The sequence below is a fragment of the Leptospira inadai serovar Lyme str. 10 genome, from assembly GCF_000243675.2.
Classification (GTDB): Bacteria; Spirochaetota; Leptospiria; order Leptospirales; family Leptospiraceae; genus Leptospira_B; species Leptospira_B inadai.
Window position 1 is genome coordinate 346,029 of sequence record NZ_AHMM02000024.1, and the last position, 55,454, is coordinate 401,482.

Below are 55,454 nucleotides of genomic sequence, written 5' to 3' on the forward strand. Positions count from 1 at the left end.
TCGGCTTTCCTTGATGACGACGAGGAAGAGCGAGCGGTAAAAAAGCGGAAAGATTATATTCCCTTCGTGGACTAGAAGAATGGATTTTGATCTCATTCGGAGGATTGTCGAATGTGGAACGTTTCCAGAGGAGGACATCCCGTTGGTCCGCTCGCGGAAGAACCATCACCGTTTCCGTTCCGGCATGACCTTCCAAGTCCAAATCCTTATAAGAATGGATGACTAGATCGACATTTCCGTCCGTTAATTCTTTCGTTAAATCCTGGGTGAATACCCCGCGAGTCGGCATCTTCCAGAGCGGAGTCACCAAATCCTGGTCTCCGCTGGCCTCTTTAAAAAATAGTTCGATGTTGAGATTCGGATGCGCTCTTAGTAAGGCATCACGTACGAGACAAGACTGGAGTTTTGCGAGAGAACTTTTTCTAGAGCCGATTCTTAAAACGAAGGACAAGGCAGGTCTTCCCAACCGAAAACGAATTGATGCGCTTCCAACTCTCTTTCTTCCAAAAGTCTCGCTAGGACAGAATCCAATTCTTCGCGAACTTTTCGAGTCCGTTCTTCGGTTTCCTTTAGAGAGGACATCATATCGGCAAAGGAAATATACCGCACTCCCTCGGGCAACCGAGACTCCAGAGGCTCTTCCCTAAAATCCAAAACCAAATCTCCGGGAGAAAGTTTATCCATCCAAGGCTCTAAATTTACCGGGGCAGCGATAACCCAGGCTTCCCCTTGAGGAGACCAGTCTTCCCAAAATGCAGTCGAAGAGCCGGAAGAATTTCCTAAAAATTCCAAACGATCTAGATTTCGGCCAACGATGCATACGCTGCGATCCGCTCCCTTCAACCAAGGTAGCATTTTTTCGGCGAGCTGTCCCGTGCCTAAAAGAGCAACCTTGCTGACCGGTCCTGCCGAACTCGCTAAATATTTTTGAGCCAATCCACCGTAGGATTGCTCTCCCAAATTCTGCAAGTATCCGGAACGCAATGATCTACAATCTTCGATTAAATTATCTCGTAAACGAGCAATGTATTCCCCGAACGCCGAAGAGGGAAGTTCTTGAAAACGCTGTCTAAACTGGGCCAGCACTTCGGTTTCTCCGAATAATTTCGAACGAAGACCGGAAATAATTTCTAGCAAGAGGCCGTACGCTTCGTATCCCGTTTTTACTTCCCATGTATCGGGAAGATCCAAAGACTCGGGATGAATTCTGGAATCGGTAACCCACACCGTTCTCATGCAGGTCTTCCATTGAAATGAATCAGGTACTAGGAACCCGTCTCGATGACCGGCTTCGGAATGGAAAACCTTCAGTGTGGACCACATCTCTACTAAAGATCATACCGAATTCCCGCCTTGTTTTGTCAAAATACTGTCAGCGGATTTGGAAAATATTCGAGTTGCCGCAATTGAGAACCATTTTCAAAATGACCCTATGGTCTGGGACACTCTCATTCAAGATTATATCGTTTATGCAATCGTGGGAGCGACCGCAATTTATCTTCTCTTTCCGCTTGTCTCCTCACTTAAAAACCTTTTTGGAAAACCCACTTCGGAAGAAATACGGTATGGATGTTATGAGGATGCCTGTGCTTCCTGCAGAGTCGTGCCCGTAAAAAAAGAATCCTCTTTAAGGAAAGCAAAGCGCGCCTAACTCCAAGAGAGTCATCGCAATCGCGTCCTCATCATTGCTATAGCGCGTAACGTATGTTGCGCGATCTCTTAAATAGGGAATCGCGTTCTTCATCGCAAAACCGAATCCCGCCTGGGAAATCATTTCCCAATCGTTTTTCTCATCCCCGAAAGCGACGACTCCCGCAGAGTCCAACCCGTTGGCTCGCAAAAAAGTATCGATCGCAGACCATTTCGAAACGTTCTTTTCCAAAACTTCCAAGCAATACGCGACCCCGTGGATACGCGTGATGACGGTTCTGAATTGGTCGGATTCGGGCAAAGAAAGCAGATTCCTTTCCAGCTCGACCAAGTGATCCTTTTGTTGCGATAAAAAGCAGGCCACCAGAATTCTATCGCTACCGTAATCCAAACAATTTTTCACCACACGACTTCGTTTCAAATCCCCTCCGGAGTAATTATGAAACTTAGGATCCGTAATCGGCGACTCCGCCAAAATATCGACGCCGTCCTCATAATGATCCACATGTAAAATAGGATCGAATCCGGATTTTTTACCCGAGTCCAAAACGGCAGCCGCAGCATTCGGAGAAAGATACGTTTCAGCGACCCTGGCCCCGGTCGGGCTGGCACGTAAAACTTGACCGTTATTGGAAACGACGAATAAGTCCCCGCTGAATTCCAACGCAAAGGGGAGGGCGGAAGAGAACCTTCTTCCGGTTGCAATGATTAAGCGAATTCCTTGGGCAAGAGCCGCGCTCAATACGTAATGGTTCAAACTAGAGATGCATCCGCGGGAATTCAGAAGAGTTCCGTCCAAATCCATCGCGATCGTATGTATTCCCTCGAGCTCTTTGCCGTAGGGAAACCGCATAAAACTAGATTCCAAAAAAGCCCCCTTTTGCAAGATTTTCCTATTTTCATACCGGAAGGCCAGCTTTCTTCCTTTTTTCGTTTTCAAAGAAAAGGAAAGTATTTGGCTGGGAGTATGAAACTTAGCCTCGCATATTCTCCCTGCCCGAACGATACTTTCATTTTCTATCATTTAATCGCAGGCAAGACCAAGGCTCCGTTTTCCATCCAAGAAGAATTGCATGACGTGGAGCAACTGAATCGCTTTGCAAAAGAAGGAAAATTCCATTCCTCCAAACTTTCCTTTGCGGCGTTCTTTCAAGTCGCGGACCGGTATTCCTTGCTTGACTCAGGTTCGGCGCTCGGAAGAAATTGCGGCCCACTAATCGTAAAACGGAAGGGAACTCCCGCCACGAGTCCTAAGGGAAAAAAAATTCTCGTCCCGGGGGCCTGGACCACCGCCAACCTTTTGACTCATTTGTATTTGGAAGGCGATTACGAACCGGTCCCGATCCGTTACGACCTGATTCTGAATCAAGTATTGTCGGGCAAAGCGGAGTTTGGAGTCGTTATCCATGAAGAAAGATTCACGTACGAAAAACGAGGCCTGGAAAAAGTTCGAGATTTAGGGGAATGGTGGGAAGAAACGAGCGGGGCACCGATTCCTTTAGGCTGCATCGCAATCCGAAGAGATTTGGAGAAAAATCTAAAAGAGGATTTGGATTTCTCGATTAAAGAAAGTTTATCCCTTGCGTACGAAAATCGGGAAGATACGTACGATTATATTTTCCGCCACTCTCAAGATACGAGCAAAGAAGTCGTGGATGCTCATATCGACCTCTATGTAAATGAATTCTCCCGGAGCCTGGGGGACGAAGGCAGAAGAGCGATTTCCACGTTATACAAAGAAGCACTTCGTACCGGCCTTGTTCCGGCAGGGCGAGAAACAACGCTATTCACATAACCGAAAGGAAGAACGAAACTATTTTCCTTCTCCTCGAAGCTCCCTTACGATATCATAGCTAGCATGGGATTGATTCAGGGTATACAGGTGAATCCCGGGAGATCCCATTTCGATCAACTCCCTACACTGTTCCACGCTAAAATTCAAACTTCTACGATAGAATTCTTCGGGACGATTTTGCACTTCTTCCAGATCCACCAAAAGCTTCTCAGGAAACTCGCAGGCGGCCATACTTCTAAATCTTTCGATTTGCGAAAAAGAGGTGATCGGCATGATCCCGGGAACGACCGGCACCCGAATTCCCTTCTTTCTAACTAGATTCAAAAAGGATTCGAAAATCTCGTTTTTAAAGAAGAGCTGTGAAACCAAATAGTCCGCTCCCGCATCGACTTTTTTCTTCAGATTGTCGACGTCCTTGTCCAGGTCCGTTGACTGTGGATGCTTTTCCGGATAGCAAGCCCCTCCCATACAAAAATCGAAACCCTCCGATTTGATAAACGAAATTAGTTCGCTCGCGTGCTCGAAACCGCCTTCGACTTTTCTAAAAGCGCCTTCGCCCTTAGGAGGATCTCCCCGGAGTGCCATTAAATTGCGGATCCCCGAAGATTCGATCTCCTTTAGAATAGTATGTATTTCTTCCTTATTTCCTCCCACGCAAGTGAAATGCGCGGCTGCGGCCAGATTGAATTTTCGGGCCAAATCGGAAGTGAGTCGAATCGTTTTGTCTCGAGTGGATCCTCCGGCTCCGTAGGTTACCGTAATATAGCCCGGATTGACACGCGAGAGCTCCGTAACGGTTTCATATAATTTAGCTTCTCCTTCCATCGTCTTAGGAGGAAAGAACTCGAAGGAGTACACGGGTTCCTTTGCGTTAGTATATATTTCTAGAATTTTTTTCATATTTCCCTTCCTCCGAAATCCCGGAGGCTTGCGTCAACCGCAGCTTAATAAAACCGGAATTACGCCGCGGCCGTTTCTTTGCGCGCCCAAGGCCTTGGCAACCAATGCCCCGTGCTTTAGAGTTTCGGAAGAGACCCGGACTGCGTGCCCTCCCGTCAGCCCGACAGAAAGCAGATCGCCCGGTAGGATAGGCTGGGACTGGGCCTCTACGTTTGCAAGAACCACTCCGGAGATCGCCACTAACCACTGCCCCTCGACATGCGGCTTTTCTCCCAATACCATCGCTGCCGATTTTACGGCAACTCCGACCACATTGGTGGCGTTGGAATTTTTAGATTTACGAAGCCTTCCGTCTTCTCCCATCACCAGCCAATCTCCTTCCGCAATCACATCGCCGGACTGTACCGGGAAAAAATGGGCAATGCAATCGGTGCCTTTTCCCGTCTGCACGAAAATAGTTCCGATAAAATCGGATTCGCCTTCCGCGAGTAATGCTTTCCCGGATCCGGTTTCATTTAACTGGGGAATTCCTTTCCCGCTCGCATACACTGCATGTCCGGAACGAGAATGAAACCATCCTCCGAAGCCTCGCTTCGCAAGCCCCAAAATACCTGCCGATTCCCGGTCGCCGGAAGAACTATCCCCGCGCACTCCGAATTTTTCTCCGTAGGCAAGAACTCCGATATGCCGTCCTGATCCTACGATACCGGAACCCTTCTCGGCCTCATTTCTCGCATAGATAAGCCCATTATTTTCGGGAGGAGGTGAGATATTCAAATATGGCGCCTCGACCGTTCCTTTCACTCTTAGGAATCCGCTATGCGAATTAAAGTCGTGCTCCAAGGGAGCGTAATCATGACTGTGAGGTTTCGGTGACCTGGCGTCGGACAAACGAGGATCGTCCGCAGATACCGCGTGATTCGGAATCGATTTGCCGGCAGGAGCCAACGCGATAATCCCCGGATATTCCGTACTCGCATGTCTCAATCGTTCATCATTTCCCTGAACAACTACGCCTTCCTTCGATTCACCGGATCGCCCAAGCTGCACGATTCCGAATGTCTGAGTGGTGGCCAATTTTAGGCGTTTATCATTCCCCTGAACGGCGGCTCCCGCGGCATCTTCTCCGCTGGAAGCGAATCTTAGAATTCCGGATGTTTCCGTCGTCGCCGCTCGCAATCGAGGGTCATCCGAGGTTACCACCTTCCCCGGAATCGCTTCTCCGGGAGAAGCCAATTGAACCAAACCGAATCGATTCATATTCGCGTGCTTGAGACGATCGTCGTTTCCCTGGACTGCGACTCCCTCTTTTGTTTCTCCGTTCTCCGCAAGCTCCACAATTCCTTGGGCCTGCGTGGTCGCCGATTTTAGCCGCTCATCGTTTCCTTGAACGACTCGATCCGCTCTGTTCTCCCCGTTCATGGCCAGCCTGACAAGACCGAACGTGGTCTCACTTGCGTGCTTCAAGCGGCGATCGCTGCCCTGAACCGCGACGCCCTCCTTGTCTTCTCCATCGGAGGCCAACTCGACGATCCCTTTATATTCGGTGGTAGAATCCCGTAAGCGACGATCATTTGCCTGAACCGCGGCACCTTCGGAAGTTTCGCCGTCGACCGCAAGGCGGACCAACCCGGCACGAAGAACGGTAGCATAGGGAAGAGGTTCCGCCGTCGGTTTATGCGTTAAGTCGCTTAAATAAGGAGCTGCGTACAGTTCGACTTCCACGATGCGAGTCGCATAGGACTCCTGATTCGTCTTTTTTTGGGGCCTAGATACGAACTTTAAAAATCGAATATTTGCCGGTAAAAATCTCCACTGATACCAAACGCCGAGTTCGGAAAGAAATTGATTTTCCTCCAAAAGCTGATTCCAGGTCAGATCGTCCTCGCTGTAGTACACCGTAAACGTTTCGGGAAAAAAGGACGGAGCCTCTTTGGGAGAAAGCAACCTCAGCTCGTTGACCCTGCTGATAGATCCCAGGTCCACTAGAAAAAATTCCTCCTTAGGTTGAGGCGATACCTGGGAGGCCCAGCCGTAATCCGGACGTTGATCGATCAAGTTTTCTTTTACCCAAAACCGATCCCGCTCCGAACTCACCTCCACTTTTACGATGCCGGAAACTCCCACTTCCAGATCGGCTATGCCCACCGTCCATTTCGAACCTTCTTTTTCGGAGACCTTACTGACTAGTTTTAGAAAGTTAGCGCGAACCAGAGAGAAATTCCAATGCCCGATCTTTTTATTGGAACGTCGGAATCCGGTCTCTTGCAAAATAGGCTCCCAAACTTTCCCATCCAACGAAATTTCAAATCGGAATGTGTCGGGAAAATAGGCCGCCTTAGATTCGGATGAATGAAGCCGAATCTGATTAAAACTGGATCCTTCTCCTAAGACTAACGTAATGACTCCGATTCCGGGAGAATCTAGACTCTCAGAATACCCGCGGAGTTTTCCTTCTTTTAGATCGAACGTCCCTTTGGTTCGAACCTCGCGAATTTTTACAGGCTGGGGATGACTGATCCGAATGGAATCTTGATTCATAAAGCTTGGATTGATCCTTTAATTATTACCGAAAAATTGAATGCGAGAAATCAAATCGCCGGCAATCAATCCCGGGTTATTTTTTTCAAAAAGAAACATTTGAAAAAGCGCCATCCATTCTTTCAATCCTGGCTTGGTTGGATTGAAAGAATCTATAGCACTGAGAAGCGCCGCATACGGATTAGGCTTCATGCTTTTGTACGATTCTCCTCTTGCTTCGCGGAAAATATAACCAGTATCGATGGGTGGATTGTGTCTGTGAAGTACTTTGTAACGATTGTTCTCAAGGCGACAGGTACCGGATCGATGACCAACAAAGTCCGTCCATCCGGTTCGACTCGAATATTTTGCAAGACCGCGACACTAGACGGGGAGAGCAAATCTTTGCACCAATCTAAAAATCCTTGCCATGACGCTTCATAACTGCGGGAGAAATTTCGGTCTTGCGGAGACGCTCCCGTTCGGTGCTCAAAATTCGGCTGTTTACCTGCGCTCGAAAGATTTCTACAAATCCCTCGAATGTAGTATAAATTTCCTTCTTGGTTCTGCGCCTTGGCGATCTCCATCGCCTCTGCCAGAATACCAGGCCCATATTCCCTAGAGAGAAAATCTAAAGATAATTTTTGCGCCTCTTTGCGCAGATCTGGTTTTTGGTTTTGGGTATTATGGATGGTTATATTAATATTGTTTGGGGATACCTCTCGAACCCCCTCAGGGCTACCATCCTGAACCCCGGAGGCTCCCGCTTCTACACCCCTGGGGTTTCCAAAAATAACCCCCTGGGGTGGGATTTTGGAACCGGGGTAGTTGAAGCAGAAATAATACATGGTATTCTTATGCCCGGTCCCTGGGACGAATTGCAGAAGGCCTGCCTTAACTAGGTCTCTCTTGCCCTCATTAATGGATTTCTTTGTTTTTAAGCCCGTGAGCCTTAATAGGATTTCATTGCTAGGCCAGACCGGTTTAAAGGTCTGGTCGCTAAATTTAAGCAGGACCAAATACAGCGTCTTCCCGGCCGCAGAGAGGTGAGCCCAAACCCCAGATTCAATGATGTCTGTTAGGAATTTGATATATGGATAATGCTCGCCCATAGCTCGGATCCTTTTGCTCCCGGAAGCAAAAAATTAATTTTAAGCAAAAAATCCGAAGGTAGTTGACATTATCTGACATAAGGTTACTTATGTCTCATCCAACAACATTCCTTCGGGAAGGTCCGGCCCCTGGAAATCTCCAGGGGAGTTTTTTTATATCCGGACATAGGACATGCCAGCGCCTTTCTCCACCGGGTATGAGAGAAAAGTACTACATTTCCGTTTAGAATATTATGTCACATAGTATTTCCGTTTTTTCCTCTGTCAATCCCATTGGCTAGATTCCTCCCCCTTCTTTAAAAAATCTTTTGCTTAGTACATGTTTGTACTAAGCTTACTTCGTTTAACAATGATGAATAAGAGAAGTTAGCTCGCGGAAGGAGGATAGAGCAGTTAGGAAGGTTTTCCGAATTTTTTAGAGATTTCTTTTCGCAGAAATTTATACATTTCCTGAAGGAACTCTTCGTCATCGGAAGATACTAGGATCGAATTTCCTTTTTTTCCTAGCTTATAAGGGCGAGGAGAATATTCCTGAGCGTGGACCGATTCATGAGGCTTGGTACCTGTAGTGGGGAAGAGGGTGTTTTCCGATCTGTTAAAAGACTTTGCATCTTTTACGGTTTTGAGTTCGCCGGAATTGAATTTTTGGATAAAATCCTGAAATGTCCCTTTTTTGGAGGCATTTGCGGCCTGGATGAGTAAGTTCTTGGTTTCGATTCCGGAATCTTTGCAAATTTTTAATTCTTCTTTATTCAGCCCGGAAATGCCCAGCAGCTCGGTCATATAGCTCCTGCTTTTTCCGAACAAATTTCCGAGCTCCAGATCCGTATAAGAGAAGGTCAATTTTAAGTGGCTCATTGCTTCTATTTCCTCATAAGGAGATAGGTTTTCTCTTTGAAGGTTTTCTATGATTGCTAACCGGAAGGTTTCTTTCGCGTCGCGGTCTAGAATTTTACATTCGACTTCGGCCCAGTTTAGGAGGGTTGCGGCATGAAATCTTCTTTCACCGGCAATAATGGTATAGTATTCGTCATTGGATTGTTTTGTTACTAAGATCGGTTGGAGCAGGCCGTCTTTTTGAAGGCTCTGGGCCAGCTCTTCCACTCCTTTTTTTCGCTCCTGCCTGGGCTGGCTTTCGGATGGCCGAATCTTATCTAATCGTATTTTTCGGATGGTGCCTTCCAGCTTTTCCGCTTGAAAGACGTCCGCCAGTGACCCAAGCCGTTTACTTTTTGAGCTCATTCAGGAACTCCTCTACGAAACCCTCATATTCCTGAGCTTGTCGACTCGACTTATTATATTCGAAAACCGATTTTTTGGCCAAGTGGGATTCGCCCACGGCCACGCCGTCAGAAATACTATTTTCAAAAATTCTAAAGTATTTTGTCAGAACAGGAACAATCGTTTTGGTCAATAGGGTTTGAGGTTTTAGCTGCGTTACCAACGCCCCCAGGATTTCTAATCCCGGATTAATCCTTTTTTTAATACTATTGATTGTTTGCTGCAGCCCTAGAATCCCATCAACGGAAAACTTCTCCGCCTGTAATGGGATAATCACATAATTGGAAGCGACGAGTGCGTTAATTGTAAAAATGGAAAGGCTCGGAGGGCAATCTATAATACAAAAATCCAAATCCTTTTCAAGATCTGCCAAAGCGTCCCGAAGAATGTACGGGGCGTCTACGATGGCTGCGACCGTCTCTGCCTCCGCGAGCGCGAGCCTAGACGGAGCGATACTGAGATTTTCTACATGTGTAGGGACCATAACATCCCTCACTTTTGCCTTTGCTTGAAAGATATTGTGCATGGATTTTTCAAGACTATCGGGATTCAAAAAAATTCCAGTGGAGTTTGCCTGAGGATCAATGTCTATGATGAGAGTCTTTTTGCCACGGCGTGCGAGGCCCCATGCGAGATTCAAAGAGGTGGTCGTTTTGCCTTCCCCTCCTTTTTGATTTGCGATAGATACTACGATCATTCTGGTCCCTTGTGTTTCAATTGTCGGATGTCCGACATCCAATCCTTTACTAAGAGGCGGCACTCTTTCTTTTAAATGGAGGTTATAAGGAAAAAAGTGAAATCTTAGTGGGTGCGATTGCTCTCTGTCGATCACACGGATGGCGATAAAAAATCACGCCTTCCGGTTCCATTCAAGCTAAAGGCCGGGCGGGTTCAACTCATTCTCCAAAAAAAAGGGATTTAGAATCATTTTTTAGAGAAACCGGATCTAAAAAAACTATGAGGTCGGATGTCCGACATCTTAGCATAAAAACGGCGGTACATGGTTGACGCCATGCTTAATTTTAAACAATCTCCCTTCATGGAGCCAGGCATACAGGAGATATTTTATGGAAGACCCGCTGCCGCAGACCTTCGCCTCCTCCTGCCATTGGCCTTTCCCATTCTGCTCAAGGCGATAGGGAGTTCCGCAGGCTTAGTGACACTCCCTGTCGAGGGCGAACAGGAGGCGTTAGAAGAGGTGGCTTCCTGGGGGTATCCTGAAGAGGGGTATTTCTATTCTTTTTTGGCAAAAGGTTCCGAAGCGCGGAAAAAATTAGAATCCGTTTCCCCATTCTATCTTCCAAAATCTGCAATGGCGGAATTCTTTTTACCCGAATCATCCGGTGGACTTTTGGGCGGTATTCTGGTGCAAGGAAAAGTTCAGGGGTTCTTACTTTTGGAAATGGAGAAGTCTCCGTCCGAATGGCAATCCCTGTTTTTAGCCCTGTTTTGCCAGAAGCTCGCCTGGATTTTGGAGGGTGCGCCAAGCGTCTCTGTAATTGCAAAAAACGAAGCCGGTTCCGAAGATCGAAAGGATCAGCTCGGGCAAATTCTTTTTCGCTTGAGCGAGAGTGGCAATTCCGTCTGGGAATTATATCGAAAATTGGGAATTCTCAAAATTCGAGGGCCAAAGGGCTCCGGCAAAAAAACATTGGCCAAATGGGTGCATAGAAGGGAATCGGCTGGCAGCGGTTTGTTGGTGATCGGCGTGCTTCCGGAGCATGGGGGCAAGCTTGAAAAATCCCTGGAGGAATGGGAGGCGATGGCTCAAGGCGGCACCCTCATTTTTGAAAGGATTCAGGAATATTCGGCGCTACAGCAGAAGCTATTATATGAATACGCGACGAGTGAAAGGAGTCGCCGTCCAAGATTGATTTTTTTAGAAAATTCAGAGACTTCGCCTGCCGAGGAACTCGTTTTCTTTCGGGCCTTATTGGAGTCTAATTCCCTTGAGATTCCCGCATGGAAAACCTGGCCAACGGCAGATAGACGGATTGCAGTTTCGCTTATTTTCGAGGAGGTTCGGGAAGCCCAGGGAAGGTTCGATTTAAGTCTTTCGGAAGAAGCGGCCCGATCACTGGCGATTTCAGAATTAGATCGTAATTTAGAAGATCTTAGAAATTCGATAGAGGAGGGAGTTTTGCACTCCTCTGGCAGAGAAATCCGAGAATTCGCAATCCAATCGGAGCGGCCTCAGGGGGTTTCTATGCCGGACGCGGACGATTTGGATCTTCGCAAAGCCGTTGAGGCATTGGAGCGTCAGAAAATACTTCTGGCCTACAAACTTTTTGGAGGGAACCAGATTCGCATGTCCAAGGCGCTCGGAATATCAAGAGGGTCCCTCCAATATAAATTAAAGAATTTGGGATTAGGATAGAATTTTGGAATTAGATTCCTTATACGAAGAGAGAAAAACTCCGGCAGGGTTTCTCGTAAAGGTCAGGTTAGCAAAAATGACCTACGTAGTTTTTACCGCGAAAGGCCCCGAAATTCCAAAGGGGGCCAAAAATCAATCCATCATTGTTCCCGTCCCGAGAGTGGCTTTTTTAGGAGAAGAATTCGATCTCTCGCATTTCCGCTTAGGGGAACTCAGTTTTGTAAATGTTCGGCAGGGAAAACTAGTTATCCCGTACCAACACACTAGCTCCGGCAACGAAGTCCGAACTATCTTTTTAAATAGTGGCAGTGAATGCGATATCCTTCCGGTCATTATCTTTCACTTCGGGAAAGTGGAGGAATTTCTGAGAGCCAAAGAGGAAGGCATAGAATTGCACCATTTGGTCCTGGACGAGGAGTTCCCACGCCAAGACCTAGTGACCTTGAAAATCAGATTTCCATCCCTTAATATGTTGATTATTAAAAGGAAAGTCGCCCAAAAGCTGGAGGCTCCCGGAGGAGTTATGCCGGGTAAGGAAGAGCTGGAGAGGAGCCTCAGGGAAGAGTCCAGTATCGTGGATTTCAATAAGGTTCGGGCTACGGATCTTCTCGAAAAAGGAAACTTAAATATGCACTCCATAAACCCGGTCTTTTTGGCCCGGGTTCATCTTAGAAAAGCGGAGTTAGAGAAAGTGAAACAGCTCCTGCTCGACTTTTCTCTCCGTCCCGAAGAGGTCGTTTTTATAAGAACGTTTTTAGAAGTCATGATCCGAAATGATGAAAAAAAAGAAGAGCTGGAAAGTTGGAAAGTCAAACTCCAGAATTTGGACGAAGGGTTTCGTTTGGCCGGACTTATTCTCGAAATGAAAGAGGCGGAATTTGAAGTCGAACTCAATAAAGGCTTTTCGAAAGAAATCGCAAGCATGGTCTACGCACTTTTAGAGAAGGAGCAGTCCGAGGCGGACACCAAGGAGAAGGAAATCATTCTCTGGGAGTGGAAACTCAGGACAAAGCAACTCTTTCGGAAAATGGCTTAAAATCCCCGAAAAAAGATAAAAAATGCTTCCTTTTTTAGTAAAAAGGCGTAATTTTTACCCGTAAACCTATGATTTTCGGGGAAAAGAGTAAAAATCTGGCACATTTTTTGCTTACTGCGGCCCTCTTGGCTGCAAGCTCGGCCACGTTTGCGCAGACCGAAAATTTTATTAGCAGAGAGGATAGGCCTCACCCTTCTTCCGGTTTGGACTTATCTCAAGAAGGCATTTTAGATTCTTCTAATATTCATCAGGCGGAAGTAGACTCTGTTCTTGCCGAAGGGATCTCATATTCGGATGCCCAACGGGTCGCAGATTTTCCCGAGCTACTGGATTTATTGAATTCGGAAAGCGTGCACAAGAAGAAAATTTTCGCATCAAAATCCCTGCTGCAAAGAATCGAATCCCCTCGGACTGCAATGAGTGGCTCCGCGTTTGATCAGAAAAGTGACTTCGGGAATCCGCTGTTGTTTGCCTTCAAAAATTCGGAGTCTGTAAAGCGGTTCGGTTCCGGGTGCGGTCACGATCGTTTCGATTCTTTAGTGGGTAGCAGTAGTTCTCTCCGTAAAAAAAGGAAAAAAACGACGGGTCTTGCCCTGATGGATCAACTGCTCAGTGCGACTACGAGCGGAGGGGATTCTATCGTTTGCCCTGCGCTCATTTCCCAAGGAGCCGAGCTTTCCTGCGCAGATTTATTTTGGAAGCCTAGGTCTACTTCCGCAGTGCATTTTCCCGAGGGCGGGGGCTTTGCTACTGCCCGGCGTCAATGGTTTAGCCTTGGGAAGAATGCATTGGTGGCGATGAGGATAAGGTCGGCGGCGGCGGGTAGTTGGAGCGATATGATATCTCCTGAGGGCAGGCGAGCGAAAGGAAGCCTAATCCTCTTTCCTGGGGCTAGGCAGACCCGACAAGCGGGGCCTCCGACCTATAGCTGCGAAAAGTGTGGGGGGAGTGGGGTAGAAGATAGTCGCTACGATTTCAATTCGCTCGCTTTACCATCATCGCCCATCGGTTTTCCTCCCCGGGAAAATAAGTGGACGGGGCCTTCTCCTATCTTGGAGATAACTGTCTTGTGTTCTGTAAGTTCAGAACGTAGTATAGCAGCTTAGCGCTTCTTCCCATCTCTCTCGAAAATTCTAGAAATTCTTGTGGTTTCCGACTCCTTTGAAATTCTAAGCCATAATATGGCTGCCAAAATAAAGCGGACTTCCTTTCAGAAACTTCTTAATGCGATGAAAAAACTTATCATGGAAGTGAATGATAACGAAATTCTACGTAGGCTTGAGACCCTCATGGCCACGAGCAAAGAAGATTTGAACCAGGCGGTCGTTCGCTCTCTTTTGGAAAATCCTTTGGAATTCGATCCAAAATCGGTACCGGAGCCGTATGCCCAATATGTCCGACACTTCGTTTATATGGTTAAGCGAAATAAAAAGCGAGGCCTTGATGTCACGTTTGACGCCGGCAACCTCGACTCCAAGAGTCTAAAAAAATCTCCGCCGGTTAAGCCGCAGGAAGCGGTGAAAAAAAGTCCCCCGAAACGCAAGCGCGCCTAAAAATCGAAAATCGCCCTGTGGTCAGCACAGGGCGATTCTTTCATTCGCAAAATCGGCATCATTTGTATGTAACTGCCGAATATACGGCGATTACATACAAATCTCGTCACACCCCGCCTTTAACTCGGCAATAAGGGCCGCGGGGCGGGCATTTCTATAAATGCCTATATTTAAGCAGTGAAACATGCATCTGCCGCTCAAGATTCTATCCGCTTTTTTGCGTTTGCCTCTGATTTTCCCGAAAAGGAGTATCCCGGCGATTTCGCAAACGAACGAATGCCGAGATTCGAGCGTTCTTGCGATGGATTCTTCTTGGTTTCTCCCAAGAAAAAAGATTAAAAACGTGCATTTTTAGGATCTAACTGCCCAGCTTTAACAATTTAGCGCTGCCATCTGTGGGGCAGTATTTCGGCTAGGACAAAAGGGGATTCCGGCAAAAGTAATGGGGCGGATTCTGCTTTTCCGCTGTCAGGTAGGGCTCAGCTAACGATTTCAGGCCTGACGCTCTGCTTCAGGGCCTTGCGTCAATCCTAAGGCAGAAAAAGGGGCCTTCTGCCAGCAAATGGGCAGAGAGGCCTCGTTGAGAGCTATCGATCAAATGATAGAGCATATTGGCCGCTTGGTGAGTTTGGGGCGAGTGAGAATGGCTAATCCGGCGAGTTCTCCGCGCCTAAATTTCCGATTAATTCATGTAACATTGTCATGTGTAGGAAGATTTCCTTGGCATGCAAGAAAGTCACACTTATCCGCATGCTTTATGCTTGCCTGTGCAATTATTGCGCCCCATTATGATCTCATGGCCGAGGTAATCAAATTAAGGGTAAAATGCCATGCCTGCTCAAATTTAATCGAGGGCTCTGCCAAATATGGGACAGGCCATTATGTTCCCGAGGGGGTGGATTTCGAGTTTGTGGCTATCGGCAAGATTGAAACGCCAAAAGGGAAGAGGGTGAAAGCAGAAATCATTGCAATATGCCCCAACTGTGGCGTGAAATGTAAATGGACAATTTAAGATTAATATTAGTCTGTATTTATTACTTTTATATAATCACCAGGTCATAAAATGATTAAAATTCTGCACAAACAAGCGAACATTTTGTGCTTATTATTAATCAAATCTCTGATGGCGCAAAATGGATTAATAATAAGCTATATTTTATAGAATGAATTTCACAACCCCACTTTATACCCTCTTCTTTGTTTTTCTCTTTTTACTGAGATGGCTCCTCCCTCGATTTCGCTTTCTTCCCGAATGGATTCCGTTTCCTTTCCTGTTAGTTGGCAGCTATTTATTTTATTTTTCCTGGAGTCCTAAGTTTGGGAGCTTGATACTCGCGACTACGATTTTGGATTATTCTGTCGGAAAGGCCATGGGGTTTTCTTCTCCCGGGAGAAGAAGGCTCCTTTTACTACTTTCGCTTTCCGGAAATTTAACCGTCCTGGGATTTTTTAAATATTTCGGCTTTTTTGTGGAGAATGGAAATGCCCTTTTATCGGCACTGGGATTGCACTCTGCTATCCCGTCTTTAAAGGTTGTCTTACCTGTCGGCATTTCCTTTTATACGTTTCAATCTCTTAGCTATACGATTGATGTCTACCGTAAGGAAATACAACCCGAACAAAGTTTTTGGAACTATGCGCTTTTTCTGTCTTTTTTCCCGCAGCTGGTTGCCGGCCCGATTGTTCCTGCACGGGAGTTTCTGCCTCAACTGAAGCAATGGGTGGCTTGGGAAAATTTAGCGTTTCGAGAAGGCGTCGTGTTGCTTCTTGTGGGGTCCTGGAAAAAGGCTGTTCTGGCCGATAATATTGCGATCTTACCGGATGCATTGTTTCAATCTCCTGCTATCGTATCCCAGTTTTACGCATGGGTAGGAGTGTTTGCATACGCCCTTCAAATTTATTTTGATTTTAGCGGTTATACCGATATCGCCTTGGGGTCGGCACTGCTATTAGGGTTTCGTCTTACTGAGAATTTTAGAATGCCTTATCTAGCCTCGAGTTTTTCCGATTTTTGGAAACGATGGCATATCTCATTGTCTTCCTGGTTGAAAAACTATCTCTACATTTCTTTGGGAGGAAATCGAAAAGGAGAGTTCCGGACATATCTGAATTTATTGATTACCATGTTATTGGGCGGTCTTTGGCACGGAGCTAGTTGGAATTTCGTCGTATGGGGCGGGATTCACGGGGCCTTACTCGGGTTAGAAAGAGGATTTGGCCATTTTTTTAAGAGGAAAGGAGCGATACTTGAGATCCCTAAAATAGTCTCGTATGCCTATCGAATACTCGTTGTTTTGACGATCGTACTGGTTTGGGTTTTTTTTCGCTCTCCTAGTTGGGAAAAAACGGAGATCGTATTTGCGAAATTATTTTTCGGTTCCGGCGGAATCAATCCAGGCGACTCCGCAATACGGCTGTTTTTTCTTTGCGGTTTACTTTTTGTAGTCTCTACCTGGATCGGTCAAAGAGATGAGGCTTCGGGAGTTTTTCGCAGTTGGGTTGAGAGTCTTCCTGGATGGGCCTTTGCCGGTATTGCGAGTCTGGGATTCCTCTTTGCAGTCTTACTCTCGGCCGAGTCTCAGCCGTTTCTTTATTTCGTTTTTTGAAACGGTCTCTGTAGGAGAGTCCGAATTTTTGCAGTATCTTCGTAGAGCAAAACGTGTTTCTTTGTGTTAGGGCATTCCAAAATTTTTGCGGGTTCTCCGTAAAAAGAGCGGATTCTTGCTTCTCCCAAACCTTCAGGTAGAACGGCAAAAGGTCCTTCGGGAGGAAAAATATACCATTCCCGATTGGAAAGCGAATGGGAGCCTTCCAAAGTACTAAAATCCACCGAAATCGCCCGTATGTTCTTATCCGAATAGACTAGGATCCGCTTCGCTTTTTTACCATCCGTTAGCACTAAAACGAAATTCTCCGTTTCCGAGAGACTATCCACGCAGTTCGCTTCCGGCGGTTTTGGAATTCCTCGAAAGCCCCAGCTTCCTTCCGGAACCAAGGGGCCCAGTAACGCGAGTGAACTCAACCCCAGGATCATTCCCAGCAACGCGAAATTTCTGGAGTTCTTTCTCTTCCCCAAGTCTCTGGAAAGGACTAATGTTCCGAATAGCGCAGGTGTCAAATAGAAGGCCGGAACGCAGTAACGCAGACTATATTTATCAGTGTACAGGCCCGCCATGGGCGCGATTCCGAGTAAAATCAACTGCAAATACGCCACGAAACCGAAGCTAAATCCGCGCTCCTTGCCCCTAAACAGCGCCCAAATACCCGCAATTAGGGCCAAAATGAAGAAAATACCGGGTAGATCACCCTTGGATAACCATCCGATTAGATCTTCCGAGATTCTTCGGAATGATTCGATCACGGATATTTTGTTGGATGCTTCCATGGATAGGAATGTTCTTAGAAACGTATGAAGTCCGAACCCTATCACGCCTGAAAAAAAGAAACGCAGAGAGAGCTGGGGGAAAATCGTTCCCCATCTTCCGTATCTCCGGGTCCAGGCCAGAGCCGCTGTAAGATATAACTCTAAAAGTAGGATGCGATCGGACATGACAAGCAAGCAAAGAACGGGAAAGAAAAAAAAGCGTGGAGTCTTTTCATTGTATAAGTAAGGCCATGCCCAAAGCGTCGCTAGAAATGCGCTCGTGTGCATTGCGGGAAGTAGGAATAAATACAGGATCGGAAATTTTTCCGAAACTAGCAAAAGAAACGAAGTTATGAGAAGCGAGAACGAGTAGCTATACCTTGCGGGAACCTGCGGCTCCAATGTGCGTAAAAATCTTCCGAGTGCCCATACAAAAAACGAAGCCTGAAGGACCGAAAACGATACCAGGGCCCAGAAAGGTTGCTTGGTAAATAAGCTTAAAAGAAATACAAGCGGTAGGTCGGGAAATAGATACGGGGAGGAGGCTAAGGACCAACCTCGAAGAGAACCGCCGTCGCGCAATATATCGGTAAGAAGAGTCGGAACGTAAAGGACGTCCGGGTTCCAGTAGATCTCGACGGGAAATCTTGCCAGCGTCAAACTTAAGCTAGCGACAAATAGAAATCCGGAAACGAAAATCCAATACACTCGGGAATCTTGATCTTAGCGCAAAGAAACGTAAAGAAGAAAAAGGAAACTAATTCTGGACAATCCGCACTTTGCCAGGACCTTGGGAGAGAACAGTCAGTGAAATGTTTTTTTCCCGAGTCGTCTCCAGTTTCCTAAAATCATCCTCTTCTCGTCTTGGAATCCTAATCGGGGGCCTGCTCCTCATTTTTAGCTTGGATTTTCTTTTATTTCGACAGGCTCTTTGGGCTATCCCAAATGAGTCCGCCTGGAGTACGAACCATTTTTATAATTTCCTCTATGAATACTTTCGGATTCGATCGAAATCGAAGACGAAATTCAGAATTCTTTTAGTGGGCTCCAGTATCGCGCATTACTCCTTGGATCGGGGTATGTTGAACGAGGAAATTCTCAGGCTCACCGGTAAAGAAGTAGAGTCCGAGTTTCTTTCTTACGCCGGGATGACTCCTTTGGATGCGTACCTCCTTAGGAAAAAAATTATAGAACTGAATCCGGATCTGATCGTGTATCCGATCAATTTTATAGATTGGAGGCTACATAGGACCTACGTCTTGGATCCGGTGTCAGGAAGGAACGATTCTTTTCCCGAAGATCGTTTGATTCTAGACGCCTTGGATTACGGAGAAGCGCCTCAATCCCGTTATATTTTCCCCGCCGAATCCGCGTTTACTTTCTGGAAAATACTGGGTCCCGAAAAAACGGCCGAATTCATAATGGCGGCGATTTTCGACTTTTATCGATACAAGGACATTTATTGGAAAAATATCCGATCCCTTTTCGATCATCGTTTCGGTCGAAATACCAGCTACCACGGTTATAACGGCGCCCAAATCCCGGAAAGAATCTCCTCCCTGGGTTGGACGGGCCGATCTTTCTCCTTTGCCCCCAAGGAATATATGACCAAAAAAGGATTCTATATCCAAGTCGTCCGCGAAATTCTCCGGGAGGGAAATTTACATGTGTCGCTTAACAATGCGAGAGGGGACTCGCAGAATTTCGACTTCGACACTCCCGGTTGGAAGAGGATTTTGTTGGATAAGAAATTTTTGGAGAAAGATCGGTCTTTTATTACGGCAAAACTTTCTAGAACTTGGATTCCTTATTACGCGGAACCCGAAAACAAGGACTGGGTTTACGACCGATTGGGAGTCCGCCTGCAACAGACTTTCGGAGATGAGCTTCCTCGCTCGGGAATGCAGTACACTCGGGAGGAACGTAGCGAAGATTTGCGCTATGTCGGAATGAGCGACTCGGAATACCGGGAGTATTTTTATTTCCGACTCTTGGCCGAACCGGAACACAGACCGGGGATCGGATACTTGATAGCACTAGCGGAAGCGAAAAAGAAAGTCGCCGGAGAGTCTTTCCGACCGGCCATGCATTTTCGGTATATGTCGGAATTTCTAGATTCCATGAGGGCATCGAAGGTTCCTGTTCTTTTAATCAATAATCCCGAAAATCCGATCAGTCTGAATTGGTATGAGAATTCTAGATGGTATCAAAATCATTTGGAATATCTTCGCAGCATCTCGGGACGCGGCGTTACGTTTTCGGATTTTAAAGACCGACTTGATCCGATCGATTTCAGCGACTATCACCACTTCACGTATCCCGCGATGAAAAAAATGAATCCGGTATATGCAAGGGAGATCATCAAATTTGTCGAATGACAGCGGTCGGGTCGGGAAAAAAAATAGATAAAAACGGGACCTGACTAAAGTAAAGGTCTAACGACGGAAGGATATGAGCAAAGTAAACGTAGCTGTACTAGGGGCCACCGGCTCTGTTGGACAGAGGTTCATCCAACTTTTGGAGAACCATCCCTATTTCCAAGTTACTCATCTATGCGCGTCCGAGAATAGTGCGGGCAAAACATACGGTACTGTAATGAAGAAGCGATGGAAGATATCCTCGGATATCCCCGCGTATGCTAGGGACATAATCGTTACAACGCCCGAGCCTTCCAAAACACCGGGAGTCAGGCTGGCTTTTTCCGGCTTAGACGCGAGCATTGCGGGAGAAGTCGAAACGGCTTACGCAAATGCGGGAGTGAATATCATCTCCAATTCTAAGAATCATAGAATGGTGGAAAACGTTCCGCTTCTTTCTGCCGAAGTAAACGCAGCGCATCTCGCCGTTCTTCCCGCTCAAAAAGCGTCGGGCAAGATCGTTACGAATTCTAATTGCACTATCATGGGAGTTACGATCTCTTTAAAGCCTCTTTTCGATCTTTTTGGAATCGAAGCCGTTATGCTTTTTTCGATGCAAGCCGTCTCCGGAGCCGGGTATCCGGGAGTTCCGAGTATGGATATACTCGGAAATGTCGTCCCATTTATCGGTGGAGAAGAGGAAAAGGCGGAGATTGAGCCGTTGAAATGTCTAGGGAAAATTGAAAACGGTAAGATTATCAATGCCGATTTTCCCATTTCCGCGCATTGCAATCGTGTGCCTGTGTTTGACGGACATACGGTTTGTGTTTCCGTGAAATTGAAAAAAAAGGCAACGGAGCAAGAGATACGCGATGCATGGTCTTCCTTTAAAGGAGAACCTCAGGAACTCGGCCTACCGTTGGCCCCGTCTTCTCCCATCGTTTATAGGGAAGAGGAAGATAGACCGCAACCAAGGTTGGATTTGGATACCGGAAAAAGTATGTCGACCGTCATCGGTCGTTTGCGTCCGGACCCTCTCTTCGATTGGAAATATGTGGTGTTGAGTCATAATACCGTTAGAGGAGCGGCCGGAGCCGCTCTTTTGAACGCGGAACTTATGTACAAGAAAAACCTACTCTAAGAGGAAACAAACGTGCTGGATCCCCAATCACCGGAACTGAAGGTTGCGGATTACAACTCTACGTTACAGTTGGCCCAGGCTTTAGAAGCTCGAGGTGACTTCCAGTACAAGGGCATCTATAAGCTAGTCCTCATAGTTGCGGACTGGACCGAAAAATTCGTCGCAAATAAAATTCTACCTACTACGGAACAAATAGCGCGGGAATTGACTCTGGACAAGGAAAGAGTCTTTGCTTATCTAAAGGAAGCTACGTCCCGCCACAATCCGCCTTTGATCAAAAAGATCTCGATGGTGGATTATGATCCGACGGGGGATTTGTCCGACGGAAAATTGATCGCTTCCTCGCTTCGATTAATGACGGTTTTTGCCCGACCGTCTCAAGCGGATGCCGGATCCAGTCATCGTTATGTGGAAGGAGTGAATCAGACTTCCTTTACTTCCATTCAACGATGGATCAAGGATAGACGAAAATTCCCGGGGACGGAAAACTTTCAAAAATGGATTTGGGAATGCATCGACGCGAATCGGTTAAGCGAAACGTATGCATCCTCCGAAATCGGCGGTCTTTTTCAGGATTTATACGATACCACTCCGGCGCTCAAGCAAACGACGATTAATATCCATTTAAAACCCGTCCTAAAACGACTCGTGGATTCTAAGAATCTGTATTTCTTTAGGAATGAGCGCGCATTAAGTCCCGGCAACCGGTCCGTTTTTTATTATAATGTTCAGGATGAAATCATCGCCCGCTTGGAGCTATATAAGAAATATCTTAAGGACAAAATTATTCCCGAACTTCAGAGGATCGGAGTTTTAGGGAACTTCAGTCAGGAAGAACTGAATAACACGAGGGCCTTGGCGGTGCAGGTATTGCCTTTCTTAAGTCCTGCATACGGGGATCAGAAAACCGCGATGGAAGAACTTTTGGCTCTCATTCATTTCGAAGAGGAAGAAAAAGAAAAGAAAGAAAAGGAGGAAAAAAAAGCCAAGCTTTCGGAACTTTTGGATTATGTGAAATCCGCAAACCGACTCGTCGACTTGAACTATCTTAGATTCCGGGGAGAACCTATCGAAGATGAAATTCGTAATCTTATCATAAATCATGAAATGATTCTGCATGCGGAATTCGCCGATAAAAAGAGTATGTACGATTTCGTATTGCATAAGGATTGCATTCAAGGCGCCATCGAGAACGCGAAACGGGTCCTTTCCGCGACGGGGAACGATAGCGAGATTCGCGTACTCGGAAAAATGAATATCAAGGACTTTCTGGAATCCAGAGAGGCCGCAGGTCAATTCGAAAAATTGGAATATTCGTCTTTATTTAAGTACCTTCCTTTCTTCACCAGGTTTTGGCGATCTCTATTCGGTAATAATAATATGGTTCATCGCTTCGAGGCCGAAGCAATTCGGGCAAGACTCGCCGCGGAGCAGAATAAGAGAGTTCTTGAAGCCAAGACAAGAGCAGCCCAGGAAGAAAAATTGAGAATCGCGGAGAAGCGCGTAAAGGAAAAGGACGAGGCGGAATCCGGAGCCAAGACCAAGGCAGCGGGCGTTTTTGCGCCGGGGGAAGAGGCCGTTATGACTCGGTCAGGCGAGCAGGAAGCGGATCCTCAGGCAAAGAAAATGCTTTCTTCGGTTTTGGATATTTTGGATGCCGCCTGGGCCGGAGGGGAATACCCGGATCGGAATTACCTTTTGACGATGCTCGGTGCCGATGCGGATGAAAATACGCTCCTCAACTTTCTGAAAAAGAATGCAAAAAAGGAAATCCATTCCTTTATGGTAAGAAATCAGGAAGAAAAATATACGTTTCCGATTTTGATTACGCGTAGATTTTTGAAGAAGAACGGACGGTCTCTTTTGGACAAAGCCAAAAAGATCGTGGACGAGCAAAAAGTAGCCGGAATGCCGGAGCAAGAAAAGTTCGATTTCTATATCTCGTTCGAAGACTTCCTGAATAGGACGCTTGCGAAAATTTAACTCGATCCGAACGCTGTCGGCCTCTTGCGGCGCAGGCAAAGATTCCGGATTTCTCTTATTCCTATGAAAAACGAACTCGTTAACTTTAGAAAAACAAAAATTATTTGCACGATCGGGCCCGCGACCGCGGATAAAAAAATGATTCTAGCGCTTGCGGAAGCGGGGATGAATGTGGCCCGCCTGAACATGTCGCACGGGAATCACGAGTTCCATAGGTCGATTATTAAAATTATTAAATCTCTAAACAAGGATGTCTTAAAACATCCGATCGCGATCCTGCTGGATACTCAAGGTCCTGAAATTCGAACCGGGGATCTCCAGGTGGATCATTTGGATCTCAAAGTAGGAGAATCCTTCACTTTCCATATCATTCCGGGAGTGGAATCGGAAGAACAATCCGTTTTCGTAAATTATCGGGATATCGTGAACGACTTAAAAATCGGCGATCGAGTTACCGTAGATAACGGTTTGATCAATTTGGTAGTGGAAGAGATCCAAGAGACCGCGTTGAAATGCAAGGTCGTGGACGGCGGTAAGTTGGGTTCTAGAAAACATATCAATCTTCCCGGAATTCGGGTGAATCTGCCTTCCATCACTCAAAAGGATCAGAAAGATATCCTTTTCGGCTTGGAAGAGGACGTGGATTTTATCGCTCTTTCTTTCGTTCGATCCAAGGAGGATATCCTACAGCTTCGCAAGATCATCGAGGAGAACAACGGTCATTCGGCGATTATCGCAAAGATCGAAGATCAGGAAGCGGTTCGGAATATGGTTGAGATCGTCGAGGCTTCCGACGGAGTTATGGTTGCACGAGGCGATCTTGGCGTCGAACTTCCCATCGAGGAACTTCCGATCATCCAACGAGCGATCATCCGGGAATGTGCGGTTCGTGGAAAGCGGGTTATCGTAGCGACACACCTTCTCGAATCCATGATCAATAACCCTTCTCCCACGAGGGCGGAAGTGACCGACGTAGCCAACGCAGTGTATGAGGAATCGGATGCGATCATGCTCTCTGGCGAAACGGCTGCGGGGAAATTTCCGGTTCGATGCGTGGAGATGCTTCATAAAATCGCGGAGAGAGTGGAAAAAACTCCCGGGGTCGGCTATGTCAGCGATCGGATCCCTTCCAATAAAAAAGAAGAGATGGCTAAATCGGCGGCAATGCTCTCCGATTCGATTAAGAGTCCGGCTATTATCGTGATTACTCGTCGAGGGACTACGGCGCTGAATGTGGCCTCGTTCCACCCTAGACAACCTCTGATTTATGCATTTACCAATATGACGACGGTTCGACGCAAGCTTTGGCTGACAAGAGGCGTCATTCCTTATAGAATCGATTTTTCGAGCGATCCGGAAAAGACGATTAAATTGGCGATCGAAACTTTGAAAGCAAGCGGACGAATTAAGGACGGGGACCAGGTCGTGATTCTTTCGGATATTATCGCGGGAGTGGATCGCGTAGAGACCATTCAGGTACGAGAAGTAAAATAAACCGATCTTATTCCGAATTAGGTTTTTGTTTTCGGGCTTCCCCTCCGAAAGCTTGGTTTTCCACCCAGGCCAGGAGAGTTTCGCGTATCCCTAATCGATCCAAGGCTTCGAATAACATTCCCGTATAATTTAACGAGGATTGAAACCTTTCGAATTCCAACCTTACTTTCAACTTTTTAATATGAAGATAAAGTTTTAACTCCTCGGAACTCATAGTTTCCGGATCTTTCTCTAGAAAATCATCGGAGCCTAAAAAGGGATTTAGGCCTAATCCTGCGACGTTTTCCCGCTTCCTCTTTCTAGGCATAGCCCGCCTAACCTTTCAATTTAGACGCGACAAGGGCCAGGGAAAATAAGGAGAAAAATAAGCAAAGCCCTCCGGTTCCTAGCGTTGCAAGAATCGGATCCCCAAATGTCTTTAATAGATACAGAAAGAAGGCACCTAAAAAGAGAAGCGACGCTAACCCCAGAAAATAAAATCCGATCCTAAGGAATACATAGACCTGCACTCCTCGTTTAACTTTTTCTTCCGCGGATTTTCGAAGATAGAGTAGGAGAGTTTCGATATATTCGAGGAAGGAATCGACCAAAGAAAGGAGATGGCCTTTTAATTCGAAACCGTTAAAAAAACCATCCCCATTTTGTGTTTCTGATTCTGCGGGTTTAGTCCGGGAGTTCTCCTTTTTACGCGCCAAAGAAGTTTCCTTTATTTCCTGCGAATTAAAAGGCCGACGATCAGGCCTAACCCGACGCCAACCCCGAGTCCGATCAGAGTCGCTTTTTGCGGATTTTCTTTAATGTACACTCCCGTTTGATCGATGATCTGCTTTGCTCTCTCACTGGTTTCGCCCGTGACTTGCTTCAGACGTTCTTTCAAATCTGATACGTGTTCCAAGTATTCCTCTCTAGCTTTCCCTGTGATTTTTTTCGCCTTTTCTTTGAGGGATTCCAGTTCCTCGTTGAGGCTTTCGGCATTGGACATAAAAGCGGTCCTCCAAGGTCTCTTATTAGAGAACTCTATTCCTAGTTCAAGAACTTTCCAAAAATATCAAAAGCGTCGATAAAATCATTTTTAAGGCTTTTAATTTGGGAGGAATTCGGTCGAAAAATCTCGTATGATTCCTCAGACTGGTCAATCGGGGACTCCGCTTTTGCGGAGAGTTCTCCTAAAGCGAAACCCGATTTGACCTTAAGATTTTCAGCAGGGGAAACGCTATGAATCTCGTTTCAAAAATCGCCAAAATTCGTCGTAAACAACGCCAGAGAATTTATAATAGAGCCTATCGACAAGCCCTCAAGCACCTCAAGCGGGAATTCAAAGCCGAAGCGGACCGTCATGCTCAGGCGGAGAAGGAGCTGGAGAAATATTACCGTAAAGACGTAGACACTGAGGCCAAGAAGACGCGTAAAAAAATCCAAGAGTTGGAAAATTACAAACTTCTTTTGGAGAGAAAGGAAATGGAGATAGAATCGAAATTGGCATTTCTCAACGACCAACTTCACAAAATCGAAGAATTAAAAGCCAGGATGGACGGAGCGGTAAATTTAATGGCAAGAGCCGGATCTCTTTCAAACGGAGCGATCGATGACGCCGAAAAAATCAAACAGGCACTAAAGAAAGTTCTGTAGATTTTTCCGTTTTTGCTTTAAAAGGTGAGTATGAGTTCCGCTCGCAAAATGGACCCCGAAGAAATTCGGAAGAACCTTCCCGATTCCTGGGAAGTTCTTCCGATCGACGGAGTGTATAGAATCCGTAAAAATTTTCCGTTTTCTACCTATTCGGAAGGGATTCGTTTCGTAAACGAAATCGCTCGAGAAGCGGAACGATTGGATCATCATCCCGACCTGAAAGTCGGCTACGGAAATGTCGGTCTGGAAGTTTTTACTCATTCTCTGAAAGGCCTTTCGAATCTGGATCTAGAGTTGGCCTTGTTTTCGGAGAAGGCTTACAAAGCGGACGTTTCCTAAGCCTCCTTCGTAAATCAGGTCGAGATCCCGGCGACCTCTTGGCTGAATTTCGGCTTTCTTCTTTCCAATACAGCCGTTAATCCCTCGTCGAAATTTCCCGAAACGAACGGTTTGAATTCTTGGATCAATAGATCCGTCGGAGCGTCGAACTCCCGGATTAGATCTTTTCTAATTCCTCGCTTAAGAGATTCGAGGCTTGCCTGAGGAAGATTCAATATATCTAACATATAGTCCTCCGATTTTTTATATAATTCTTCGGCAGGAAAAATTCGATCTACGAGTCCGATCGCTTTCGCTTCTTCCGGTTTATAGGCCGTTCCCAACATTGCGACGTCCCGTAATTTAGCTTTGCCGACCACCGATTCTATGATATTTAGCAGAGTAGGCGGTATCGTCAGGCCGACCAATACTTCCGAAAAGCAGTACCTGGATTTTCCGTTTCCCATAAACCGAAAGTCGGTTAGAATTCCGAGTACCGCGCCGCCCGCCATGGCGTGTCCGTTAATTACGGTTGCCTGCGGCTTAGGGAAAGTATAAATGATTCGCATCATGTCGAACAATTTGGCGAACACTTTGACTCTATCTTCCGCGGAGCGCTCCAGCATATAACGAGGATCTAAACCGTTGGAGAAAAATTTTTCGTTTTGGGAGCCGATTAAAACCGCGCGGACGCTTTTTTTTGCGCCGAGAATTTGATGCGCTTCGATCAACTCGTCCATCAGTTCCTCCGTCATTTCGTTGGAAGGAGACCGATCCAACCATATCCACGCCAAGGGTCCTTTTTCTTCGATTCTGATGTTTTTCATGATACTTCGTTTTTCCTCTAAACTAATAACGATCCCATTTCGTAGAGACTCGTACGATTGAAATCTTCGACAGTATTATCAACCCGCAATCGGCTTATTCTTTCAAGTTGAATCTGATTCGTTTCGGCGGCTACCGAATGACGTTTGCCGGGAAATCGCGAAAGTTTGTCCTTCGAACGAATCGCTATTAATTATAGATCTTTAATATATATTCGGATGATTCGCTTTGGGAGCGGGGAATAAGGCCGGAGTACTTCGCGGCTCGGGAACATCCGAGCACAAAAGAAAGGCCCTAGTAGGCCTTTTATCGACAGGAATTATGCGAACAAAATCCGCTTATTCCGGAATTACTATATTGTCGTAGTTATCGGAAAATCTATACCCGATTCCCCAAATCGTTTCAATCCATTCCGGTTGAGCGGAATTCTTTTCGAGTTTGGATCGGATCCGTTTGATATGAGAATCGATCATTCTTTCGAATCCGTCCCATTCCATTCCCCATACCGCTTCCAGGATCATTTCTCGAGAGAACACTTTTCCGGGAGAGGTCGCCATTAGCTGAAGGATATCGAATTCTTTACGGGAAATATTGATGACTTGGTCTTTGAGAGTAACCCGGCGTCGGACCGGATCGATTTTTAAGCTACCGCGGATAATTTCACCGCCGCTTCCGATATTCGGTTTGATACCCGCTTTTTTGTCCCATCGGCGGAAAAACACATCCACCCTGGTTTTAAGCTCTCTCACGGAGAAGGGTTTGGTAATATAATCGTCCGCTCCGAGTTCCAATCCCATGATGCGATCGATTTCTTCATTGCGCGCGGTTACGATAAAAATAGGAGTATTTTCGTCGGTTCTTCTTACCGTACGGCACACGTCCATACCGTCGATGTCGGGAAGAGAGAGGTCTAAAATTAGAAGATCCGGATGGTTCGCTTTATAGTATTTCAACCCTTCTTCACCGGATGTTTGTATGGTGGTTTTGTAATGGGCCGAATCTAAAGACTTTCGTATGAGATTTCCGATATCCGGATCGTCTTCGATGACCAAAATGTTCTTCATAAATGCCTCAGATGAATTTGATGGAAAAAATAACCTGATTACAACATATTATTCCCATGAAAAATGCTTCAAAGAAAAAATTAAGACTTGGGAAAATCGGGTAAAAATGCGCTCATTTCGAAAAAAATCGATGTTTAAAGAACTAAATTCGAGCGATTTTAGGATTAGCTTGTGTCATTTTTTTTCGTAATTCCGGTTAGGATCGCAAAATAAAGGCAGGTTATTAATTTCTAAATGAAATCTCCTCTAATGATTCCTCGTTCCTGGGCCTTGATTGCCATATCCGAACCCGGATTGGACGTTCATGGAATAACTCGTGAGACAGGAATTCGACCCGATCTACCGGTTCCCGAAACGGTGACCGCTATCTCGGGGGAGCCGGTGAGTTCTCCCTTATGGCAAATTCATTCCAAGAAAGATGCGAATCTTCCCTTAGAGGATCATGTTTGGGAACTTATAGAACGCATCGCTCCTCATCGTAAGGAATTTCAAAGCGTTTGCGAAAAGCATGAGGTGACGTTATACTGCTCCGTGGAATTCAACGACGGCAGTTTGGAAGAAGCATCATTATCCCCTAAATTGCTTTTATTATTGGGAAATCTCGGACTTAAGATCGGTTTCCAGGCGTGGAAGCTACCGGAAAAGAGGCGAAGATCAGAGGATAAGAATCACATCCGTTAAGCGAAATCTTTCCAGGTATCTTCGAACCGGCAGAGCGGGACGCGAAAAAATAAGAACCCGATTTTTCTCCCGTAGATCTAACGCGAATTTGATCAGCTTTTCCAAAACGGCGATCGATACGAATTGCACTCCTCCCAATTCCAATTTAACGTGACGACTCGATTCGTAAAATGCCATTGCCAACGCCGATCGTAATTCCTTGAAGGAGTCGCCTTCGATTCGATCGGTTAAGGGTTCTATTTCGACGACTTTGTTTTTTTTTCGGATTTCGAAATACGTGTATCTACGAATTTGTTCCAAGGGAAGGAGTTCCTCGAAACAGGGTAGGATCTCCTCGTTGGATATTGCAAGTCGGATATTTAGGGGCGTTATCGGATGAATCTCACTTCCAGAGAAATTATGAAAGCGCGGGCAAGATTTCTGAGGTCGGTGCGAGACTTTTTCCATTCGGACGGATTTCTAGAAATAGATACTCCCTCCTTAAAGAAGATTCCCGGGATGGAGCCTCACTTGGATCCCTTCGAAGTCCGTTCTCCTTCGGGAAAGGAAATCGGGTATTTAGTCACTTCGCCCGAATATTCCTTGAAGCAAGCCTTATCACTAGGTTTGGATCGCGTATACGAAATCTCTCACACGTTTCGTTCCGGGGAAAAAGGAAGCCCGCTGCATACCGCGGAATTTCTTATGTTAGAATTCTACCAGGTGGGGGCGGATCTGCAGGACTTAATGGATACGACCGAACGTCTGATTCGGGCCTTAGAGAATGGAATCGGGAAATTTAGTTCGAATGAGAAGATCCCAAGATATCGGATTCGGGACTTACTACTTCAGTATGCGGGTTGCGATTGGGATCGCGGATCTTTAGAAAGTAAAATAAAGCGGGCCTCTTTGACGAATCTCTCAATTCAGGAATTGGAATATGAGGATTGTTTTTATCTAGTTTTTTTGAATTTCGTAGAGGGGCGGCTATTACCCGAGTTTCAATTTTTGTACGATTATCCCCCCGAAATGGCCGCGTTAGCCCGGATAGAAAACGGGGTTGCCAAGCGTTTTGAAACGTACTACGGAAATATAGAACTCGGAAACGCTTTTTACGAGTTATCCGACCCCGCCGAACAACGACTTCGCTTTTTTAAGGAGCAGGCGCTCCGAAAGAAATTAGGGAAGGAAGTCTTTCCCGTCGATGAGGAATTCCTACTTTCGCTCGAAAGAGGTCTCCCCGCTTGTTCTGGGAATGCGATCGGGTTGGATCGCTTGCTCTCCGTATTTCTCGGAGCGAATTCCCTAGAACAAATCAGTCCGTACTGGGGCCGCCTCGATTAGAAAGATTCTAGACTTCCGGAGTAAATTGGTTCAAGATTCGCCTTACCGAAGTTCGATATTCAAAGGAGAACCGTAAAACTTTGGTTGCGCGGAATCTCTCGCGTAGTACCCTACTACGCGAGAGTTGATTTTCCGTAACGAGACAAGGCGAAAGAATCTATTTTCGCCTGAGTCGATCGGGAACCTGAAGGGACGGACGGAAACATGGCCAAGAAACAGAATTATTACGTCACTATCAACGGGAAAAAATACGATCGCGGTTTGATCGAAATTGCGGATGCTTCCGTTTCCGGTAAGCGTGACGGTCGTATTTCCGTAAACGACGCGAAAAAGCTTCTGAATGCCGTGAAAGATAATAATACGTACACGGATATAGAAAAGAAAACCATAGAGCATATCCGCGAGAATTATAAATTTACGGATAAGGCGGACGAATGGTTTCGGTCCGAAATTAGAAAATGGGCCGCCGAAAAACCGCCTAAGATCAAATCCGCAGAAGCGGAAGAATTGCACGTAGCCGAGGAGGAACCCTCGGATCTTTCGGTCGCCCCCTTGGAAGAGGATGACTCTTACCTAGGTTACACGAATTACATTCCCACTCCGTCGGCCGGAAAACCGCGCACGAGAAGCGGAGTTCCGATCCTACTTCTTTCCATACTAATTTTAACCGGAATCGGTATCGGGGTCTATTATGCGTTCGGCCCCTCGAAAGAAGGATCCAAATCATCCGCCTCCAAACATTCCGCAGCCAAAAAAAAGGAAGAGAAGAGCTTAGAAAAGCGGGAACCGAAAAAGGATTCGACGCCGGACCAGGCTGAGAAAGGCGTATTCAATTTATTTTCCGGCTCCGAAGTTAAATCGGCCAAACTAGAAGGCTCGGACGCGGAACTCGCAAAGCAAATCGAATCGAGCTCCATTCATTTCGATAAGAATAGTATCTCCGTTCTATCCTCTTCTCGCAAAACTCTAGACCATCTTTCCAAACTTCTAAAAAGAAAGCCGGAATTAAAGGCCTCCCTAATCGGTCATAGTTCGAACGAAGGAAAGGAAGAGGCGAATCTAAAAGTTTCCAAACTTCGTGCCGAAATGGTTCGCGATTACCTAACCGGAAACGGAATAGCCGGCGAGCGTTTATTCATCCAGGCGAAAGGTGCGTCCGAGCCGATCGCTGACAATTCTTCGGAGGCCGGCAAGGAAAAGAATCGTCGTGTGGAAATCAGGATCGTGCAATAAGCGAATCAAACATTCGGCCTTGGCCGAAATTTAGATAATTTCTCGCCCTTTCTTATCTGAAAAATCCTATACAAGTACCCTATACCCGGGAGACGATGAAACCATCCCGGAGATGACACATGGCATTTGATATAGATATGATCCGCGCTCGGTACGAGAAGATCGGGACCCTGGTAAAGAAAGCTAGGGAAGTGGTCGGGAAGCCGCTTACCCTGACTGAAAAAATTCTGTATTCCCACCTATGGAATGGAGAGCCGAAACACGCTTTCGATAGAGGAAAGTCGTACGTCGATTTTGCTCCGGACAGAGTCGCGATGCAGGACGCAACGGCTCAGATGGCGTTGCTTCAATTTATGTCCGCCGGTAGGGATAAAGTTGCGGTTCCTTCCACCGTGCATTGCGACCACTTGATTACTGCGCAGGTGGGATCGGTCGAGGATCTTAGCAAAGCCTCTACCGAAAACAAAGAAGTCTATGATTTTCTCTCCTCGGTTTCCAATAAATACGGAATCGGTTTCTGGAAGCCGGGCGCCGGAATTATTCACCAAGTCGTTTTGGAAAATTACGCGTTCCCGGGTGGAATGATGATCGGTACCGATTCTCATACCGTGAATGCAGGCGGATTGGGAATGATCGCGATCGGAGTGGGAGGTGCGGATGCCTGCGATGTAATGGCGGGCCTCGCTTGGGAATTAAAATGGCCGAAATTAATCGGAGTAAAACTTACCGGGAAACTGAACGGTTGGACCTCCCCCAAAGACATCATACTAAAAGTCGCAGGAATTCTTACCGTTAAAGGTGGAACGGGTGCCATTGTGGAATATTTCGGCGAGGGTGCCGCGGCACTGTCCTGCACCGGAAAGGGAACCATTTGTAATATGGGCGCGGAGATCGGCGCGACGACTTCCACATTCGGATACGATGAATCCATGGAGCGATACCTGAGATCTACGGGCCGTGCGGCAGTTGCGGATCTCGCTAACGGAATCAAGGAGCATTTGAATGCCGATCCGGAAGTTTATGCAAATCCGGATAAATTCTTCGATCAGGTAATCGAAATCGATCTAAATCAACTCGAACCGCATTTAAACGGACCGTTTACTCCCGATTTGGCGACGCCTATTTCTAAAATGAAAGATGCGGCAAAGAAGAACGGTTGGCCGACGAAAGTGGAAGTAGGTCTCATCGGATCCTGCACGAATTCCTCCTACGAGGATATTTCCCGCGCGGCTTCTTTGGCTCACCAAGCCTCGGAAAAATTCCTGACCCCAAAATCGGAATTTACGATAACTCCCGGATCGGAGCTTGTCCGGTTTACGATCGAGCGGGACGGATTCATCAAGACTTTTGAAAAGATAGGAGCGAAAGTATTTGCGAATGCTTGCGGGCCTTGTATCGGAATGTGGGCCCGGGTAGGCTCGGAAAAGAAAGAGAAGAATACGATCGTTCACTCTTTCAATAGGAATTTTCAGTCTCGAAACGACGGAAATCCGAATACGTTCGCGTTCGTAGGATCGCCGGAATTAGTAACCGCTCTTGCGATTGCCGGAGACTTGACGTTCGATCCTAATAGCGATACGCTTATCAACGATAAGGGTGAGAAAGTGAAATTGGATCCGCCGAACGGGGACGAATTACCGAAACGCGGCTTCGACGTTAAGGACGCCGGATTTCAGGCTCCCGCATCGGACGGTTCTAAAATTCAAGTCGCAGTCGATCCTAAATCCAATCGCCTCCAACTCTTGGCTCCGTTCTTGAAATGGGAAGGCACGGATCTGAAAGGATTACGCCTTTTGATTAAAGCCAAAGGAAAATGTACGACGGATCATATTTCGATGGCGGGACCTTGGCTGAAGTTCAGAGGGCATTTGGATAATATTTCCAATAACTTACTGATCGGCGCGACGAATTCGTTTAACGATAAAATAAACTCCGTTAAAAATCAGTTGGACGGTTCTTACGACGAGGTGCCGAAAGTTCAACGTCAGTATAAGGCGAAAGGAATCGGATCGATCGTAGTGGGGGATGAAAACTACGGGGAAGGTTCCTCTCGCGAACACGCGGCAATGGAGCCTAGACACCTCGGAGTGCGCGCCGTTTTAGTGAAGTCCTTTGCGAGAATCCATGAAACCAACTTGAAAAAACAAGGAATGCTAGCGCTTACGTTTGCGGACAAGGCCGATTACGATAAGATCAAGGAAGACGATACGATCGACATTCTCGGCTTAACCTCGTTTAAGGAAGGAACTCCTCTGGCCCTAGTCTTAAACCATATGGACGGAAGTAAAGACGAGATCAAAGCCAACCATACCTATAACGAACAACAAATCGAATGGTTTAAGGCGGGAAGCGCATTGAATCTGATTGGCGGTAAAAAGTAAAAAATATCGGCAGGATTGCCTTTGTAAATGTCTAGGAGGTTCAGAGGATTGAAGACAGAAGACTGAGGACAGAACATTGATGAGCGGAATTTCCATGCTCTAAAGAAGGATTCTTGCGTTATAGTGGATTCTTTCTCTACCCCTGAGAGTTTCCGACCTATAGCAGCTTCTGTCTAGCGTGAGCAAAGCGAACGCGTCTGTCTTCTGACCTCTGTCCTCTGCGAGGGAGGCGCCGAATCCAAACAAGCTTTCGGATCTTCCTTAGGATTCTTCTTTTCGATGGATGTAAAAAAGCGATTGATGCCTTGACCCCCTAAAAAAAAATGACAATTGAACCTGTTGTGAACAGGATTTCGCGGTCTCTCCAATTGATCCTAGGGTTTTGCCCCGTCTTAGGAAAGTCCGCGAAGGATTTCTTTTCTGAGGTGGTAGTGCCGGTGGAATATCAAGATTTAGACTCCTATTTTCAAAGTCTGACTGACATAACGGACACGATTGCCATCCTGAATTCCCCCTACGATTCCGACTTCGATGCAGACATCGATCGCATGGAAGATTTTTTCAAAGATATCCAATCCAAGAATTGGTTATCTCAGGATAGGGAACACTTTAATCTATTTGCGAGCCATTTCTCCTTTCACACTAAAATCGTGGAAGAGATCATTCGCGAAGCCAGAGAAATTCTGGATCCCGAGAGAAGAGTGTATGTTAAGCGTCTGGTTTCCTACCAGAAGAACGCTCAGGATTGGTTGGCCGATGTTCAAAAACGTAGAAAGTCTTCTGAGACTCTAGCTACGGCTTAATCGAGTTCCCGTTTAGGATTGACACCTCGGCTTGATCGGGGAGTCTTGAGTCCGTGTCCGAACGGAAAATTGAATCCGAGGAAGTCCAGAATTTCCTCACGAAACCGTATCTATTCTATCCCGTACTCCTCTTTTTATTCCTATTCTTAATGGATAAACTTTTCTTTTTGGAAAAGGTTCGGGATTACCTAAAAACCGAATTCACATATATTTACTACGACGTTAAACAGGATTTATTAAAAGAACTGATCCGCGAATACGGGAATCAGGCCCGCGAAAAGCATAAGAAGAAATTAGTCGTTTTGATGGGTTCTTCCCGGATGCTTTATTTTAAGAACCAGGAAATTTTGGATTTTTATCCGGACTGGGACGTATATAATTTTTCTTCGGCGGTAACGACTCCCGCCTATTATCTGTATTTTTTGGAGAGGATGACGGAGGCCGGCGTTAAACCCGACTTTCTAGTCATGGAGGCGGACCCTTTCCAATTCAATGCAAACAGTACTACATTCAAAAAATCGAATCTTGCCAATAGTTTCGACCTGAGATTTATTCTATCTCACTCTTGGGACCTGGGCCGAGAAAACGTAAATTATTATCTCGGAAATACGTTCTTCGGCGTGAGTAAAAACAAGCCCTATCTTTCCAACGTAGTGAACCGGCTTACGAACCAAAAGTTCGAAATGGCCGAGCTCATCAAGAAAATGACGATTGATTCCTTGTACAAGGATAAAGGTAACGCTTTTTCCCCCGCGGGAGCTTTTGTGGAGCGGGACTTCGGAAAGTTGGAGGACAGCTCCATCCGTACGATCGGCTGGATTTACCCGAAGTATGCTCCTTCCGAAATGCAATTTAAGTTTTATGAGAATATTCTTTCTTTGGTAAAGGAAAATCGAATTCCTACGCTCGTCGTTCGTCCGGCAGTATCGCTTCCTTTGGAAAAACTTTTAGACGAACTAAAAATTCCGGCTCCTTGGTGGGAAAGAATTCTACCGATCAACCAATCCTACGGAATTCCTTTTATCGATATGGCGGAGGCCAAAGATTACGATTGCAACGCATTTGCGGACAGCGGTCACATGGCCATCGATTGTTATCGCCCTTTTTTGCGATTTATTCGATTGAATTGGCAGGAGACTGAAGACAGAGGACAGGTGACAGAACATTGATGAACGAAATTTCCATGTTCTGGAGAAAGATTCCTGTGTTACAAGGGGGTCTTTCCTCTACTTCGGTAACCTTTCCAACCTCGAGCAGCTTCTGTCTAGCGTGAGCGAAGCGAGCGCATCTGTCCTCAGTCCTCTGTCTTCTGAACAGGACAGAACATTGATAAGCGGAGTTTCCATGTTCTACAGAAAGATCCTTGTGTTACAGTAGATTTTTCCACTACTCCAGCTGCCTTCGCAACCTCGAGCAGCTTCTGTCTAGCGTGAGCAAAGCGAACGCGTCTGTCTTTCAGAGGACGGATGACAGAGGACAGAGGACTGAACATTGATGAGCAGAATTTCCACGTTATAGAGAAAGATTCTTATGTTATAGTAGATCAGTCCTCGACCCCAGCTGCCTTCCCAACTTCGAGCAGCTTCTGTCTAGCGTGAGCAAAGCGAACGCGTCTGTCCTCTGTCTTCAGTCCTCTGTATAGGAAAGGAGGTTGACGGGTTTCCGGTGGCACCTTAGGTTAGGGAGTTAGATTTTTCATAAGGCAATTCCATGAAACGTATTGTAATTCTCTTTTTCGCCGCGGCGATTCTCGCTCGGTGCTCTTCACTTAACATTGCGGAAAATAAAGGCAAAGACCAGGAGTTCCAGATTTTGGATCCGAATCTGCGGGTAGAAAAGTTTAAAGAAACATTCAACTTAAAAGCCGAAGGCCCCGTTACTCTGGATTGTTCCGGAAAGCCCTGCACGCCCGATCTAGTCTCGGCCTTGACCCCGGATCAGATTAAGAAACTGAAACGAAACGGGACTTGGAAGGAGTACGCCGAGAAGGAAGACGCAAATAAAAAGAAATTCAGCGTGCTCGCTCGTGTAGGCGACTACAAGGACGATAAGCGGGAGGGAATCTGGAAAACTCTCTACGAGACCGGAGAAACATTGCGGGAAACTCCGTACGCGGTCGGCTTAAAAGACGGGGAAGAAAAGAAGCTGACGAAAGACGGCACTCAAACCGAAAGCACGGCATTCAAAGCCGACAAGAAGAACGGACCATACTGGTCTAAATCGGATAAAGGATTTCTTTTGGAAGAGGGCGCTTACGCCGACGATAAAAAAGTAGGAACCTGGAAGGAGTATTACGCGGAAGACGGGGCTAAAAAATCCGTGACCGATTACAAAAACGGACAAAAGAGCGGTCACGAAATCAATTATCAAAAGGACGGTAACACTCTCTCTTCCGAAGGCAATTATACCGAGGATTTAAAGATCGGTACTTGGAAGAATTACTACGACAACGGACAGGTTCAGGCGGAAGGTGCCTATGCTCCCAAGGGCACCGGTACGGATAGAAAGTCGCTTAGGACCGGCCCCTGGAAAGAATATTACAAAAATGGAAAGGTTTTTGCGGAAGGCCAAAGAGATCATACTCGCAAAGGCGATTGGAAATTCTATTGGAGCAACGGAAATATCGCGTACAAGGGAGCGATGTCGAACGAATTCATGATGTCTTCCGCAGAAGCGTACGATAAGGAAGGGCAAATCATCGGAAAAGGAAAAATGAGTTTTTCCATCCTTCTCATCGACGATAAGAACGACGAATTGAACGCAAAGTTCCGCCCCGACCTCCCGTTTACATATTATAAAAACGGCAAGAAGAGTTTCGATATAATCGATGAAAATAGGGCGGTCGAATACGACGAGTCGGGAGCTAAATTGGGAGAAGGACCCATCATGGTCGGGACGAATGCCAAGAACGGATGTTGGTCCACACCCCAGGGAAAGAAATACTTCATCAACGGTAAGGAAAACGCCAAAATGGGAGAAATGCAGAATTGTAAATAATCCTGCTTTCCCGGAGAAAGATGAACGAAACAAAACCTAAGTTTGAAATTTCGGGTCCCAAGGCGATTGCCTTGGGATTTCTATTTGCCGCACCGATTTTCTTTTTGCTGGGCTACTGGAGTAAAGGATGCGGTTCCATCGGCCGTCAGGCGAAAGTCACATACAGCGGGTCTTTTACGGAAGGGACGCTGGTGTCCCTGGATGAAAAGAAACTGGTTCTGAAAGACCCGGACTTTACTATCCCTTTAGAAACGATCGAAAAGATCGAATTTTTGGAAGACGCCCGATCCTTGCAAGCCGGCCAGGTTCCGTTAAGCGACGCGGAAAAAAACTTTATCGGTACGTATAAGCTTCAAGTAGGAATGCATAAAGGTGTGCTGGTTCTATTCCCGAGAAAGACGGGAGGGATCGGAGGTACTATGCGTTTTTCCAATTGGGGGAAAGGTGTAAACGAGTCCTTGGGTCAAATTAAAGTGATCGGAAAATCCATTCGATATACTAGATCCTGCACGGGGGCTCGCTGCTCGGAGATCGGCAGTAACGTTCCGTTTAGCCAAACCTATACGGGCGAGCTCGAAGGCAAAAAAATCCAGGGAGCCTACCAAGGCACCAATAGTTCTGGTCGCTGGACTGCGGAACGTTAAATTCGGATAGAACCGACGAGATCATATGGAGCCGAAATCCCTGCAAATGGAAAATAATTCCTTAACCGAAGCGGACTTAGTTTTTGCGAAAGACACACTGGATAAAATTCGAGACGAACTGTCTCGGGAGATCACGGGACAAGACGCGGTCGTCCGCAGTTTACTACTTTCTCTAACCTGTCAAGGCCATGTGCTCTTGGAGGGGATGCCCGGTCTAGCGAAGACGCTCTTGGCCAAATCCTTGTCCGCCGCCTTGGACCTGGATTTTAAGAGAGTGCAATTCACTCCGGACTTGCTTCCCGCCGATCTAGTGGGGACAGTCGTATTCAATCCGAAGGACGGGGATTTTAGAACCCGAAAGGGTCCGATCTTTACCGGGATTCTCTTAGCGGACGAGATTAACCGAGCACCCGCAAAGGTGCAATCCGCCTTATTGGAATGTATGGAAGAACGAACCGTAACGATCGGTGAAAATACGTTTCCATTAGAGCGCCCTTTTCTAGTTCTTGCTACGGAAAATCCGATCGATCAGGACGGAACCTATCCGCTGCCGGAAGCTCAGACGGATCGATTCTTTATGAAGGTTCTGGTGGATTATCCGGCAATGAACGAAGAGTTGGCCATCTTGGATCAACATGGTCGCTTATCACCAGGTGAAAGGCGAATTCGGAAAGTGGCCGGATCTAGGGAAATTCTCAAACTTTCCTCTTTGGTGGACAAGGTTCACATAGAGCCCAAATTAAAAAGTTATATCGTAAGATTAGTTCGTAATACCCGCCCGGAGGAAAAAACGATTCCGGATCTGCTTCCATACGTAAAACACGGAGCGTCTCCGAGGGCAAGTCTCAGTTTATTAAAGGCCGCAAAGGCCCGCGCGCTTTGGGAAGGCCGGGATTACGTAATTCCGGAGGATGTGAAGGCCTCTTTACCCGAGATTCTTCGTCACAGAATTCTTCTCACATTCGAAGCCATTTCCGAAGAGGTCGGAATCGAATCGGTGATCCAAACGGTTTCGGAGGCCACGCAGGTCTTATAAGATGCTTCGAAAGGAGTATCAAAGTCTGATTCGACTCCTGGAATTTAAGGAGAAAGGATTTTCTCAAAGAGAAAGACAAGGATCCGCGGCCAGTCAAAGGAAGGGTCGGGGACTCGATTTTAAGGACGTTCGCCCTTACTCCGTCGGGGACGATACCCGCCTCATCGACTGGAATGTGACCTCCCGCTTAGGAGAACTTCACGTCCGGGAATTTTACGAAGAGAAGGAAAGACTGGGCGTGTTTTTTCTCGATATATCCGAATCGATGAACTGGAGTTCGGGGGATCGGACAAAGGCGGAAAACGCATTTCAAGTTCTGGCTTTATTAGTATTATTGTATGTTCGCAAAGGGAACTTGGCGAAAATTTTTTTGTACTCGGACCGATTGGAGCACGAGACGGGGTATGTTCGCACGGTGGAAGAAGCACTTCCGGTTTTGGAGCGGATTCGAAAGAGAGTCTCTCGCAGTCCTAAAACGGATCCGAATCTTCCGTTTGTTCTGCTCAAGGACAGAATCAGACGTCATACGGATTCGTTCATTCTATCAGATTTTAATAATATTCCTCCTCTGCGAAAGCTCGCCGGATTGAGGAAATTTCATACTTTGCACGCCATTCGTTTCATCGATCCTTTGGAGTCCTCTCCGCCGCGAGGTTTGTTCTCTTTTTTCTTAAGAAGAGATCCCGAGACAGGCGGTCCATCTTGGAATGAGAGCGGAGAGATGCATCTTCGTTCCAATCTGGAGCAACTATTTCGGGAAAGAATTTTAGATCTCGAAGGTTCCGATGAGGATCCGTCCCGGATTCTTTCTTATTGGTGGAGAGAAAAATGAGAGTCGTTCTGGGTTGGCTCCTGCTATTCCTGGCGATCGATTCCGTCTTTGGTGTTTCGGAGGAATGGAACCCGCAGAAAGTAGTCATCGGGCAAACTTCCGTTTATGTTCTAACCTTCACGGAGGGAGAGGTTACGTCTCCCGAGGTTCCTGCGCTCGGTATGCACGCCGATCCCGAAGCTCCCGATCTGCCTTTATTCGAAGTTTTCTCCTCCGAAATCGGGCAGAGTCGGATTCGTCTCGAGGTGGCGTATTATGCCAGCGGTAATTTTACTCTGCCGATCATCTGGAAGGATTCGACCGGCAAGGAGAACTCGTCTAAAGTCGGGTTGCAGGTTGAAACTTCCCTACAGGAAAAAGATAAATCGCCGGAGGACGTCCTACCTCCGGATTCGTTTTCGGGACCATACGGCTGGAGATTGATCGGCCTTTTGGCCGGAATCGCCGCCTTACTTTTAGGAGCTCTTTATTCCTATTATCTCCATAAGACGCGGACGAAGGATCCGATGGACGCTATTCTACAGACCGATCCCTGGATTCAAAAAATTCTTCGGTTTGAAAATCGGTTAAGCGAATTGATCGAATCTCCTCCCATTCCTGCGCGAGAGTTTTACAGGCTACTTTCCGGATACATTCGGGAAGTGGTTTCTAAAAAGCTCGGTTTGCCTACAGGGCATCTTACGGAAACGGAATTATTCGCGAAGATATTCGATTCTTTTTCGCTCGACGAGGAAGTAATTCGGGTTTGGGAAAGTCGCTTGCGAAAAACGCAATATTCCTCGGAAGAATCCTCTCTCAGCAAGGAAGAAGCGATCGCGGCTCTGGATTTTTGGAAGGGAGCCTTCGAAAAATGAACGAATGGGAGGCACCATATTATCTTTTTCTACTTTTCCCGATCTGGCTTTGGACGGCGTTTTCTTACTGGAAAAAGAAACCCGCACTTACCATGGAATTGCGAATTCCAGGAACGGATTCGATCCGACGAAATTTTTTACGTGAAATCGTTTCGAAATGCTTCCCGTTACTTCGACCCGTTGCCTTAAGTTTGTTGACGATCTCCTTGGCGGGACCCGGCCAATATTATCGGTTTCTCCCGAACGAAACGAAAGGCGTGGATATCATGCTGGCTTTGGATGTATCCGGTTCCATGTCTAGAAGCAGGGATTTTCTTCCGGATACTCGTTTAGGAGTTTCGAAGAAATTGCTGCGCGAATTTATCCGAAAACGGGAGACCGATCGAATCGGCTTGGTTGTGTTTGCGGGAGGAGCCTATTTGCAATCCCCTTTGACAAGTGATCGTGCCACTTTGGAGGAAATTTTAGGGGTGGTGGAGGAGGAAACGGTTCCCGAACAAGGGACTGCGATCGGAGATGCGGTCATACTTTCCTCATATCGATTAAGGCGTTCTCCCGCTCGATCCAGAATTATCGTTTTGATTACGGACGGGGTTTCCAATACGGGAAGGATCGATCCGGTCACGGCAACCGAAATTGCGGACGAAATCGGAATAAAAATTTATAGCATCGGAATCGGCAAGGAAGACCAATCCTACGAAATTAATTTCGATATTCTGTCGGAACTATCAGCCAAAACCGGCGGTATGTTTTATCGAGCGGAGGACACGAGTCAGCTTCGTGAGGTCCTTGCCGCCATCGATGCTTTGGAAAAAGATCCCCTGGCACTTCCTCCCGAAGAAGTAAGGGAGACGGACGCATTGTATTACTTACTTGTTTCGCTATTGCTTTTGGCTGCGGACTTGTTCATAAGAACTTGGTTTCTGAGGTATTACGTATGACCGATGAGATTCTACGCGGGCTCTTAATCGGTACCGGGATTATCTACCTCATCTATGTTCTTTCAAGAGCGGTATTCTATTTCTTTTGGCGGAGCTGGGTGTCTAAATATCCGGGACTGCGTAGAGAAGCGAGTCTTCCTTCCGTATTTCTCATCGTATCGAGACTGATTTGTCTCGGCTTGGCATTGATTCTTTGTGCTATGAGCTTTCAGCAGAACGCGGGACCCAAGTCTAAGGAAGAGGAAACGTTGTACGGCGTGGATTTTCTTTTTCTGGTGGATGTAAGTCTTTCGATGCAGGCGATAGATACGTCGCCCACGAGACTCGTTAGGGCAAAGGAAACGATTTTGCGAATTCTTCCCGGGTTGACCGGGAATCGGTTCGGCATGATCGTATTTGCTGCGACCCCGTTCGTATATTGCCCGATGACTTCGGACGTAAGCGCTTTTGCCGATTACGTTCGCGGATTGGATGTGGATATGGTAGGAGATCGAGGAACGGATTTAGACGCGGCTTTTCGGAAGGCCGAAGAAGTCTTACGGTCCAATCGAGTCTTTCGCAGTCGAGTCGTAGTCTTGATTACGGACGGGGAAGATGCCCAAAATCCGGGAGTGTTTCGATTTCCGGCCGATCTAATCGTTTGGTCTGTGGGAACTTTGGAGGGAGGTCCGATCGCGTATAAGGAAGAGGGGGCTATTTTAAACGGGTATCTGACCCGAGACGGCTCCTTGGCTCCCTACGAAAATTCTCCCGGAGTAGTTCGTACAAGGGCGAATGAATCGTTTCTAAAATCTCTGGCGGAAGCGAACGGCGGAGAATTTCTTTCCTTGAATAGGACCAGCCCTAGTTCTACCGATCTGATGGCAAGAGTCCGCTTTATGGATAAGAACGCCAGTAAGAGAGTGAAAGACTTAAGAAGAGCGGAAGGATACAGAAATTTCCTTTTGCCGGCCTTCTTGTTATTATTATTCGATTTCATCGTTTTGGAAGCGTGGGGGAAATATTCCAAATTACTACATTGGAAGTTCCTGTCAGTCGTTCTTATACTTTACGGTTTCATGATGAGCTCTGGGAATTTGTCTGCGGTGGAATTGGACCCGGGAGGGAATAGGGTTAAGGAGGGAAACGAAGCCTACGAAGAGGGAAATTTTCCGGAAGCCGTCGAACGATACAAGGAAGCCGAATCTTACTTTCCGGGCGATCCTAGATTGGAGTTCAATCGAGGAACTTCGAAATACAAGACCGGGGATTTGGATACCGCTTTACGACATTTCGAAAAAGCGTTAGAATCGAAAGACACTCAACTTAGATCCAAGGCCTATTTTAATTTAGGAAACACCTATCTTCGGTTAGGTGATCGAAAAAAGGCCGCGGAAAGTTTTTTGAGATCCTTGAAGGAAAATCCTAAACAGGAGGCCGCTAGAAAAAATTTGGAGTGGCTTCGGAAACTTCCGCCTCCGCAAAAGAAAGAATCTTCGAATTCCGGAAATCAAAATAACCAAGGAAAACCGAAAGGCGAAAGCAGACAACAAGAGCCGGAAGAGAACGGAGCGGATGGTCGATCGGCGAGGAAGAAGGACGGGCAACGGGATCAAAAATCCAAATCGGAATCGGATCTGGAGAGAATGATGGACTCCTTGGATTTGGACGCGGTGAAACGAAAAAGCATCGGTTCCAGGAACCGGGAGGTTTTTTGGTGAACGTATATCGTGCCTTTTTCTTGTTCATTTTCCTTTGTTCTCCCGTGCTTGCCGGAGAGCCTAGATTTTATCTTAGCCAATCGCGGGCCGAGTTAGGCGATCCGGTGTTTGCCGTATTTGAATTGGAGGGAGCTGCGCAGGTTCGGATCCTAGAAAAAGAAGTTCAAGGAAAGGGAATCAAAGCCGTTTATTGGGGGATGGAAGATAATACGACCATCTTGAACTATAAAGCGTACCGAAGGAAATTACTTAAATACAGACTAGTCGTTTCCTCTCCGGGAAGGTACGAAGTACCGGAAATAGGGTTGGAAGTGGACGGAAAAAAAGTTCATTCCGGCGTTCTTGCGGTGGAATTCGGACCGAAGCGTTCGTCTCCTCGCGGACCGGGTTCCATTTGGAGTCGGTTTTTCTCGAATGAAAGCGATCAAGGACCTGCGGATGAAAATCTAAAAGTCGTCTTTCAATTGGATAAGAAAGAGGTCTGGGCAGGACAACCGGTATTAGGATTTTTTACATTATATTATAAAGATATAGTACGTCCTTATTTCGATAGGGACCCTTCCAGTTCGATCGAATTTCCTTATTTCAGGAGCGAAATCCTATCCGGAATGAATCTGAACATTCCCGAAACCGTCGTTTACGAAGGAGTATTATACGAAACTTTCCCTTACAATAAGGAATTCTTCATATTAACTCCCTTAAAGTCGGGGGACTATTCCTTGGGCTCGACCGCGTTTCATTTGGAAGGCCAGCTTCAATCCTATTTTCATATGAGAACGTTGCGTAGCATTCCCGGTAAGATTCGCGTTAGGCCCTTGCCGACTCCGTCGCCTGCAAACTTCGAAGGCGCCGTCGGGAAATTTCAAGTCGAAACGGAGGATGCACCGGAAGAAGCTCCGGAAGGGGAGCCTTTTCTTTTCAAAATAGTGATCAAGGGAAAAGGGAATCTCGCACCCGTCCAGGATCCGATTCGAGAAGGGTGCGGCCAGGCCGATTGTTTTCCGGAAATTACCTTGGTTCAATCCTCTCCGCAGAGAGAATTTAGGGAACTGGATCCGGGAGAGTACGGATTCAGCTTACATTATTCTTACCTATATTCGGCCTTACCTAGTAAGCAGGGACTTTGGAATCCGGGAAAACTTCCGTTCGTTTTTTTCGACCCATATTCGGGCCGCTATTCCGAAGTTTCCATTCGACTGCCTACGGTAAAAATAGGCCCGCCTTCCTGGAAGGCTGTGGAGCCTATTCCTGAGACTTCCGAAATTATAAAAGGTAAGACGGTAATTCTGGTCGCTCTTTTCTTAGGGATTGCCGGAGCCGCAACGGTTTGGTTCGTCCGATTCCGTACTGTGCGGAGGCACGAAGAATTATTGAAACGACTTGACGACTGGATCGGTTCTAAAAGAGGTTTGGTATTGAAGCATTCGATTCTTGCCAAGGGCATTTCGGAAGACGAGGCTTCTTTATTGATAGGTTGGAAATCGGAATCGAGTTCTTTGGCGTCCCTATATCCGAAGCTTGACTCCGCTTCAAGAATCTATCTGCTTAGATCGGCAGAGCTGATCCTTGGCGATATACAACAAAAGGAACCCTTATGAGCGAAGAAATTAAAGGTAGAATCTCCGTAGAGACGGAAAACATTTTCCCGATCATTAAGAAATGGTTGTATTCGGAAAAAGATATCTTTTTGCGGGAATTGGTTTCCAACGCATGTGACGCGATCGCTAAACTCAAGAAAGTGTCTTTAAGCGAGGAGTTCGAAGGCGGCACGGATTACAAAATCGACATAGACTTCGATCAACAGGAAAGAACACTTACGATCGAAGACAACGGAATCGGAATGACCGACGAAGAGGTCGGCAAATACATCAATCAAATCGCTTTTTCCGGAGCGGAAGAGTTCGTTAAAAAATACCAAAGCGAAGGCGACAAGCCGGAAATCATAGGGCATTTCGGTCTAGGCTTCTATTCCAGTTTCATGGTATCCGCGAAAGTAAGAATAGAAACCAAATCGTATCGGAAGAGTAGCGTCGGAGTCACTTGGGAAAGCGAATCCGGCACGGACTTTACTTTAAAAACGAACGAGAAAACCGGTCGAGGCACCAAGATCACTTTATTCTTGGACGGTGATTCCGGGGAATTCCTAGATGCGTGGAAGTTAAAGGAACTGGTCCGAAAATATTGCGACTTCCTTCCGGTTCCGATTTTTGTGAAAGGAGAGCAGGCCAATAAAAAGACTCCTCTCTGGAGCGAACAACCCTCCGCCGTAAAGAAGGAACAGTACGAGGAATTTTACCGGTATCTATTTCCATTTGCGGGCGACCCTCTATTCCACGTTCATTTAAACGTGGATTATCCTTTTCGCCTCCAGGGAATTCTGTATTTTCCTAAGCTCAGGCACGAGCTGGATGCGAATCGAATGGGGATAAAACTCTATTGTAATCACGTATTCGTTAGCGACGAGGCAAAAGAATTGGTTCCCCAATTCTTGACCGTTTTGCAAGGGACCTTAGACATACCGGATCTTCCTTTAAACGTATCCCGTTCTTATCTACAGAACGATCCCTTGGTTAAAAAAATATCCGCTCACATCGTCAAGAAAGTGGCCGATAAACTCCAGGAGGAATTTAAAAGGGATTCGGAGAATTTTCAAAAGAATTGGGATGAGATTTCCCTTTTCGTGAAATACGGTTTAATGACCGACGAAAAATTCTACGAAGCCGCCAAGGACCTGGTGTTCTTCCGTTCTTCCAACGGAGAACTCACAAAATTAGAGGACTACGTTTCTAGAAACAAGGAGAAAAATTCCGGAACGGTATATTATGCCAATGAAACCGAATTGTCATCGGTTTATATGGACCTTCTAAAATCCCAGGGGCTCGAAGCGATTTTAGTGGATTCGAGAATCGACAATCACTTCCTACAGTTTTTAGAGAGTAAAAACCAGGACTGGAAATTTCAGAGAGTCGATTCGGAATTAGCGGAACAAACTTTGGATAAGGAAGCCAGCCCTAGTTTGGCCGATTCGGAAAATAAAACGGAAGAGGAACGATTAAAGGAAATCTTCGATAAGGCTATCAGTCGGGAAGGCGTACAGGTCCGAACCGAAGCCTTAAAATCCGAGGATGTTCCGGCGGTGATCCTATTACCTGAACATTTGCGTAGATTGGCGGAAATGGGCCAGATCTACGGTCAAAAATCCGGCGATCTGCTAAAGAGCCATACTCTACTCATCAATCGCAAGTCTCGGTTGATACGAAATATTCTGAGTACGAGTAAGGGTGTTCGCCCGGAGCGCGCGGAACATCTAGCCAGATCGGTCTATGATATGGCTCTTTTAGGGGCCAAGTTGTTAGGCGAAGAGGAAGTTTCCGAGATGCTTCGTAGGGAGCGCACTCTTTTGGAAGATCTTTCCGCAGGATAAAAACCGGGAAAAAATGGGGGAAAAACTTCCCCCTGTCCGATATCTTTATTGATACCGGTATGCCGACACCGCTTTTATCAATCATTACTCTACTTGTGGTCCTGGGATTATTCCCTATCTTTGCGCAAACTCAAAACCGCAAGGAAGCGAATTCCGGAGGAGAGGAAGGGGCGGAGATTCATCAGGACGGGAAATCCTTAGACCGGGAATATTACGAATATTATTTTAAGACTCTTCCCAATACCGACATTGTCGAAAAAGCGAAGTTGGAATACAATTTAATCCGGCATTTAAAGTTGGAATTACGTAAGCGTGACGCCGAGAAAATGACTCCCGAGGAACTGAAGAAAGTGACCTCCGCTTCCGTACGGTATGAAAGGGTTTTCGAAGATTCCATCTGGATGCGCGGCATTCGCAATCAAATGAAATACATAAAATTCAAAGATTATATGTACGTAATCATTTATGAAAAATATTATTGTTTTATTTCATACGAAATGAATCCGTCCAGGTACATACAGGAGCCGTTTCAGGTCCAATTGATATTCCAAAAGGAAAATCCGTTCAATACTATTCTGCCTGCGCCTTAAAGGCTCGATAATAAAGTCCCAATCCGATCAGAACCAGGGAATATAGGATTCCGCCTAGGAATAGTTCCTCTAAAAAACGAAAGCTCGGAATCGGAGCCTTGTTCCCGACGATCCGAGATATTACCTTGGATTTTCCCAGACTGAACCATGTTTGTCTTCTTACCGTGACGGTATCTCCGACTCGCATTCTTCGATTGGTCATCTCGTCGACTTCTTCCGTTACTTCGTGCTTTTTACCGATTTCATCCGGAACCAGATACGTATAGAGATGCACCGTTCTCCCCAATTTCTCCAGTCGGGTATTTTCCATCAGGACTCCGAACTCTCTCGGGCCGACCTTCGATAGAGACGTATAGACCGCTTCCAAATTCCGGTTTTCCCAGTAAACGACTCCGAAGAGAGGCAGAAAAAATGCGAAAGAGCCCCAACCTAAAACGAAGAGAATCTTGAAAAATGGAGTGGAGGAGGTCTTATTCATTCCGGAAAAAAGGGATCGAGTTCGGGTTCGGAGTAATCTTGGACACGATCGCGATTATTACAACAAAGTTTCCCCGAGCGTAGAAAGTAAAAAATGTTCGCGAAGGGGTCGAAATTATTTCAGACAGGCGGCGATCGCGTCTTCCTCTTTTTCGAAATGGGCAAAGGGTTTCCATAGCCCTAAAAGATTAAAGATCTGGATCACCTTTTCTCCCGCTTCCGTAAGAATCAATTTTTTGCCTTCCTGCGTTAATCGATTCTTTAATTCGAAAATCGCGCGGATTCCGGAACTGGAAATATATTTCAAATCGGACAGATTTAAGATCGTGTTATGGGCGTGCGTGACTTCCAACACCTTTTCCTTGAATTGGGGAAAGGTGGATTCGTCCAGACGACCGGAAACTAAGTACACCTTGATCGAACTTCCTGCGTCTTGCTCTAGGATGGTTAAACTATCCATTTTTTTTCACAACCACTTGCAATCGTTTGGGAGATACGGAAAAATCGGCCTTGGCACCGGGTGGAAAATCATAAATTCGCTCCGCCAAGGAGTCGATCGAAATCCCGCCCCACATCTCGGAGATGAGTCGAAATGACTCCTTTACAGTAAAATGATCCAGTTTGTATTTTACGTTTTCCTTCTTTCGAAGTTCCCTACAGTACACTTTGAAATACGGCTTCTGCTTGTCAAAACTTACGTCTCTATTTTCGCAAGACATAACCCAGCCCGTAGAACCCGCTCCAGTGTAAACCAACAAACCGGAGCATTTTTGCTCTTCAATCGACCCTTCGTGAGAAATTAGGAATCGGCTGGTTAAATCGGGGCTATTATTTCGAATCGAAATCTCGCTGATTCCTTGGAAGGTTTTGACGGTTCTCCCGTCCGGATATTCGATCCTAACGTTAATTAAAGGCCATCGTTCGATCTTTACATCCGTCCAGTTCCGTTGTAAGGACTCTTCGATATCGTTCACATGGAAAGAAAGCAAGGCACCGACGGAAGTCTCGGGGTCGGAATTGCAACCCAAGACTAGGTTCTCCACGGTATGGTGCGCCACATATGTGAAATGATTGTCCCCTCCTAATGCGATTACGAGTTCGAATGCGGAGATATCGATCGTATCCAAACCTTCCCGAAAAATCAGAGTCGCATTCGGGAATAGCCGCTTTATATCTTCCCGACTTTTGACCTGCCGAACGTGGGATTCGTAAACTCTATCGAAGGAATTATTTTGAAGCGAGGCGATTCGTTTGTATTCTTCGAGTGAACCGTACGTTTCCATATCCAATTCGTATTTAGTCCGTTTAATCACGACCAGAACGGATTGCAAACGTTGTAGCGTTTCGAGCGGCATCGTTTACCAATATCAAATCGGTTTCCGCCGCTCGGAAACGAAAAAAAGTCTTTCGGGCGGAAAACTCCGGCGCTTTTACACTAGGGCCGGCTCCGTGCTATCGCTGAGTTCGGGATCCTTCCGAGAGACGATTTGCTTTAAAACGGCTATGGTCGTCCTGAATTTTGTCCGGCTTCCGGTCAGTCTATACAATGCTACTAGATGTTTTAGGTTACGAACGTTTTCGGGCTCTCGGGAACGTAATTTTTCGGAGTACTCCAGGGATTTCCAATAATCCTTGGTTTTTCTCAGGCAATACGAAGCGTAAAAGATATATTCGTTATCGAACGGTACTTTGGAGAGGTAGGCTTCGCAGTGACTCGCGCCTTCCTCGTAGTCTTTTGCATTAATGCAAATTCGCGCAAGCTGCTTATGAAGCGCCGGATCGGATTCGTCCAGCGTTAAAGCTTTTTTGAACAGGGCCTTAGTTTTTTCGTAATTTCCTTTCTTGTATTCCCGGATTCCTTCCTGTAATAAATGATTGTATTCTTCGGGTACGATTTTCGGCTCGGAAGGTACGATTACTTCCTTAAAGCCCACCCTCATTAAACTTAAATCATCCGAAACCTCTCCTGCGGCGGAAATCAATCGCTCAAGGTCCTGTAAATTTCCGTTGGCCAGTTCCACGAATCGAAGAAACAGGAACTCATCCTCGTTCATAGAGGGTTCTTCTTTATTAGGATCCGAAATTAAAATATCGTCCCGACCGTCGGAACCGATAAAAACCACGTCCCCTTTTTCCAACTTATAGACTCTGACCAACGGCTCGGTGGAGTTCTCCGAAAATCCCAATTTTCGCAGCGCTAACTCCGGGTCTAGGAAGGCCGCTTTTCCGTCCCGATAGAGCACCATATTGGGATGTTCCGCATTCAAGGAATAAAGGGCACCCGTCTCCTCGTCCAAGAGACAGATCAATGCGGAGACCAACATGGTTCCGTCGAATGTCACGAATACGTTTTGCAATTCGGTATAACAATCTTTCAGCCATTTTTCCGGAGTTTTCCGTTGGTTCGTTCTGGAAAGCTGAGTTCTGGTAAGAATCGCTTTGAATACGGTGCCCATGACTAAAGCGCCTCCGGCACCCTGAATGGATTTGCCCATAGCGTCGGAATTCATCAGCACCAGATATTTTTTCCCGTAAAGAGTGATTTCGCTTATCGAAACCAAATCGCCGCCGATATCCGATTCTCTTTTTCTAAACGTAAAGGTTTTCTTTTGCTTTAAGATGGATTGGATTTTTGTGGACGGCCCGTTGTGATCTAGTGTCGCTAACGGCCGAAGGAGTAGGGAAGTGAGATAATAATCTCCGTCCTGCTTTTCCTTCAGAGCGCGCAGGTCGGTTAAGGTTTCCTGGAGTTCGTGAGTCTTTTCCTCCACTTTCTTTTCCAAAAAGAGCTGGTGGTCGAGCAGATCTTTTTTCATTCCCACGAAGACTTCCGCCATTTCACCCAGTTCGTCCGACCTTTCTAAATCCACGATTTTCGACTCGTCTTCCGCGGGATTTTTCATGGCAAAGTTCAGCGCCTTGACCGCATGAATAATATCGCGCGAGAAGAAATAAGAAGTGACCAGGATTCCTCCGAACACGAAGAGCGCGATCAATCCGCAATAGATCCAAAGGTTCCGAGTCGATTCGTACAGATCGGTTTCGTCGATCATTAATACGAATTCCAATTTCAAATTGCTGAGACCCTCGTACGGGATCCTAGTGAGGTAGAAGTGCTTGTCCGCGAACTTTAGACGGGTCCCATCCTTTAAGGATTCGAGCTTCTTTTGATCCAGATAGTTGGAGATGATCGAGTCAGAAGATGCTACGTGCTTTCCCTTTTCGAAGATCGCCATGTGGACGTCTTCGGAGCCGACGATCGATTTGAGAAATTTTTCGTTTACCACCTGTCCCACCAGCATTAAACCCCCGCGGAGTGGAGCGGTGATGCGAAGACCTAAGCCGCTATGGCCGATTTCCAAAGTGGAAGCTCCTCCTCCATTCAATGCCTCTTGTACGATTTTTTGTTTGGACTTATCGTCACCGAAATCGTTCGGTCGATGAAATCGGAAAAAGACGATTCCTTTCGAATCCAGGAGTTCGAAAATCGTGAGATTGTATTGAGCCATGATACCTTTGATATATTCGAAATTGGCTAAGAGCAAAGGCCGATTATGATTCAATCCGCTTTCCAGAATGGATCGGGTCTTTTGGTTTCTTTCTATTTCTTTTAATAAGAGACGAATCACCTCGTCCTTATGTTGTAACTCTTTGCGAAACTCGAAAGCCCTATCCAGTGCTCTCTTGTTCTGTGGCTCGTTTTTGACTCGATCGATCATTTGAATAAACGTAAAGGCGAGTATGAGAACGAGAAGGAGCTGACTGGCTCCTAAGATGATGAAGATTTTTTGTCTAAAGCTCATAAAAGTTACCCGGAAACTTGAAACTGACTTTGCGGAAATTGAATGAGGACGCTTAGAATTTTCAGCCTAGTAATTCCTCGTTTCGTTAAGGAGATCTAAAATTTACGCTTTAATGATCCCAACGGTACTAAGGAATCGTGAAAATACCGTTACAAATGCGGGTCAAAATCGCATTTTGGCGTTTAGGCGAAGGTCGATACGGTTGACATAAGGTGTCGAGGTTTTCAACCTTTTCAAAAATTCGGAGCGGAATTTTTTCTTCCGCGAATATCGAGGGAAGAAAGATGGAATCGCAGGAATCTCAAGCGCAAGGATATCCGTTTCGTCCGTTGCAGGACTTCGTTCTGGGGGAAGTCCTAGGCAGAACTTTAGAGAGGTTAGGAACTCCTATCTTGGAAACGGAGGCGGCGATACTTTCCCATTTAAGTCCGGGTATCCGAGAATTCCAATTTACTCCGAACTCCAAGAAGCAGGTGCTCTTGCAGAGCATGCCTAGTCAATTTCGTTCTTTTTTGGAACTTGGTAAAGAATTGGAACTCTTGGAGGTTTTGCATAAAACCATCGCCGTCGAAGGTCGATTGGATCTAGCCCTGGAGCTTATCGAATGGATTTTTACCGGATTCGAAAAGGAAGATCTGGTGCGCAGACTCTTCACACTGGTTCTAAACGGAAAAATAGAATTGAAACCGGAATTCTACTCGGTGCTCAAAGAAGAATATGAAAAGGAAATGTCGGGAGATTTAGGAAAGCTTCGAAAAGAAAATCACGACTAAAACGTTAGTCAAGAAATTCCCCCGCGTAAATTTGCGCGAGGGGATTTAGTAAAAATCGTTATGCGACGTCGGCAAGGGGAGAGCGAGGAGTTCCGGGAATTTCTTGTCTTCCTTTTTCGGTCCAAACGGCTCTTTGAATTTTGATGACTCTTAGGAAGTGTAGAACTTTCATAACCTGATAGGTAAGGTCGAGTTCAAACCAACGAAACGCGAAGTTCGGAGAATTGGGATGAGCATGGTGATTGTTTTGGTACAATTCTCCTAGGATCAGAATATCGATCGGCAGGGTATTTTTGGAATTATCCGGATTCTTTGCGTGGTTCCGGTATCCGTACATATGACCGCACCAGTTAACGATCGCACCATGAACGGGGCTCATCAAGTAATGAACGGGAAGAAACGCATAAAGCCAAAGGGCATCTCCGGGAACAAACGCCATATAAAATAGAGTGTAAGAAGTTCCGAAAAATAAACGAACGAACCAAGAATCCGCAAATCGATCGAAGAAAGGCATCTCGGGATAGTTTCCTCTGAAGTCCTTTTCGACTTCCGTTTTATGATTTAGAATATTTTCGTACGTGACTGCTGTAGTCCACATCATGTCCAAGAAGCCGGTAGAAGCGATAGGCGAATGTGGATCTTTTACGGTATCGCTATATGCATGATGTTGGCGATGAAGTATGGCATACGCGCGAGGATTTAAATAAGAAGAACCTTGAACGAAGAAGGTAAAGAAATAAAAGAACTTTTCCCAGAAACGGTTTAGCTTGAACATTTGATGGGCTGAATAGCGGTGCAGGAAAAAAGACTGCACAAAGGCCGCTAAAAACCAATGTCCTGCGAAAAAGCTTAGAATGATTGCCATGAAGGGCTCCTCTCGGTTGTACCTTTTTCTTTATACGAGCCTGCGATTCGAGGTTTGTTGCGAAAAAGGAGGAAACTCCTTGAAAAAATTCCAGTTTCAATAACCGGCATTTCTACCGGAATTCTCGCATTTATCCGACGGAACCGCTCATAATAACATCGAAATATTACAATACGATGAACGGGGATTTCTATGTCCCCTCAGCCTCGAAATGATCTAGAAAGTTTCCTATTTTTATAGGACTATAATGGTGCCCGGAATTCGAGGAACTCCCTTCCTGATTTTCGGAATTTTCTATAAAATGAATTCGGATATATCGCCGGGAGGCTTTTTAATTTCGATCGTTTGCTAAGCGGAATTGGAGACGATGTTCAGGGAAGTTGGGATGTATGCGAACTTTCCAATTTGTCCTTCTCTCCGGAAAATTCATTGGATGGTATAAATGCTACCGCTAAGCCGAATAGAATGATATAGATGAAAATCTGTACCAATTTCATGTAAGATGTGACGTATCTTTTTTCGGGTTCTAACGCTTTCGGAAAAAAAATCGGATTTTTAATTGCGTAAGTTTGTGGATAAAATGTTGACTAACCCGGATCGATCGATACTATCCCTCCATGGATTCGCAAAATGAACAAATACCTCCCGGATTCTCTGCCGAATCTTGGAATGCCCTAACGTCGGAGCAAAAGAAACAATACCTGAATGCGATCGCGCAAAGCGGCGGTCAAGGCAATAACCAAGCGCCCGCGGTTCCAACCCAAGGACAGATCTATGCCGAGGCCGGAAAGCAAATGCTGCTTGGGACTATTTTTAGTTTTTTCAGAAGTTTGCTCTATAGGTTCCTCCGATTTTAAGTTTCTTGATACGTATTTCATAACGTATGATTCCTAGGTTCGTTTCCGGCGCAGAGAACAGAACAGAACAGAACAGAACAGAACAGAACAGAACAGAACAGAACAGAACAGAACAGAACAGAACAGAACAGAACAGAACAGAACAGAACAGAACAGAACAGAACAGAACAGAACAGATAATTATTCCTATTACCCTGACAACAATTTTTTTAAAAACGAATTATGTTGGAGCGAGGTGTTACTGGATTTTCGGGGATCGTCAGCAATTTTGTGTAAATGACGATTTTTAAAAAGATTCCTATGTTAGAATGGATCTTTCCTCTGCCCCAGAGGGTTTCCAACTAGTAGTAGCTTCTGTCTAGCGTGAGCAAAGCGAACGCGTCTGTCCTCAGTCTTCTGTCCTCTGAAAACGAATTATGTTGGAGCGAGGTGTTACTGGATTTTCGGGGATCGTCAGCAATTTTGTGTAAATGACGATTTTTAAAAAGATTCCTATGTTAGAATGGATCTTTCCTCTGCCTCAGAGGGTTTCCAACTAGTAGTAGCTTCTGTCTAGCGTGAGCAAAGCGAACGCGTCTGTCCTCAGTCTTCTGTCCTCTGAAAACGAATTATGTTGGAGCGAGGTGTTACTGGATTTTCGGGGATCGTCAGCAATTTTGTGTAAATGACGATTTTAAAAGATTCCTATGTTAGAATGGATCTTTCCTCTGCCCCAGAGGGTTTCCAACTAGTAGTAGCTTCTGTCTAGCGTGAGCAAAGCGAACGCGTCTGTCCTCAGTCTTCTGTCCTCTGAAAACGAATTATGTTGGAGCGAGGTGTTACTGGATTTTGGGGGAGGGTC

Annotated in this window: 53 protein-coding genes (1 of these 53 only partly in view); 31 read left to right on the forward strand and 22 right to left on the reverse strand. The window is 46.2% G+C overall.

Translation table 11 applies throughout. The features are described 5' to 3' along the window. Together LEP1GSC047_RS15450 and LEP1GSC047_RS15455 are read right to left on the reverse strand one after the other, a co-directional pair. Window positions 1-451: the start of a hydroxymethylbilane synthase gene (locus tag LEP1GSC047_RS15450; protein WP_010409985.1), read on the reverse strand. It extends 1,115 nt beyond the left edge of the window; only the first 451 of its 1,566 coding nucleotides appear in the window; it begins with the start codon at window positions 449-451; its stop codon lies off the left edge, out of view. After that, window positions 436-1,323 carry a hypothetical protein gene (locus tag LEP1GSC047_RS15455; protein WP_020988918.1) on the reverse strand — a complete coding sequence of 296 codons (888 nt, stop codon included), beginning with the start codon at window positions 1,321-1,323 and terminating at the stop codon, window positions 436-438. Before LEP1GSC047_RS15455 ends, LEP1GSC047_RS15450 begins: the two co-directional genes overlap by 16 nt. Here LEP1GSC047_RS15455 and LEP1GSC047_RS22565 point away from each other — a divergent pair. Continuing rightward, window positions 1,313-1,651 (forward strand): hypothetical protein, encoded by a 339-nt coding sequence (locus LEP1GSC047_RS22565; protein ID WP_010409989.1) that lies wholly within the window; start codon window positions 1,313-1,315, stop codon window positions 1,649-1,651. The genes LEP1GSC047_RS15455 and LEP1GSC047_RS22565 overlap by 11 nt on opposite strands. Here the strand turns inward: LEP1GSC047_RS22565 and LEP1GSC047_RS15465 are convergent. Further along, entirely contained in the window at window positions 1,628-2,503 is an 876-nt protein-coding gene (locus LEP1GSC047_RS15465) for a Cof-type HAD-IIB family hydrolase (protein WP_039935314.1), read from the reverse strand. The two genes, LEP1GSC047_RS22565 and LEP1GSC047_RS15465, sit on opposite strands and share 24 nt — an antisense overlap. Window positions 2,504-2,617: 114 nt before the next feature. Between LEP1GSC047_RS15465 and LEP1GSC047_RS15470 the strand changes: the two genes are divergently transcribed. After that, window positions 2,618-3,445: a 1,4-dihydroxy-6-naphtoate synthase gene (locus LEP1GSC047_RS15470; protein ID WP_039935316.1), complete on the forward strand. Its 828-nt coding sequence runs from the start codon at window positions 2,618-2,620 to the stop codon at window positions 3,443-3,445. Between the two features lie 18 nt (window positions 3,446-3,463). Here LEP1GSC047_RS15470 and metF read toward each other — a convergent pair whose 3' ends face one another. The 6 genes from metF to LEP1GSC047_RS15495 form a co-directional block, all read right to left on the reverse strand. Beyond that, a complete protein-coding gene (gene metF, locus LEP1GSC047_RS15475) occupies window positions 3,464-4,345 on the reverse strand; it encodes a methylenetetrahydrofolate reductase [NAD(P)H] (RefSeq protein ID WP_010409995.1) in 882 nt (293 codons plus the stop codon). 33 nt (window positions 4,346-4,378) lie between these two features. Then, a complete protein-coding gene (locus LEP1GSC047_RS15480) occupies window positions 4,379-6,886 on the reverse strand; it encodes a discoidin domain-containing protein (RefSeq protein ID WP_010409997.1) in 2,508 nt (835 codons plus the stop codon). An 18-nt stretch (window positions 6,887-6,904) separates the two neighbouring features. Next, on the reverse strand, window positions 6,905-7,078 hold the full coding sequence (locus LEP1GSC047_RS21715; RefSeq protein ID WP_020988891.1) for a hypothetical protein: 174 nt from the start codon (window positions 7,076-7,078) through the stop codon (window positions 6,905-6,907). After that, window positions 7,075-7,977, reverse strand: coding sequence for a helix-turn-helix domain-containing protein (locus tag LEP1GSC047_RS15485; protein WP_010409999.1), 903 nt, complete (start codon window positions 7,975-7,977; stop codon window positions 7,075-7,077). Before LEP1GSC047_RS15485 ends, LEP1GSC047_RS21715 begins: the two co-directional genes overlap by 4 nt. Window positions 7,978-8,370: 393 nt before the next feature. Beyond that, window positions 8,371-9,219, reverse strand: coding sequence for a ParB/RepB/Spo0J family partition protein (locus LEP1GSC047_RS15490; protein ID WP_010410001.1), 849 nt, complete (start codon window positions 9,217-9,219; stop codon window positions 8,371-8,373). Next, window positions 9,203-9,955, reverse strand: a complete 753-nt coding sequence (locus LEP1GSC047_RS15495) for a ParA family protein (RefSeq protein ID WP_010410002.1) — start codon at window positions 9,953-9,955, stop codon at window positions 9,203-9,205. The genes LEP1GSC047_RS15490 and LEP1GSC047_RS15495 overlap by 17 nt, the downstream gene beginning before the upstream one ends. 315 nt (window positions 9,956-10,270) lie before the next feature. Between LEP1GSC047_RS15495 and LEP1GSC047_RS15500 the strand changes: the two genes are divergently transcribed. The 6 genes from LEP1GSC047_RS15500 to LEP1GSC047_RS15525 all read left to right on the forward strand — a co-directional run bounded on the left by LEP1GSC047_RS15500 (window position 10,271) and on the right by LEP1GSC047_RS15525 (window position 16,830). Beyond that, the gene (locus tag LEP1GSC047_RS15500; RefSeq protein WP_010410003.1) at window positions 10,271-11,635 is read left to right on the forward strand and encodes a helix-turn-helix domain-containing protein; all 1,365 of its coding nucleotides are present in this window, start codon (window positions 10,271-10,273) and stop codon (window positions 11,633-11,635) included. A gap of 4 nt (window positions 11,636-11,639) precedes the next feature. Next, entirely contained in the window at window positions 11,640-12,671 is a 1,032-nt protein-coding gene (locus tag LEP1GSC047_RS15505) for a hypothetical protein (protein WP_010410005.1), read from the forward strand. A gap of 68 nt (window positions 12,672-12,739) precedes the next feature. After that, on the forward strand, window positions 12,740-13,777 hold the full coding sequence (locus LEP1GSC047_RS15510) for a hypothetical protein (RefSeq protein ID WP_010410007.1): 1,038 nt from the start codon (window positions 12,740-12,742) through the stop codon (window positions 13,775-13,777). Between the two features lie 75 nt (window positions 13,778-13,852). After that, window positions 13,853-14,224 (forward strand): phosphatidylinositol phospholipase, encoded by a 372-nt coding sequence (locus tag LEP1GSC047_RS15515; protein ID WP_039935321.1) that lies wholly within the window; start codon window positions 13,853-13,855, stop codon window positions 14,222-14,224. 796 nt (window positions 14,225-15,020) lie between these two features. Beyond that, window positions 15,021-15,236, forward strand: coding sequence for a hypothetical protein (locus LEP1GSC047_RS15520; RefSeq protein WP_039935323.1), 216 nt, complete (start codon window positions 15,021-15,023; stop codon window positions 15,234-15,236). 151 nt (window positions 15,237-15,387) lie between these two features. Then, window positions 15,388-16,830, forward strand: a complete 1,443-nt coding sequence (locus tag LEP1GSC047_RS15525) for an MBOAT family O-acyltransferase (RefSeq protein WP_010410013.1) — start codon at window positions 15,388-15,390, stop codon at window positions 16,828-16,830. Here the strand turns inward: LEP1GSC047_RS15525 and LEP1GSC047_RS15530 are convergent. Further along, window positions 16,815-18,296: a hypothetical protein gene (locus LEP1GSC047_RS15530; protein WP_010410014.1), complete on the reverse strand. Its 1,482-nt coding sequence runs from the start codon at window positions 18,294-18,296 to the stop codon at window positions 16,815-16,817. The two genes, LEP1GSC047_RS15525 and LEP1GSC047_RS15530, sit on opposite strands and share 16 nt — an antisense overlap. 104 nt (window positions 18,297-18,400) lie before the next feature. Here LEP1GSC047_RS15530 and LEP1GSC047_RS15535 point away from each other — a divergent pair, with 104 nt between their 5' ends. From LEP1GSC047_RS15535 to pyk, 4 genes are all read left to right on the forward strand, one after another. Then, window positions 18,401-19,966 carry a hypothetical protein gene (locus tag LEP1GSC047_RS15535; protein ID WP_010410016.1) on the forward strand — a complete coding sequence of 522 codons (1,566 nt, stop codon included), beginning with the start codon at window positions 18,401-18,403 and terminating at the stop codon, window positions 19,964-19,966. A gap of 73 nt (window positions 19,967-20,039) precedes the next feature. Then, window positions 20,040-21,086, forward strand: a complete 1,047-nt coding sequence (gene asd, locus LEP1GSC047_RS15540; protein WP_010410017.1) for an aspartate-semialdehyde dehydrogenase — start codon at window positions 20,040-20,042, stop codon at window positions 21,084-21,086. A 12-nt stretch (window positions 21,087-21,098) separates the two neighbouring features. Next, window positions 21,099-23,069, forward strand: a complete 1,971-nt coding sequence (locus tag LEP1GSC047_RS15545) for a hypothetical protein (RefSeq protein WP_010410019.1) — start codon at window positions 21,099-21,101, stop codon at window positions 23,067-23,069. 63 nt (window positions 23,070-23,132) lie between these two features. Continuing rightward, window positions 23,133-24,563, forward strand: a complete 1,431-nt coding sequence (gene pyk / locus LEP1GSC047_RS15550) for a pyruvate kinase (protein WP_010410022.1) — start codon at window positions 23,133-23,135, stop codon at window positions 24,561-24,563. A gap of 7 nt (window positions 24,564-24,570) precedes the next feature. Here pyk and LEP1GSC047_RS15555 read toward each other — a convergent pair whose 3' ends face one another. Genes LEP1GSC047_RS15555 through LEP1GSC047_RS15565 form a run of 3 tightly spaced genes read right to left on the reverse strand, consistent with a single transcriptional unit; the run spans window position 24,571 to window position 25,545 of the window. Next, a complete protein-coding gene (locus LEP1GSC047_RS15555) occupies window positions 24,571-24,870 on the reverse strand; it encodes a hypothetical protein (RefSeq protein ID WP_010410023.1) in 300 nt (99 codons plus the stop codon). A 7-nt stretch (window positions 24,871-24,877) separates the two neighbouring features. Then, window positions 24,878-25,258 (reverse strand): LBF_4227 family protein, encoded by a 381-nt coding sequence (locus tag LEP1GSC047_RS15560; RefSeq protein ID WP_010410026.1) that lies wholly within the window; start codon window positions 25,256-25,258, stop codon window positions 24,878-24,880. Between the two features lie 11 nt (window positions 25,259-25,269). Beyond that, complete coding sequence (locus LEP1GSC047_RS15565) at window positions 25,270-25,545, reverse strand: DUF883 family protein (RefSeq protein WP_010410030.1); 276 nt, start codon at window positions 25,543-25,545, stop codon at window positions 25,270-25,272. Between the two features lie 233 nt (window positions 25,546-25,778). On the opposite strand from LEP1GSC047_RS15565, the gene LEP1GSC047_RS15570 reads away from it, so the two are divergent. Together LEP1GSC047_RS15570 and LEP1GSC047_RS15575 are read left to right on the forward strand one after the other, a co-directional pair. After that, window positions 25,779-26,192, forward strand: coding sequence for a TraB/GumN family protein (locus LEP1GSC047_RS15570; protein WP_010410035.1), 414 nt, complete (start codon window positions 25,779-25,781; stop codon window positions 26,190-26,192). Between the two features lie 30 nt (window positions 26,193-26,222). Further along, on the forward strand, window positions 26,223-26,531 hold the full coding sequence (locus LEP1GSC047_RS15575; RefSeq protein ID WP_010410037.1) for a 4a-hydroxytetrahydrobiopterin dehydratase: 309 nt from the start codon (window positions 26,223-26,225) through the stop codon (window positions 26,529-26,531). Between the two features lie 14 nt (window positions 26,532-26,545). Here LEP1GSC047_RS15575 and LEP1GSC047_RS15580 read toward each other — a convergent pair whose 3' ends face one another. Together LEP1GSC047_RS15580 and LEP1GSC047_RS15585 are read right to left on the reverse strand one after the other, a co-directional pair. Continuing rightward, window positions 26,546-27,337 carry an enoyl-CoA hydratase/isomerase family protein gene (locus tag LEP1GSC047_RS15580; protein WP_010410039.1) on the reverse strand — a complete coding sequence of 264 codons (792 nt, stop codon included), beginning with the start codon at window positions 27,335-27,337 and terminating at the stop codon, window positions 26,546-26,548. A 336-nt stretch (window positions 27,338-27,673) separates the two neighbouring features. Further along, a complete protein-coding gene (locus LEP1GSC047_RS15585; RefSeq protein WP_010410042.1) occupies window positions 27,674-28,399 on the reverse strand; it encodes a response regulator transcription factor in 726 nt (241 codons plus the stop codon). 234 nt (window positions 28,400-28,633) lie between these two features. Here LEP1GSC047_RS15585 and LEP1GSC047_RS15595 point away from each other — a divergent pair, with 234 nt between their 5' ends. After that, the gene (locus tag LEP1GSC047_RS15595) at window positions 28,634-29,080 is read left to right on the forward strand and encodes a DUF4279 domain-containing protein (RefSeq protein WP_010410046.1); all 447 of its coding nucleotides are present in this window, start codon (window positions 28,634-28,636) and stop codon (window positions 29,078-29,080) included. Here LEP1GSC047_RS15595 and LEP1GSC047_RS15600 read toward each other — a convergent pair. Beyond that, the gene (locus LEP1GSC047_RS15600) at window positions 29,054-29,380 is read right to left on the reverse strand and encodes an STAS domain-containing protein (RefSeq protein WP_020988866.1); all 327 of its coding nucleotides are present in this window, start codon (window positions 29,378-29,380) and stop codon (window positions 29,054-29,056) included. The genes LEP1GSC047_RS15595 and LEP1GSC047_RS15600 overlap by 27 nt on opposite strands. Before the next feature lie 75 nt (window positions 29,381-29,455). Here LEP1GSC047_RS15600 and epmA point away from each other — a divergent pair, with 75 nt between their 5' ends. From epmA to LEP1GSC047_RS15675, 15 genes are all read left to right on the forward strand, one after another. Then, complete coding sequence (gene epmA / locus LEP1GSC047_RS15605; RefSeq protein WP_010410050.1) at window positions 29,456-30,403, forward strand: EF-P lysine aminoacylase EpmA; 948 nt, start codon at window positions 29,456-29,458, stop codon at window positions 30,401-30,403. 204 nt (window positions 30,404-30,607) lie between these two features. Beyond that, window positions 30,608-31,636, forward strand: a complete 1,029-nt coding sequence (locus LEP1GSC047_RS15610; protein ID WP_020988855.1) for an OmpA family protein — start codon at window positions 30,608-30,610, stop codon at window positions 31,634-31,636. A gap of 119 nt (window positions 31,637-31,755) precedes the next feature. After that, window positions 31,756-34,017 (forward strand): aconitate hydratase, encoded by a 2,262-nt coding sequence (locus LEP1GSC047_RS15615; RefSeq protein ID WP_010410051.1) that lies wholly within the window; start codon window positions 31,756-31,758, stop codon window positions 34,015-34,017. Between the two features lie 437 nt (window positions 34,018-34,454). After that, window positions 34,455-34,820, forward strand: a complete 366-nt coding sequence (locus LEP1GSC047_RS15620) for a hypothetical protein (protein ID WP_039935325.1) — start codon at window positions 34,455-34,457, stop codon at window positions 34,818-34,820. A 53-nt stretch (window positions 34,821-34,873) separates the two neighbouring features. Then, window positions 34,874-35,989 (forward strand): DUF1574 domain-containing protein, encoded by a 1,116-nt coding sequence (locus LEP1GSC047_RS15625; RefSeq protein WP_010410055.1) that lies wholly within the window; start codon window positions 34,874-34,876, stop codon window positions 35,987-35,989. Between the two features lie 541 nt (window positions 35,990-36,530). Further along, a complete protein-coding gene (locus tag LEP1GSC047_RS15630; RefSeq protein WP_010410057.1) occupies window positions 36,531-37,817 on the forward strand; it encodes an LIC20035 family adhesin in 1,287 nt (428 codons plus the stop codon). 20 nt (window positions 37,818-37,837) lie between these two features. Next, window positions 37,838-38,461, forward strand: coding sequence for an LIC20036 family protein (locus tag LEP1GSC047_RS15635; protein ID WP_010410059.1), 624 nt, complete (start codon window positions 37,838-37,840; stop codon window positions 38,459-38,461). Window positions 38,462-38,507: 46 nt separating this feature from the next. Further along, window positions 38,508-39,497, forward strand: coding sequence for an AAA family ATPase (locus LEP1GSC047_RS15640; protein WP_103186163.1), 990 nt, complete (start codon window positions 38,508-38,510; stop codon window positions 39,495-39,497). 1 nt (window position 39,498) lies between these two features. Beyond that, on the forward strand, window positions 39,499-40,329 hold the full coding sequence (locus LEP1GSC047_RS15645) for a DUF58 domain-containing protein (RefSeq protein WP_010410063.1): 831 nt from the start codon (window positions 39,499-39,501) through the stop codon (window positions 40,327-40,329). Beyond that, window positions 40,326-41,183: an LB_053 family protein gene (locus LEP1GSC047_RS15650; RefSeq protein WP_010410064.1), complete on the forward strand. Its 858-nt coding sequence runs from the start codon at window positions 40,326-40,328 to the stop codon at window positions 41,181-41,183. The genes LEP1GSC047_RS15645 and LEP1GSC047_RS15650 overlap by 4 nt, the downstream gene beginning before the upstream one ends. After that, on the forward strand, window positions 41,180-42,124 hold the full coding sequence (gene batA, locus LEP1GSC047_RS15655) for a VWA domain-containing protein BatA (protein ID WP_010410066.1): 945 nt from the start codon (window positions 41,180-41,182) through the stop codon (window positions 42,122-42,124). Before LEP1GSC047_RS15650 ends, batA begins: the two co-directional genes overlap by 4 nt. After that, on the forward strand, window positions 42,121-43,824 hold the full coding sequence (batB, locus tag LEP1GSC047_RS15660) for a VWA domain-containing protein BatB (protein ID WP_010410068.1): 1,704 nt from the start codon (window positions 42,121-42,123) through the stop codon (window positions 43,822-43,824). The genes batA and batB overlap by 4 nt, the downstream gene beginning before the upstream one ends. Beyond that, the gene (locus LEP1GSC047_RS15665; RefSeq protein WP_010410070.1) at window positions 43,821-45,422 is read left to right on the forward strand and encodes a BatD family protein; all 1,602 of its coding nucleotides are present in this window, start codon (window positions 43,821-43,823) and stop codon (window positions 45,420-45,422) included. The genes batB and LEP1GSC047_RS15665 overlap by 4 nt, the downstream gene beginning before the upstream one ends. Continuing rightward, window positions 45,419-47,248, forward strand: a complete 1,830-nt coding sequence (htpG, locus tag LEP1GSC047_RS15670) for a molecular chaperone HtpG (protein ID WP_010410072.1) — start codon at window positions 45,419-45,421, stop codon at window positions 47,246-47,248. Before LEP1GSC047_RS15665 ends, htpG begins: the two co-directional genes overlap by 4 nt. A 59-nt stretch (window positions 47,249-47,307) precedes the next feature. Next, window positions 47,308-47,838 (forward strand): hypothetical protein, encoded by a 531-nt coding sequence (locus LEP1GSC047_RS15675; RefSeq protein ID WP_010410074.1) that lies wholly within the window; start codon window positions 47,308-47,310, stop codon window positions 47,836-47,838. On the opposite strand, the gene LEP1GSC047_RS15680 is transcribed toward LEP1GSC047_RS15675, so the two are convergent. The 4 genes from LEP1GSC047_RS15680 to LEP1GSC047_RS15695 form a co-directional block, all read right to left on the reverse strand. Further along, on the reverse strand, window positions 47,819-48,316 hold the full coding sequence (locus LEP1GSC047_RS15680) for a hypothetical protein (RefSeq protein WP_010410076.1): 498 nt from the start codon (window positions 48,314-48,316) through the stop codon (window positions 47,819-47,821). The two genes, LEP1GSC047_RS15675 and LEP1GSC047_RS15680, sit on opposite strands and share 20 nt — an antisense overlap. Before the next feature lie 114 nt (window positions 48,317-48,430). After that, window positions 48,431-48,775: an STAS domain-containing protein gene (locus LEP1GSC047_RS15685; RefSeq protein ID WP_010410078.1), complete on the reverse strand. Its 345-nt coding sequence runs from the start codon at window positions 48,773-48,775 to the stop codon at window positions 48,431-48,433. Next, complete coding sequence (locus LEP1GSC047_RS15690; protein WP_010410079.1) at window positions 48,768-49,670, reverse strand: NAD(+)/NADH kinase; 903 nt, start codon at window positions 49,668-49,670, stop codon at window positions 48,768-48,770. Before LEP1GSC047_RS15690 ends, LEP1GSC047_RS15685 begins: the two co-directional genes overlap by 8 nt. Before the next feature lie 75 nt (window positions 49,671-49,745). Beyond that, on the reverse strand, window positions 49,746-52,118 hold the full coding sequence (locus tag LEP1GSC047_RS15695) for a SpoIIE family protein phosphatase (protein ID WP_010410080.1): 2,373 nt from the start codon (window positions 52,116-52,118) through the stop codon (window positions 49,746-49,748). 284 nt (window positions 52,119-52,402) lie between these two features. Here LEP1GSC047_RS15695 and LEP1GSC047_RS15700 point away from each other — a divergent pair, with 284 nt between their 5' ends. Continuing rightward, on the forward strand, window positions 52,403-52,891 hold the full coding sequence (locus LEP1GSC047_RS15700; RefSeq protein WP_039935329.1) for a hypothetical protein: 489 nt from the start codon (window positions 52,403-52,405) through the stop codon (window positions 52,889-52,891). Window positions 52,892-52,949: 58 nt separating this feature from the next. Here the strand turns inward: LEP1GSC047_RS15700 and LEP1GSC047_RS15705 are convergent, their stop codons facing one another. Both LEP1GSC047_RS15705 and LEP1GSC047_RS21720 read right to left on the reverse strand, forming a co-directional pair. Next, window positions 52,950-53,756 (reverse strand): acyl-CoA desaturase, encoded by an 807-nt coding sequence (locus LEP1GSC047_RS15705; RefSeq protein ID WP_010410083.1) that lies wholly within the window; start codon window positions 53,754-53,756, stop codon window positions 52,950-52,952. Between the two features lie 674 nt (window positions 53,757-54,430). After that, the gene (locus LEP1GSC047_RS21720) at window positions 54,431-54,634 is read right to left on the reverse strand and encodes a hypothetical protein (protein ID WP_020988881.1); all 204 of its coding nucleotides are present in this window, start codon (window positions 54,632-54,634) and stop codon (window positions 54,431-54,433) included. Between the last annotated feature and the right edge of the window lie 820 nt (window positions 54,635-55,454).

Bases quoted from the DNA above. Each gene is read 5' to 3' on its own strand.
- LEP1GSC047_RS15515 (WP_039935321.1), top strand. From the start codon at position 13,853: ATGGCTGCCAAAATAAAGCGGACTTCCTTTCAGAAACTTCTTAATGCG.
- LEP1GSC047_RS15535 (WP_010410016.1), top strand. From the start codon at position 18,401: ATGTTTTTTTCCCGAGTCGTCTCCAGTTTCCTAAAATCATCCTCTTCT.
- batB (WP_010410068.1), top strand. From the start codon at position 42,121: ATGACCGATGAGATTCTACGCGGGCTCTTAATCGGTACCGGGATTATC.
- LEP1GSC047_RS15700 (WP_039935329.1), top strand. From the start codon at position 52,403: ATGGAATCGCAGGAATCTCAAGCGCAAGGATATCCGTTTCGTCCGTTG.
- LEP1GSC047_RS15490 (WP_010410001.1), bottom strand. From the start codon at position 9,219: ATGAGCTCAAAAAGTAAACGGCTTGGGTCACTGGCGGACGTCTTTCAA.
- LEP1GSC047_RS15640 (WP_103186163.1), top strand. From the start codon at position 38,508: ATGGAAAATAATTCCTTAACCGAAGCGGACTTAGTTTTTGCGAAAGAC.
- LEP1GSC047_RS15615 (WP_010410051.1), top strand. From the start codon at position 31,756: ATGGCATTTGATATAGATATGATCCGCGCTCGGTACGAGAAGATCGGG.
- LEP1GSC047_RS15500 (WP_010410003.1), top strand. From the start codon at position 10,271: ATGCTTAATTTTAAACAATCTCCCTTCATGGAGCCAGGCATACAGGAG.
- LEP1GSC047_RS21720 (WP_020988881.1), bottom strand. From the start codon at position 54,634: ATGAAATACGTATCAAGAAACTTAAAATCGGAGGAACCTATAGAGCAA.
- pyk (WP_010410022.1), top strand. From the start codon at position 23,133: ATGAAAAACGAACTCGTTAACTTTAGAAAAACAAAAATTATTTGCACG.
- LEP1GSC047_RS15575 (WP_010410037.1), top strand. From the start codon at position 26,223: ATGAGTTCCGCTCGCAAAATGGACCCCGAAGAAATTCGGAAGAACCTT.
- LEP1GSC047_RS21715 (WP_020988891.1), bottom strand. From the start codon at position 7,078: ATGAAGCCTAATCCGTATGCGGCGCTTCTCAGTGCTATAGATTCTTTC.
- LEP1GSC047_RS15690 (WP_010410079.1), bottom strand. From the start codon at position 49,670: ATGCCGCTCGAAACGCTACAACGTTTGCAATCCGTTCTGGTCGTGATT.
- LEP1GSC047_RS15570 (WP_010410035.1), top strand. From the start codon at position 25,779: ATGAATCTCGTTTCAAAAATCGCCAAAATTCGTCGTAAACAACGCCAG.
- LEP1GSC047_RS15525 (WP_010410013.1), top strand. From the start codon at position 15,388: ATGAATTTCACAACCCCACTTTATACCCTCTTCTTTGTTTTTCTCTTT.
- htpG (WP_010410072.1), top strand. From the start codon at position 45,419: ATGAGCGAAGAAATTAAAGGTAGAATCTCCGTAGAGACGGAAAACATT.
- LEP1GSC047_RS15585 (WP_010410042.1), bottom strand. From the start codon at position 28,399: ATGAAGAACATTTTGGTCATCGAAGACGATCCGGATATCGGAAATCTC.
- LEP1GSC047_RS15695 (WP_010410080.1), bottom strand. From the start codon at position 52,118: ATGAGCTTTAGACAAAAAATCTTCATCATCTTAGGAGCCAGTCAGCTC.
- batA (WP_010410066.1), top strand. From the start codon at position 41,180: ATGAACGAATGGGAGGCACCATATTATCTTTTTCTACTTTTCCCGATC.
- LEP1GSC047_RS15465 (WP_039935314.1), bottom strand. From the start codon at position 2,503: ATGCGGTTTCCCTACGGCAAAGAGCTCGAGGGAATACATACGATCGCG.
- LEP1GSC047_RS15565 (WP_010410030.1), bottom strand. From the start codon at position 25,545: ATGTCCAATGCCGAAAGCCTCAACGAGGAACTGGAATCCCTCAAAGAA.
- epmA (WP_010410050.1), top strand. From the start codon at position 29,456: ATGAATCTCACTTCCAGAGAAATTATGAAAGCGCGGGCAAGATTTCTG.
- LEP1GSC047_RS15595 (WP_010410046.1), top strand. From the start codon at position 28,634: ATGAAATCTCCTCTAATGATTCCTCGTTCCTGGGCCTTGATTGCCATA.
- LEP1GSC047_RS15470 (WP_039935316.1), top strand. From the start codon at position 2,618: ATGAAACTTAGCCTCGCATATTCTCCCTGCCCGAACGATACTTTCATT.
- LEP1GSC047_RS15635 (WP_010410059.1), top strand. From the start codon at position 37,838: ATGAACGAAACAAAACCTAAGTTTGAAATTTCGGGTCCCAAGGCGATT.
- LEP1GSC047_RS15520 (WP_039935323.1), top strand. From the start codon at position 15,021: ATGGCCGAGGTAATCAAATTAAGGGTAAAATGCCATGCCTGCTCAAAT.
- LEP1GSC047_RS15645 (WP_010410063.1), top strand. From the start codon at position 39,499: ATGCTTCGAAAGGAGTATCAAAGTCTGATTCGACTCCTGGAATTTAAG.
- LEP1GSC047_RS15650 (WP_010410064.1), top strand. From the start codon at position 40,326: ATGAGAGTCGTTCTGGGTTGGCTCCTGCTATTCCTGGCGATCGATTCC.
- LEP1GSC047_RS15705 (WP_010410083.1), bottom strand. From the start codon at position 53,756: ATGGCAATCATTCTAAGCTTTTTCGCAGGACATTGGTTTTTAGCGGCC.
- LEP1GSC047_RS15555 (WP_010410023.1), bottom strand. From the start codon at position 24,870: ATGCCTAGAAAGAGGAAGCGGGAAAACGTCGCAGGATTAGGCCTAAAT.
- metF (WP_010409995.1), bottom strand. From the start codon at position 4,345: ATGAAAAAAATTCTAGAAATATATACTAACGCAAAGGAACCCGTGTAC.
- LEP1GSC047_RS15610 (WP_020988855.1), top strand. From the start codon at position 30,608: ATGGCCAAGAAACAGAATTATTACGTCACTATCAACGGGAAAAAATAC.
- LEP1GSC047_RS15480 (WP_010409997.1), bottom strand. From the start codon at position 6,886: ATGAATCAAGATTCCATTCGGATCAGTCATCCCCAGCCTGTAAAAATT.
- LEP1GSC047_RS15485 (WP_010409999.1), bottom strand. From the start codon at position 7,977: ATGGGCGAGCATTATCCATATATCAAATTCCTAACAGACATCATTGAA.
- LEP1GSC047_RS15685 (WP_010410078.1), bottom strand. From the start codon at position 48,775: ATGGATAGTTTAACCATCCTAGAGCAAGACGCAGGAAGTTCGATCAAG.
- asd (WP_010410017.1), top strand. From the start codon at position 20,040: ATGAGCAAAGTAAACGTAGCTGTACTAGGGGCCACCGGCTCTGTTGGA.
- LEP1GSC047_RS15495 (WP_010410002.1), bottom strand. From the start codon at position 9,955: ATGATCGTAGTATCTATCGCAAATCAAAAAGGAGGGGAAGGCAAAACG.
- LEP1GSC047_RS15680 (WP_010410076.1), bottom strand. From the start codon at position 48,316: ATGAATAAGACCTCCTCCACTCCATTTTTCAAGATTCTCTTCGTTTTA.
- LEP1GSC047_RS15580 (WP_010410039.1), bottom strand. From the start codon at position 27,337: ATGAAAAACATCAGAATCGAAGAAAAAGGACCCTTGGCGTGGATATGG.
- LEP1GSC047_RS15675 (WP_010410074.1), top strand. From the start codon at position 47,308: ATGCCGACACCGCTTTTATCAATCATTACTCTACTTGTGGTCCTGGGA.
- LEP1GSC047_RS15630 (WP_010410057.1), top strand. From the start codon at position 36,531: ATGAAACGTATTGTAATTCTCTTTTTCGCCGCGGCGATTCTCGCTCGG.
- LEP1GSC047_RS15510 (WP_010410007.1), top strand. From the start codon at position 12,740: ATGATTTTCGGGGAAAAGAGTAAAAATCTGGCACATTTTTTGCTTACT.
- LEP1GSC047_RS15455 (WP_020988918.1), bottom strand. From the start codon at position 1,323: ATGTGGTCCACACTGAAGGTTTTCCATTCCGAAGCCGGTCATCGAGAC.